We start from the raw sequence: 57,671 nt of genomic DNA, 5'->3' as shown, positions 1-57,671 counted from the left end.
TAGGCATCACAAAACATGCAGTTTTCCCAGAGCCTGTTTGCGCAATACCCATCAGATCTTTACCCGATAAGATAACTGGAATAGCTTGTTCTTGAATAGGAAAAGGTTTCAGATAACCTAATTGCTTGACAGAACTAATAATATTGTGTGATAAACCTAAAGACTCAAATGACATAAAATGTTTTATTTACTGCAAATGTACACTATTATTTATTGTCAATAGTTATCCCGCAAAGATCAGATCAACATCTGCTAGTCTAGATAACCGAATTTAATAGTAATAATTAGTTTGGAATGATCCCGATTTTTTAGAAATTAAAAAACCATTATTTGCCTTCTCTTGAAGTTCTATATTTTTTATAAGCTTTGATTAATATCATTAATAAAATCGCCAGTGATAGCAGACCGACAACGCCATAGATCCAGTTCAATGCAGATTTTAAAACAACGGTAAAGACAATGGAAAATAACAGTACAGTAGATACTTCATTCCACATTCTAAGTTTTGAGGAACTAAGCGTTGATTTTTCATCTCTAAGATTAAACATCATCCGTTGACTGATAAAATGGTAAGCAATCATAGCTACCACAAATAGCAACTTGACATGCATCCACCCCATTTGTAATAATGATGGATTAACATACAGCATTACTAAAGCCGAAAAAACTGTAATGTACATGGCAGGAGTAGTTATTACCCACCACAATCGGTTCTCCATGATTGAAAACTGCTTATGTAAAACGGTATATGCCTCTTTAGATTGATCTTTTGCCTCTGTATGATAGATGAATAGTCGGGGCATATAAAATAATCCCGCCATCCAACAAATGACAAATATGATATGTATCGCTTTAGCGTAAAGATAAATCATAATCCTAAAAGTATGAATACAAAGATAATTGAATATTGAGTTATTGAGAAGAACTTATTTACTACAAACAAAACAAGGAACAAATATTTGTTCCTTGTTTTGTTTATTAAACTGATACTTGTTAATATTTAAATTCTTTAACAACTTCAATTGCGTATTTCACATTGTCAAAAGGGATATCAGGCATAATACCATGTCCTAAGTTGAAAATAAATCCATTTTCACCACGCATACGTTCAAATAATTGAAGGATCTTATCTTTGATTACTTTTTTATCAGCATACAATACAAATGGATCCAAATTACCTTGAACAGCAATTCCCGCAGGTAACGATTGTTTGATATTTTTTAAATCTGCATTCCAATCGACAGATATCACATCCGGTTTTGCTTCTGCCATTATTGGGGCAAACACAGAAGATCCTTTACAGAAAGAAATTACTGGAACATCTTTTCGATTCAAACGAGAGATGATTTGATTATTATAATAATGAGCAAACTCTTTGTAATCATTCCAAGATAAAGCTAAAGCCCAGCTATCAAATAACTGAACAGCATTAACACCAGCAGCAATTTGCATGTTTAAATACTCGACGGTTACATCAGCTATCTTTTGAAGAATAGTATGAGCCAATTTTGGTTCATTATTCAACATCAATTTGGTCAACTTAAAATCTTTTGAAGAAGCTCCTTCAACTAAATAACTTAAAATTGTAAATGGTGCACCTGCAAAACCAATTAAAGGAATACTACCATTCAAACGCTGTTGAATTACTTTAATAGCATCAGCTACATATTCCAATTTAGGCAGACAATCAGTAGCTAATTTATCTGCATCAGCAAAAGAACGCACTGGATTAGCGAAACGCGGACCTACTCCTTGTTCAAAACTTAAATCTCCACCCATTGCTTCTGCTGTAACCAAAATGTCAGAAAACAAAATTGCGGCATCTATACCTAGTAAGTCAACTGGCAACATGGTAACATCTGCAGCAATCTCCGGAGTTTTGCACATTTCCAAAAAGGAATATTTATTTTTTATTGCCCAGTACTCAGGCATAAATCTTCCAGCTTGACGCATCATCCATACAGGCGGGCGTTCTGTTTGCTGCGAAAGTGCAGCTCTAATCAATAAATCGTTTTGTAAAGTAGTAATCACTATATATGTTTTGAAATTTCGTTTTGTATTTTGCCAATTATACTGGCTTGACGTTCTGTTAAATTCAATTTCTTCGCCACATCAATATAAGCTTGAGCACGTTCATACTCTTCTTTTCTTAAACTGATATTCGATAAATTGATTAAGACCATCCCTTTTTCATTATCTTTTTTCCACGGTAATCTTGATGCTAATTGGAAATGGTATTCAGCTTCATCAATGCGATCCTCATGAAGTGAAATCGTACCCATCATATATTCATAAATATTACGACGTCCTTTCCTCAAGCGATCAGGATTTTTCACTTCAGCCAGTAAAACTTTTGCCTTAGCATAGTCCTGCTTATGAAATGAATCACTAGCCATAGCTACTGAGCTCTCGCGCAAATGACTCCACACCAGATAACAAACACCACCTGCAATCAGGATCGAAGTTTGATAATGTCCAGCATAGATGCCATATCCAATTAACAATAATGCAATGATAATAACAGCTACACGAGCCTTAAATGTCATCATAAAACGTTATGCATTATTATCCGTGAATTTATATCCAACACCACGAATAGAATGGAAATAAATTGGGTGTTTTTGATCAGGTTCAAAATATTTACGGAAAGTCAAGATGAAATTATCAATCGTACGAGTTGAAGGATAAACATCATAATTCCATACTGTTTCCAATATTTGTTCGCGAGAAACAGCTTCATTTCGGCGTTCAATCAATAGCTTCAACAACATGGTTTCTTTCTTTGTTAAAGAAGTAATAGTACCATCTGCATGATGCAATTCATATGAATTAAAATAAATTGTTTTATCACCAATTTGATAGGAGTTTAATTCTTTCAGATCATCAGGTTTTAAACTTCTTCGCACCAAATTACCTACCCTAAGGATAAGTTCTTCCAAATTGAAAGGTTTGATTAAATAATCATCTGCACCTTTTTTAAGACCAGTGATACGATCTTCACTACTGTTTTTAGCAGTTAAAAACATAATAGGAACTTCCGTATTTTGTAGTCGAATAGTCTCGGCAACCTGGAATCCATCAATCTCAGGAATCATGACATCCAGAATGATCAAATTAAAACGTTCTTCCTTGAATATTTTCAAAGCCTTTTTACCGTCTGTAGCTGTTGTTACACGGTAACCTTCTAACTCCAAATTTAACTTGATAGCCTCTAACAAGTGTTCTTCATCTTCTACGAGCAGTATGCGTTGTTTACTTTGCATTTTTATCAAATGTTACTTCAAAAATACTCCCCGAAGGAGTGTTATCTTTTACCTTAATAGACGCGTTATGCTTTTGCAAGACCGTCTTCACTATATACAACCCCAAACCGGTACCTTTAGTTTTACGTGTCGCTTCACTTCCCACACGATAAAATTTATTAAAGATAAGTTTTTTCTCCACATCACTGATACCAATTCCATGATCAGCAACAGAAAAAATTATTCCATGCTCTTCATTTGTTAATTTAACCACAACATTTGCACATGGTGGAGAGTATTTTATTGCATTCTCGATCAAATTAGTCACGACATTACTTATTGCAAACTTATCAGCGTAGATCATAACATCCGAATCCAAATTAGGTTTCAACACTTGCGTTCTACAAGCATTCTTTTGAAGGCGGTCCACAATTTGTTCTACTAATTCGGTGAGATTAAACTTTTCCTTCGGAAGATTATAATTGCGGCTTTCAAGCTTAGTAGTGATTAATACATTTTCAACCAAATCATCCAGTCGCTCAATATCCTTCAAAGAATTCCTTAAAAAAACTTGTTGCTGTTCCTTATCCAAATCCCTTTTCAAAATTGTTTGAATATATAATTTGACCGAAGCTAGTGGAGATTTTAATTCATGAGTTATGGCCAATAAAAAGTTTTGTTGCTGTTGTTGTAATTTTTGTTCACGAACAAAAAGCTTTTTTAAACGTAAAGCGCCCCAAAGAAAGATCAGTAAAAAAAATATACCTTCACCGATAATCATCGATTTCCTTTGTGGTTGAAACCGAGCAAGCATAACACCCCACCAGATCAATTGGGAGGTGGCATAAAAAACAAGAAAATAAAATAAAACAAGTGCTTTTTTCATACGATATATTGCAACAGAACAAAAATAACGATAAACAGAGGTATAAAAAAATGTGTTGGACTTTATGACACTAAGAGGAAAATCGAACAGCCCCTATTTCTTACATTAGTCCATATTACGCTATATTTGTACTATGTTTCAACAAGAAAAAAAAGATATATTCTTCGATTTAGATCATACCATTTGGGATTTTGATAAAAATGCAGAAGAGACATTGGACGAACTATATTATCATTACAAATTTGATCAGCTATTTCAGCAAGAAAGCTCTGCCCAATTTATCCAAACCTATACGGTCAATAATCATCGCGTATGGAATCTGTATCATCATGGTAAAATTGATAAAACAGAATTACGCCGTGCCCGCTTTGCAGATACATTTACACAACTTGGTGTAGATCCTTCCCTATTTCCCTCTAGTTTTGAAATAGAATATTTACGCATGTGCCCACAGAAAACCAATTTATTTCCACATGCACATGAAACGCTTCAATATCTGTATAAAAATTACAACTTACATTTGATTTCAAATGGATTCAAAGAAGCTTGCGAAGTAAAGCTTGATAAAAGTGATCTCAATAAATATTTTAAAAATATCTTTATTTCCGAAGTGGTTGGGGTCAATAAACCTGATCCCAGAATATTCAATTTCGCATTAGATAAAGCCGACGCAAAAATTGACAATTCCATCATGATCGGTGATAATATTGATGCAGATGTTCGAGGAGCAATGAATGTAGGCATGGATGCCATATTCTTTAATCCTAATCAAGGTGAAAGACCACAAGATGTAATCCATATGATCAGTAATTTAAAAGAATTACAGTCCATTCTATAAAATAAAGGAAGGAAATAACAGAATCATAAAGCATAAAAAAAGCGAGCTTGAAAATCAAGCTCGCTTTTTTTATGCTTTATGGTAATTACAATTTTTTCACCGTAATATTTTTGAACCATACGTCATCACCATGATCCTGAAATCCGATAACGCCTGATTTAGTTTTGCCACCGACATTCTTCAATAATTCGTAAGCCAAAGGCCATTTTTCTTCACTAAATTTACTTTTTTGTAATAGATCAATCCATGATTGATCCCATAGTGTGTATTCAACAACTTTGACGTCATTCTGCCACTGTTCAACTTTACCCTTATTAACAACAATTTTCACTTTATTCCATTCACCATAAGGCTTAGCATTTTGAGGCTTCGCAGGGATCATATCATATAACGACGTTGATTTACGATTTCCATCAACCCCCATCTTCGCGTCAGGATGATTTTCATTATCCAGCACTTGACATTCAGGACTGGAAATATAAATTGGTTGTCCTTCAATTTCCTTTGCTAAAAAGAAAATACCGGAGTTCGCTCCTTTAGCAACTTTCCATTCCAGTTCCAATTCAAAGTTTTTGAAATCATGAGCAAAAATTAAATCTCCACCTTCATTATTTCCAACATTTGCCTTGCTGTCAAATTTTATAGCACCATCATCAATGATCCATTTTTTAGGCAATACAGCTTTATCATAACCACGCCATCCTGTTAAAGAAGTACCATCAAAAATGACATATGCACCTTGTTTATTTTTTTTAAAATTTTTCAAATCTACCTTAGGGAGATCCAAAACCTTATATGCAGGGACTTCTTTCTTCTGTTGAGCGACAGCAGTACCAACACTTGCAGTACCCGCGAGCATAGTAGCTGCTAAAACGATTGTTCTTAATTTCATATCTAGTATTTATATGGATTAAATTTAAAAAAAAATCATCGGAATCAAGAATATATCTTAATATTCTTCTCCGGATATTTCATTTGTATTAGTCTCCCTTTTCTTAGACTTAGTTAAATCCTGCCCTCCGAATCGATACGAAACTGACAAAGTAACCATTCTTTTCATCCAGCGTCTTTCAAAATTAGAAATCAACTGCGGCGTTTCCGTATACCCTTCCATTTTTCTAGAATTGAATACGTCACGTACATTCAACATAACAGAAGCTTTCTTATTAAAGACATCTTTTTTCAAAGCTACATCTATACCTTTCATCGCATTCATCTTTCCTTGAGCCATTACACGAGAAGAATTATATTCGCCCCTAACCTGTGCAGAAAATGTTGGTGTCATTCTATAATTCATGGTTAAATTAGAATTATAAGAAAATCCCTTCCTACTTGGCAACTGGTACAGCTCATTCGCTTTATAATTGATATTTATCAAGTTCAGATTGAATGTAAAATCAAAATCTTTTGTTGCATTGACTTTGGCAATAAATTCAAAACCAGATAAAGTACGGCTTGTTAAATTCTCCCATTTACTATAAGTCACACTATTCGAATCTACAAAGAACACGTAAGGTTGAATCACTTCACTGGTATGATTAAAATATGCTGAACTGACCAAATTTACTTTACCATAACTTTTCGCATAACTCAACTCAAAAGCATGCACATCTTCTGGTTTTAGATTTGGGTTACCCTGACGTCGGTTCATATCATCAGTCACATCTGGAAATGGATTGATTTGCCAGCCCCGAGCGCGTTGTACTCTTCTAGAATAACTCAACTGTAATTTATCACCGCTGTCATCAAGATCATACGTCAAGAATACAGTCGGATATAGACGAAAGAAATTTTGATTAGCTTTTTCTTCTTTGACAAGTACTTCTGGATCTTTTGAAAAGTAAGTCGATTTTAATTCAAATTGCTCGCCACGTAACCCCAATTGATAACCAATTCTTTTGCTTAATTTATTCTGATAATTAACATATAAAGCATGAATAGAACTCGTAAAGTCAAAATCATTACTGATTTTATAATCGGGCAAATAAAGCCCAAGGCTATCAACTAAAACTTCAGAAAACTGTGTATCAAAAGATTTTCTGATCTGTGTTCGATATCCAGCTTCAAACTTACTCGTCTCAGAAAATGGCAATACATAATCAGCTTGTAGATTAATCACCTTTCCATTTTCAGAAGTCACATTTTTACGCCCATCATCAGCTTTAGGACCACTAAACACTTGTACAAAATCATTTGTTCCATCTTCCTTATCATTTCCATAACTTGCATTAGCCGTCAATTCTTCTCCCGATCGTTTAAATTGATGTCTAAAATCAAAATTCAAATCATATCCCAAATCATCTTCAAATTGACGTGAATTACGGAAACTAGAATTTCCTAATTTTGGTTGATTAGAATATTGGTAATTCAAATCTTCAGAACGATCACTATTACGTATACTCATATTACCAGAAAGCCCCAAAGTAGTACGATCCGTTATATTATAGTCAACTCCTGCCTTAATATTATGTCCGTTTCCTTTACGGGAAGACTCAGATTCATTATAGATACGGCTGTTATTATCTAAAAAAGTGTTATCAACCTTCCCACTTCCCACCATATTACGACGGTTAAAATTATAACTTCCAAAATAGTTGAACTTCTTATCTCTGTAATTAAGCGTCAATCCAGCCATATAGTTATCATAAGAACCTGCGGATGTATTAACAGCACCATTCAATCCCGTACGGATATTTTTTTTCAAGACAATGTTCACAATTCCAGTCTGTCCTTCAGCGTCATATTTGGAAGAAGGATTGGTGATAATTTCGACTTTATCAATTGAATTAGCTGGTAAACTCTGTAATAAGGCCGTCACATCATTACCTGCCATTGCAGATTCTTTACCATCAATCAAAATCTTAACATTAGATCCTCTTAAACTAACCGTCCCATCCTGATCGACTTGTAAAGTTGGCACATTTGCTAATAAATCGGTGGCTGTACCACCTGCACTCACCAAACTTTCTCCAACATTAAAAATCTTACGATCGATTCCAATCTGCATCGCCGGTGCTCTTCCTTCAATTACAACTTCACTAAGCAATTCACCAGAAGGTTTTAAAACTAATTTACCGAGATTAAGATTGGAAGAATTTGATACGACAATATTTGTTTTCACGAAGTCGGAATAGCCAACATAAGTAACACGTAACGTAAAAGTACCATTTGGAACATCTTGAAAAATGACTACGCCATTTTCATCAGATTGGGTACCCTTTAAATAAGCTTGAGCACTACCCGTCAGTAATGATGCACTAGCAAAATTGACTGGAGTTCCAGTTTTTTCATCAATAAGAGTAGCAGATATTTTACCAGATTGAGCGAAAGCTATTATCGGAAAGAATAAAAACGTAATAAGAAAAGTAAAGAAATGGGTCTGATTTTTAGAGAACATAATAAAGTTATAAGCTGTAATACTACAAAAATGTATTTTTTTGTTGAACTAAAACGACTCGTAACCACTTTATTACTCAATAAAATGACCTATCTCGGAAATAAAAATCTACTCGACAGATACAGTAAGACCTTCTGCTTTTAGAATTTTTCTATAGACCTCCATCTCGGTCAAAGATCCCTCCAAGACTGCACATTTACCATCATTATGCACTTTAAAAGCAATTCTTTCAGACTCAGGTTCCGAATATTGCAAATGATGCATCATACAAAAAATAACATGGTCAAAAGTATTGATATCGTCATTCCACAAAATCAGTCGGTTGGAATCTTTAACTGAAGCTAAAATTTCGGATAAGGAATAGGTTTCTTGTGCAGTTTCTGTACTCATACTACAAAAGTACTTTAATTTTCAAAAATTACGTAATTTTACTTAATTTGAACTTAACATAAATACAATCATATGTTTCAATCCAAAATTGCAGGTATAGGATACTACGTACCAAAAAATGTTTACACCAATCAAGACTTAACCCGTTTCATGGATACAAGTGATGAATGGATTCAGGAAAGAACAGGTATTAAAGAGCGTCGTTATGCAGATAGAATTGGTGAAACAACTACCACTATGGCTGTTGAAGCATCAAAAATAGCGATTGAACGCGCAAATACGACTGCCGAAGAAATTGATTTTATTATTTTTGCTACGCTTTCACCTGATTATTATTTCCCTGGTTGTGGCGTACTTCTACAGCGGGAAATGGGTATGAAAGAAGTAGGTGCTTTAGATATCCGAAACCAATGTTCAGGTTTTATTTATGCATTATCTGTCGCTGACCAATTTATCAAAACGGGGATGTACAAAAATATTCTTGTCGTTGGCTCTGAAAAACATTCTTTTGCCCTTGATTACTCAACACGCGGAAGAAGTGTGTCCGTAATCTTTGGAGATGGCGCCGGAGCGGTTGTTCTTCAACCTACAACTGAAGCAGGTAAAGGTATTCTAAGTACTCATTTACATTCTGACGGTGCTGATGCTGAAAAGTTAGCGATGTATTACCCTGGTGCATCTGGTGGGATCTGGTTAGATGAAAAACCAAAATGGCCGGAACAAGAGCTTGGCGGAATGTTAATGACAGCAGAAATGCTAGAAAATGGAACAGCATTTCCAGTCATGGACGGTCAGGCAGTATTTAAAAAAGCAGTAGTAAAATTTCCAGAGGTAATAGGAGAAGCACTAACCAAAAATAATTTAACAACACAAGATATTACCCTTTTAGTACCCCACCAAGCAAATCTTAGAATTTCGCAATTCATCCAGAAGACATTGAAGCTAAATGACCATCAAGTATTTAATAACATTCAAAAATATGGAAATACAACCGCGGCATCAGTTCCAATTGCATTATGTGAAGCATGGGAAGCTGGAAAAATTAAAGAAGGAGATCTTATTTGTTTAGCTGCTTTTGGCGCAGGATTTACATGGGGATCAGCCCTCATCCGTTGGTAGAAAACACACGGTAATTTTTTAAAAAAAACTAAGATTTACTGCTAGCCCTCAGAATTAAAACAGTGTTTTCCACAGGAGTTATTAACATAATGTTAATAACTCCTGTGGAAAACATCATATAGCCTATCAGATTCCGAAGTATCTCCCACCTTCAATCTTTTTCAGATCTATTCTATTCCAGAAAATTATCACAATTTTTCGTTAGATTTAGTAATGGAAAAACTAAATCGTGAAGACATATCGATTACAAGTAAGCATAGTAATCTTTCAAGAGAACAGATAGAAAATCTTTTAGAAGAAAATGTGTACGTAAATACCAGAGACTGGAAGCGATTCTTAGATTTATTCTTACTTGTATTAGGAATCGGGTTTGTTGTCTCTGGCATTATATTTTTCTTTGCATTCAATTGGGCAGATTTAAACAAATTCATTAAAATCGGAGTTATACTTCTTCTACTAGCTGCAACTGTACTTTGTGCACTTCTATTAAAAATAAATGAAGTATATAAAAATACATTATTGACCGCTGCTTCCATGTTAGTCGGTGTATTATTTGCGGTATTTGGACAGATATACCAAACAGGAGCTAATGCCTATGACTTTTTTCTTGCCTGGACGATATTTATCACGATTTGGGTAATCGCAACACGATTTTATCCACTTTTGCTTCTCCATATTCTTCTTATTAATACAACCATTTTCCTATTCAACGATCAAGTTCTAAATAGTTTTGACCCAGTTAGTATGTCTACACTACTATTCTTTATCAATGGTAGTGCGTTAACGGCCTTATTATCTCTAAATCATTATCGGAAAATCCAGATACCACTATGGTTTAGAAATACGTTTACGCTTATCGTAACTTCAATTGCAACAATCGGTTTGTGTTACCTCATATTTGACTCAAGACTCCTAAACGGATTATTATTAATTATTGGTACGCTAGCATGCTACTCTTACTGTATCTATTATGCCTTACAGACAAAAAGTACATTTTTCATTGGAACCATAGCTTTCAGTATTTTAATTATCACTAATTGTCTGCTTATTAGAATCTTTGAAGATGAATTTGTCTTGATTATCATCAGTCTTTTTGTGATAATAACGGTGACAGCCATTATAAAATTATTGTTAAATCTTCAAAGAAAATGGACCAATGAAAAATAAACAAGAAATACTAAATAAAATAGAACTTTTGAGCAAAGGCAACGAGCCCAATTTTCAAATCAATATAAATGATACAATGGCAGCGTATCAACATTTGGAGGAAAACAGATCAAATCTGACTATAAAAATACTATCCATACTTGGAGTTATATTAAGTGTTTTAAGTTTTTTAGGAGCCTTATTTTTACTAAACATCTTAAACGATAAGTTGAATTTAATCATTTGCGGTTCCATCTTTCTTATTCTATCTCTATACTGCATTAAAAAATATAACGCCATTATCATTGATACTGCAAGTATTGCATTTTATATTGTGGGAGGATGGATGCTCATATATGGTTTAAATATCCATGATTTAAATTACATTTTTATACTCTGTTTTATCATCAGCTTATGTACACTATTAATTGTACAACGCTATCTATTATCCTTGTTAAATATACTTTGCATCATTTATTCCATAATAGCTTTAATCAATCACAATGATCAAAATGTATTATTCATTACATTGATCAATGCTATTCTCATAATTGCATTGATCTATTTTTTATCACATGAAGCAGCTGTACTATCCAAACGAAATTTAATCCGTACAATCTATAATCCATTGCGCTTAGGGCTTATTCTTGCAACAGTAGCCACGACAGCATTCATTATACTATCACATTATGAGACTTACAACGAGCAAGTAAATAACACCTCATTCGCATTATATATATTATCGGTACTATATGCATTTGCAATTTTATGGGTGGTTTATAAAATCACAAGTAAATTTGAGATCACAACATCCAAAGTACTTTTTCCTACATATGCGCTTCTCATACTGATGCTAGGTTCAACAGTTATTAATCCCGGTATCGCATGTTCAATACTACTCATCTTAATTTGCTTTAATTATCAATATAGGATTGGTCTGTCAATTGGTCTTATTTCCCTACTCCTTTCCTTATGGCATTTTTACTATAATCTAAACTTTTCATTATTGGTAAAGTCATTAATTTTAATCATTTCCGGATTGTTATTTTTAGCCATTTACTTTGTTATAAATTCAAACAAAATCAACAATGAAAAAGTATAAAAACTGGATCATAGCAGTGAACTTATTGGCCATTATTGCTTATTTTACTTTTACGATCATGCAGAAGGAAAAAATTCTAAAAGAGGGTAAACTGATTCTTTTGGAGTTAGCACCTGTCGATCCAAGATCACTTATGCAAGGCGATTACATGCGCTTAAGATATAGTATAGCAGACAGCATAACGCCTTCTGAAGCACCTCCACGTGGATACGTTGTTGTCAAATTAAATACTAAAGGTATAGCAAGTGGGATTCGCTTGCAAAACAATACGACACCGCTAAAGAAAGACGAACTCTTGATCAAATACACGATGTCTAATAGACATAGTTTAAATATAGGTGCCGAATCCTTCTTTTTTCAAGAAGGGCATGCAAAAAAATATGAACAAGCAAAGTTTGGCGGGATTAGAGTAGATAATAAAGGAAATAGTTTGTTAGTCGGGCTTTATGACGAGCGGGAAAAAATGATCAGGTAAAGCATAAAAAAGGCGATGAAAATAAATTCATCGCCTTTTTTTATATTGATATTACTCTTAATTATCCGTTTGATAATGCCGCTGCACCAGAAACAATCTCTGTTAATTCTGTTGTAATAGCAGCTTGACGTGCTTGGTTGTACGAAAGCTTTAATGCTTTTAACAAATCTCCAGCATTATCAGTTGCTTTGTCCATTGCAGTCATACGGGCACCATGCTCAGAAGCATGAGAATCCAAAATAGCTTTATACAATTGAATTTTAATAGCTTTAGGAATTAATTCCTCAATAATCTTCTCTTTCGAAGGTTCGATAATATAATCAACCTCAGCAGTTTTTTCCTTAGTAGAAAGGGTATCTTCCGTAGGAAGTAATGGTAAAATTTGCTCCGAAGTCAAGATTTGTACCGCTGCATTTCTGAATTGGTTATACACCACTTCTACACGGTCAAAGTTACCTTCTTTGAATTGTTCCATTACAAATTCAGTGATTTTTGAAGTATTCTCAAAATTTAAAGCACCGAATAAATCACTATGATTGGCAATAATATTATAAGCAGGCTTTTTAGCATAGAAATCATATCCTTTCTTACCTACAGTAATGATACTTACATCACCTTTACGTAATTGATCAGCATACTTTTCAGCAACTAAATTATTTGCAGTTTTGATTGCATTCGCATTAAAAGCACCAGCCAAACCTCTATTAGAAGAAACAACAATAATCAACACTTTATTTGGTTCACGATCCACCGTATAAGGAGAATTACTTCCTTCTACACTTGCAGATACATCTGCCAAAATTTCACGAAGTTTATTCGCATACGGACGCAATTGAACAATTGCATTAGTAGCACGTTTTAATTTCGCTGCAGATACCATTTTCATCGCTTTAGTAATCTGCTGTGTTGATGTTACCGATGCGATACGGATTCTTACTTCTTTTAAATTTGCCATATTTAATTTGAGATTTGAGTATTGAGTACTGTGTATTGAGTATAACTCGCTATACTCAATACTCTATACTCATATCTAATTAATATTTTGATGCTAAATCTTTAGCTACTGTTTCTAATACTGAAGTTAACTCATCTGAGAATTTACCTGCTTTAAAAGCATTTAAAACCTCTGGATGACGTTGCTCTAACAACGTTAAGTATTCTTCTTCAAATTCTCTCACTTTATTTACTGGAACAGAACGGAATAAACCTTTAGTACCTGCATAAATAATTGCTACTTGTTTTTCAACAGAAACCGGAGAGTATTGAGCTTGTTTCAAAATCTCAACGTTACGGATACCTTTGTCTAAAACTCCTTTAGTTGCTGCATCTAAATCAGAACCAAATTTCGCGAAAGCTTCTAGCTCACGGTATTGTGCTTGATCTAATTTTAATGTACCAGCTACCTTCTTCATCGGCTTGATTTGAGCATTACCCCCTACACGAGATACAGAAATACCTACGTTGATCGCTGGACGGATACCTGCGTTAAACAAGTTAGACTCCAAGAAAATCTGACCATCAGTAATTGAAATTACGTTTGTAGGAATATAAGCAGAAACGTCACCCGCTTGAGTCTCAATAATTGGAAGAGCAGTCAATGAACCACCACCTTTTACCAAGTGTTTGATAGACTCAGGAAGATCATTCATATTTCTAGCAATCTCATCAGAAGCATTGATTTTCGCAGCTCTTTCTAATAAACGGCTATGTAAGTAGAAAACGTCACCTGGGTATGCTTCACGTCCTGGAGGTCTTTTCAATAATAAAGAAACCTCACGGTAAGCTACCGCTTGTTTTGATAAATCATCATATACGATCAATGCTGGACGACCTGTATCACGGAAGAATTCTCCGATAGCAGCACCCGCCATTGGCGCGTAAAATTGTAATGGAGCTGGATCAGCAGCAGAAGCCGCAACAACAACTGTATAAGCCATAGCACCACGTTCCTCTAAAGTACGAACGATATTCGCAACTGTAGAGTTCTTTTGACCAATAGCAACATAAATACAGAATACTGGTTGACCAGCATCATAAAATTCCTTTTGGTTTAAGATTGTATCGATACATACTGCAGTCTTACCTGTCTGACGGTCACCAATTACAAGCTCACGTTGTCCACGACCTACTGGAATCATTGCATCGATCGCTTTGATACCTGTTTGTAATGGCTCCGTTACCGGCTGACGGAACAATACACCTGGAGCTTTACGCTCGATTGGCATTTCGTATGTCTCACCTGTAATAGGTCCTTTACCATCGATTGGCTGACCTAATGTATTTACAACACGTCCGCACATACCTTCACCTACTTTAATAGATGCAATACGATTAGTACGTTTAATAGTATCACCTTCTTTCACGATGTCTGAAGGACCTAAAAGTACAACACCAACGTTGTCTTCTTCTAAGTTTAATACGATACCTTGTAATCCGTTATCAAATTCAACCAATTCACCGGACTGAACTTTAGTTAAGCCGTAAATACGAGCAATACCGTCACCAATACTAAGTACGGTACCAACTTCCTCTAGTTCGGCTTCTGATTTAAAGCCCGACAATTGTTCTCTTAAAACTGCCGAAACCTCATCTGGTCTTACCTCTATCATTGTTATTATTATAAGGGGTTCTTGATTTTGTTAAATGCTAAAATCAACACTAAACGCGTTGACCTTCAAAATATCTTTCTAATCTATTTAATTTACCTGCAATACTTGCATCATATTGTTTGTCACCAATCGTGATTACAAACCCACCGATCAAAGACTGATCAACTTTATTTGTAATCAAAACCTGCGCATTAACTTGATTAGCAATTGTTGCTTTTAATTCTGATAAATTAGTATCAGAAAGTGGTGCTGCAGATATCACTGTAGCTTTTACAATTCCTTTTACTTCATTGTACTCGCGAACAAATTCATGAGCAGCAGCCTCGATCACTTCAGCACGACCTTTTTCAATCATGATCTTGAAGAATGATAAAATAGCAGGATTGATTTTATCTTTAAATAATGCCTCTAAGATATTTACTTTCTTGTCCAATTTAATAATTGGATTAGACAATACTGCACGTAGCTCAGGATTAGCTTTCAAAACTTCGATGAATTGATCCATATCCGTTTTGATAGCGTCCAAACTACCTTGTTCTTTTGCCAAATCAATTAATGATTTCGCATATCTTGATGCTACTTTAAATACTGACATACTTCTTTAATGATAAAATTTGAATGACCGATTAGTTTACTTTCACGTCTTTAAGCAAATCTGCAATTAACGTTTCTTGCTTATTTTGGTCTTCAAATTCTTTGCTTAATACTTTACGAGCAATATCCAATGCCAAAGTAGAAACTTGATTCTTTACTTCTGCCATTGCTTTGTTTTTTTGCTCATTGATTTCAATTGATGCCTGAGCTATCATCTTAGCACCTTCAGTATGGGCTACATTTTTTGCTTCAGCAACAATCTTATCTTTCATTTCTTTAGCCTCTTTCAAGATTAGATCACGTTCTACACGAGCTTCCTTTAGTAAGGATTCGTTTTCATTGGTTAAGCGCGCCATCTCTAATTTAGCTTTTTCAGCAGATTCCAAAGCATCAGAGATACCTTGTTCACGTTCTGCTAAAGCAGCGATGATAGGTTTCCAAGCAAATTTACCTAATAAAAAGATAATGATTAATAAGATGATGACTTGCCAGAAAAACAAACCAAATGAAAACTGTTCTATTAATTTTTCCATTGATGTATGATAATATTTTTTGTATTTCGTCTAATTGAAAGTATTATTTATGACCAACCGTCATAAATAATACTTTTAAATTCATTGGGTGATTATTTACCTAATAATAACGCACCGAAAGCTAAACCTTCTAATAAGGCTCCGATAATGATCATCGCAGTTTGGATTTTAGATGCTGCTTCTGGTTGACGTGCGATAGCTTCCATTGCTGAACCACCGATTTTACCTAGACCTAATCCTGCTCCGATAACGATTAAACCCGCTCCAATTAAATTGTACATAATAAATGATTTAAATATAATTAAACAAAAAATTTCTTAGTGATGTGCTTCGTTGTGCTCTTCAACAGCCATTCCAATAAATAGCGATGACAACATCGTGAAGATAAACGCTTGTAAAAATGCTACTAATATTTCAATTACCATCAGGAAAGTTGTCAATAGCATAGACACGCCGATACTACCCCCCAATGTTAATTGTTGTTGCAATACATAAACAATTGCAATCAATCCCATAATAACGGTGTGTCCAGCTGTAATATTGGCAAATAAACGAACCATTAGAGAGAATGGTTTTGTAAACATTCCTAATACTTCAATTGGTGCTAAAACAAATTTAAAAGGAACCGGTACTCCTGGCATCCAGAAAATATGCTTCCAGTAGTCCTTATTTGCTTTAATATTCACAAATAAAAATGTAAAGATTGCTAAACATATCGTTACTGAAATATTACCCGTAACATTGAATCCCAGTGGAGTTAAACCTAATAGATTTAAAACTAGAATTAAGAAGAAAACAGACAATAAGTACGGCATAAATTCTCTATAACGATGTCCAATATTTGGAACCGCCATCTCATCCCGTACATATAAAACTAAAGGTTCTAACACGCGACCTGCACCCTTAGGTAAATTATTCGCTCCCTTTTTGTATGTTTTTGCTAGACCAATAAATCCCCAGAATAACAAAACAGTTGCTAAAATTAAACCCACAACATTTTTAGTAATTGAAAGATCTAATGCCTTAGCATTTGTTGGGTGGTGGTGTTCATCATAATTAAGTGTACCGGTAGCATCCGTTTTGTAGATTTTACCATGGTATAATTTATAAAACTGTCCATCTTTTTCAACGGTATTTTTACCAAAATCAAATTCTGAGGACATGAAAACTTTAACACCTCCGTCAATGATAATCACTGGCAAAGGAAATCCATAAGTCTTACCTTCTTTTTTATCTGTATACAAAGAGAAATAATGATCGTCTTGTAAGTGGTGATCAATATACTCATCTATTTCCTCCCGCTGAGTTTTTGGCTCTTCTGCGTGAGTTGAAATCTCAGCTGTATGAGACTCAGATGCCTTTACTAAAAATGGACTAACAGCAAATAAAATTACTGCAAAAAAAAGAAATGCTTTCTTAACGCTCCCCATGTTCTGTTTTTTATTTTTGCGCAAAAATACAATATTATTTGTCATTTTTTGCGATTAATTTGAACTTTTTATTAAAACTACTTATTGACTGATTCCACTTCTTTATTAATGACCTTAAAAGCAACTAATACGTCAAAAAACAAGTATAGAAAAAATACGATTAAAAAATTATATTCGAATATATCATCGGATGAATGATTCAATCCTCCTCTAAAAAAAACATAACTTAATGCTGCTTTTAACGTAATTAAGCCCAAAAAAATGAAACCTATATTTTTAGGCATTACGGAATCGGAGATCAGGATAATAATTAATACAACTAATGATGCAACAGATTCAAATGCATATAAACTATACAATTCAAAACCAGTTAAACTTTTAAAATCAGCAATCCCAAAAGATGGTAGTGCAAAATAGTGCGTCCCAAAGAGGATAGCAGTAAAAATTAGAAGTATTGCAATAAATTTAATGTAATTATTCATCCCTGTTCAATCGATTAGCTTCTCGTATAAAATGATAAAGTGAGGCGAAAATACCGATAAATGTGCATATTTTCATGGCAAGACCATTAGAAAAATGGTATTTCTCATCTAACCATGTGCCTAACATATACATCAAATAAATGGTGACTCCCATTTGCAGAGGCAATGAGATAAAAACCATCCACTTATTTGGGTTTTTATTAGACTTTCCCATGGCTATTTATAGCTAACATTTACAAACATACACATATTTTGAAACATCTTAATCATGAACTGGATTTTCTAAAACTTTTTGTCCGATTTTAATATGCGGATAGTCTATGCTCGCTCCCAGCATCATCTTTAATTCTGAGGAAGATTTACCTGGATGTGCTTTTATGGTATTAATAATAAGATCCAGCTTATCCTGTTCAATCAATTCTGTGGCCTCCACTTCTGTACCTACAAAATGAATAAGATGTCCATAAATTGTTCCCGCTACCATACCTCTTTTCACTGCGATCTCCTCAATCGTAGCACCATCCTTGTAGAGTTCAAGAGTCACCTGCTTTGTATCCAGCTTTTTAGAGCTCTCTCCCTCCTCACTTTGCACGACTAAATCTTCTTTTTCTTTTGTCTTTGACTGCTCCTGCACCTGTTCCAAAGCTTCTTGAAAATTATCTTTTTTAGATAATGCATCTGCGATAATCAAACACTGCTGAAGTTGTTCACGCTTACGCTTAAAATCCAACAACAATTCTTTAGCCTCATCAATGTATTTTTTTGTTCGTTTCTTAATCTGCCATTCCTTAATATGCTCTTCCAACGCACCAACAAGATTATGATCCATCTTCGGTAAAAACCAATTGACAGCTGAAGTCGTACGATCACAGATCAAAGCGTAATCCACATCTTGATCTGTTTTTTTCAAAAGCTCATATAATTGCGTAATAAATTTATGTGCGACCTTTTCCTGTGTGAGCAAATTTGATTGCATGGTAGACCAAAAAGCCTCTGCCTCCACTTTATTATCAATATTACGATCGGCCAGTGCAACAACTTGCTCTTGACATGAAGTCGTTAGATAATCCCAGCGAAAACATTGAATTAGGTTTTGTGCCAAATAAGACCTTTGACACTGTTCCAATATTTCTTTAATATCCGTTTGAAAAGAAGAGCGCAATGCAAAATCTACCACCTGACTGTCTGTTCTAATCGCATAGGTCGGTATAATGGATTTCAGTACCAACCCCTTTAAACTTGTCAATCTACTCAATGCAACATAAACCTGCCCTGCGGCAAATGAAGTGCCCGCATCTATAATTGCTTTATCAAATGTCAGACCCTGGCTCTTGTGAATAGTAATCGCCCAAGCTAACCGCAACGGAAATTGTGAAAATGTCCCCAATACTTCTTCTTTGATCTGATCCTGCCCTTTATCATAGTTGTATTTGATATTTTCCCAAGTTTCTCGCTTAGCCGTCACATCCTCACTCCCATCGGGGAATTTAACAACAACAGTTCCAGCTTGCAAATTTATATCCTTTACAGTACCAATCTTACCGTTATAATATTTCCGATCCTCACCCGTATCATTACGTATAAACATCACTTGGGCACCAATTTTCAAAGAAAGAATCTCTTCTGCGGGATAAGATCCTTGAGAAAAATCATCTTTAACAACGGCCTTTAAATTCAGCATCTTACCAGACAGATTAGCCAATGCTTTTCCATTAATATCATCCGCATTTCGATTATGTGAAGTAAGCGTAATAAATTGCTCTCCTTCCTTTGGCTCAAAATCTGGCTTATAGTAGGTATTCAATTCTTTCAGCATTTCGGTATCACAGTTATTATTTCGAATTGCGTTTAAAATGGAAATAAAACCTTCATCCTGCTGTCTATAAATCTTATCTAATTCTAATAAAATCGGTGGATTGTCACGAAGAACCTTGGCATTAAAAAAGAACACAGAGCTGTAGTGATTTCGCAAAACCTGCCACTCATGATCACGCACTACAGGTGGTAATTGATAAAGATCGCCAATAAAAAGTAATTGTAAACCTCCAAATGGTCGCATATCACGACGCACAGATTGCAGAATAACATTAATAGCATCTAATGTATCAGCCCGAACCATCGATACCTCATCAATAACCAATAATTCCAATTCTTGAAGAATCGTCCGACGCTGTTTAGTTAGTTTAATAGTACTGAATAAGCGGCTTTTATTATAAATATGTCCATCCTGTTCATCCCATTTTAGCTCGTGATCTTCTATAAAAGTTCCGAAAGGCAACCAAAAAAGTGAATGTAGGGTTGTTCCTCCCGCATTCATAGCAGCAACACCAGTTGGCGCAGTGATCGCCATTTTTTTATAACTATGATCACGTATATATTTCAGAAATGTCGTTTTTCCGGTCCCTGCTTTTCCTGTAAGAAAAACATGTTGATTTGTCTGATTAACAAAAGCAACAGCTTGCATAAAAGACGTATTTTCACGATCTATTTTAATTTCTGACATACTGATAATTTTAATATAGGATTACAAAACTAATCAAATATTTTGAGAGGATATAATCATAGCACACTTCAAATAGGACGTATGCAACTTCTAATAAATATCCGATTCAGATGAAACCAAACGTAACTAGAAATAAAAACAATAGATAAATTGTGAACAAAAAAAATATCGCTAAAACGTTTATGCACTTTTTATTTAAAAGATTTTATTTATATTTAGCACTAAAATAACCGTACATTCTTACTAAGACACATATTTATGGTAACTGATAAATCAACGCTATTTGAGGAATTAGATAAAGCGTTAAAAGAAAAAGGATTTGAAATTGATAAATCAGATCAGACAAGACCCTGGGGAGGTTTCTTTGTAATCAACGAAGATCAAGCACAAAAATTTGCCGATGAGTATTTCGACGGATTAGATGTAAAAGATCTAAAAATTTCTGGCAAATTAAGTCCAAAAATTCTCGTTGTAGCTCCCGAAAAAAGATTATCATGGCAGTATCATCACCGTCGTGCCGAAATTTGGAAAGTAATTCACGGAACTGTGGGCGTTATGGTATCGGATACAGATGACGAATCAGTTGTACAAACGCTAACAGCAGGTAGTGTCATCAAACTTCGTCAAGGTCAGCGCCACCGATTAATCGGATTAGATGGTTACGGTATATTAGCTGAAATATGGCAACATACCGATATCGAAAATCCTTCAAACGAAGACGATATTGTTCGTGTTCAAGATGATTTTGGCAGATAAAATAATCGCTTCAAATTATTATTTTCTATCATCAAGAAAACTCGGAAATTAGCTTTCCGAGTTTTTTTTATGCCAAACTCAATATATAGATTGATTTATATCCCTCCTAGCCTGTCCCTTATCATTAAATAGATTACAATTAAATTTCAGATTACCCGACAGGGCAATCATGATATAAAATAAATGTTTTAAAAATGTAGTAATATGAATCAAGATTACCATTTTTTATTATTTTTACTAGACTTAACTAACAAAAATTATGACTGATCAAGGAAACAATAAAAGCTATAGTATATTGGATAGTCTTAAAAAGCTAATTTTTACAGATCAGGAAGAGACTCAGCTCAAAAACCCGTCTCCCGATATCCAAAAAAATCCACCCGCTAAAGAAATAAAAGATTATTCAACAGCCCCCGAAATAAAAACAGTTTCAAACCAGCAGCCTCCAGCCATACCCATTACAGCCAATGACGGTTCCACCGATATTAAACAAATGAAACTGAAGGTGCTCGGAATACTGGAACGACTCAATGAACAAGGATTAGACTTTTTTGAGGTATGGAATGCTGCAGCTGCAATGGGAAAAGTAGACGAAACAACACTGAAAGCAGCCTATACTTCGCTTAAGTTTGTTGATAATACGTTAACAAAGGACAAGCTGAAAACAACTGGCACTAATTATGCTAACAAACTGAAAGAAACCATAGCCAAAGAAACACAGCAAAAAGAATCGGAAAAGCATAAAGCAGAACAAGACCGTGAATTTGAAAAGACAACCTTAAATAATGAAATAAAAACATTGACCGATAGCATTGCAAAGCTTCAGGATGATTTGAAAAAGAAACAAATTACCCTAGCGCAGATTAATGATAAATATGAGCCAAAACTAAAAGAGATAGAGCAAAAGATATCAATTGGAAACGCCGCTGTCAATGAAGTCGTCAATGATATACAAACAACCTTAGCAATTATAGAAAGGTCAATCTCATAAGATATAAACCAATGGAAAAGAAAGAACAGTACATTAATATTCCAGCTGAAATAAAATCACAGCTACCAATTTTTCAAGTATTAGGAGACCATCTGCCTGCTCAGATGCAAACACCAGAAGCCAAAAAGACAATTTCCAGTATATTCTTCTGGGCATTGGTTATTGGCGGAGCAATTGCTTTTTTCAAGTTTTTACCCGTCATGCTTGAATATGCCGCAAAAAGTATCTTGTTCGTAATATTCAGTATTTTATTAATAACCTTATTACTATTAGCGCCAAAAATTATTCAGCTATTACATCGCTTTGGCACTGTCCTTTTATTTAAAGGCGAAAAAGCCATCATTCGTAATAATCCAATAGAAACCTTACAGCTTTTATCAAAAGACGCAAAAGACACCTTAAAAAGAGTAAAGGAAAAAATAAGTAATGTAGACGGCGTTCGTATCGATATGATTCAAAGCGGTGAAACCGCACAAAAAACAGCAGAAGAAAAATACATTTATGCAAAACGTTTCACTGCTGAAGCGGCAAGTCAAGATGAAAATGCCCAAAATGAATCGAAAAATAACAATACGGAGAAAGCGAATGCCTATATGCGAAATGCAAAAGAAACACGGACAAAAGCATTTCTCTTAGGAAAAGAAGGAGAGTCTGAAGAGCAAAATGCGAGAAGCTATGTACAGTATGCCAATCAATTTGCGAAGGTACTAGAAGTACTAAAAGATAATGAAAGTGCTGCTCGAATTTACGTAAGTACTTTAGACAGCAGTATTTCGATTATCTCAAAAAAACTAGAAGCTACTCAAAAGATGAAAAATGCTACAGAAGGACTTGCCGATGTCTTTAATATAAAAGACGGCTGGGCTTTCCAAGAAGCTATGAATGCCGCAACAGGAGCCATCAGCCAAAATATTGCTTCGATCAGATCAAACCTTGACTTTTTAGATCAAAACAATAACATAACAGTAGGAGGAGCTCCTACCCAAGTAGAATTAGAAGAATTTATCCGTAAAGTAGATGAACGAAATTTGAAAGTACTGAATGTAAGCCAGATGGCAGACGCAAGTTATGAACTCAAACCGGAAGAAAAAATAGACAAGGGATTTACATTATTAGATTAATCAATTTAAAAAAAATACATTATAATTATGGAAGAAAAATCAACATGGGCTAGATTACGTTGGCCAATTAAAGCAATAATTATTGCAATCCCATTACTGGCTCTGGGCTATTGGGCTTTCGATTCCGGTAAATTTGATGGACAGTCAACGAGCACCTCCGATACCACAGCTATCAATATATCGTCCAATCCATCGAAACAATCAACTGACGATAAAAGAACATTTAACTATCAACCTGAAAAACCTGTAAATGGTGAATATAAAGGAGTAATCGAAGTCGGAGCCTCAGGTTTCAATTCTTTTGTCGTAAATATCGATAAGCAGAATCACTGGGAAATCATTTCCAAAGATTTTGGTAAATCATTTGTCTATGAAGGTCTAGCCAGTACAGAAGATATCCGGAAAGGACTTAAAGACTACATTGGAACTATGTTTGACAAAGGTGTTAAATCAAAAAACATACACTTTGTCATCAGCTCCGGCGCACAAAAAGAACCTAAGACTGCAGTTATTGTTTCCGAACTAAAGAAAATGGGATTTGTTGTTAATCTAGTAACAGCAGAACAAGAAGGTAAATTAGCATTAAAATGCGTACTTCCTCCTTCTTATCAGGACAATTCCTTTGTCGTGGATATTGGCTCAGGTAATACTAAAATTTCATGGGTTTCTGGTGAAACAAAATCACTTGAAGCACCAGGTGCGAAATACTACGAAAAGAACTTAAAAGATGAAGATGTTTATACTGAAGTAAAAACATTAACAGCAAAAATCCCTGCAGCCAACAGAGAAATTTGTTTTATCATAGGGGGAGTGCCATTTGAATTGGCGCAACAAACACGTACTGGCGAAGAACGTTTTACAGTATTAAATAATCCAGAAACCTATAATACCGATAAAGTAAAAATCAAAAGTGGGGTAAATATCTATAAAGCAATTAAAGATGCTACGAACTGCGATACCTTTGTATTTGACTGGGATGCCAACTTTACAATAGGCTTCTTACTTTCTTTAAACAAATAAAGCTATCGATCATATCATAAAAAATGGTCTTATTGTATTTTCAATAAGACCATTTTTTAGTTATAACAAGATTATCCCATTTGGCTTAACAAAACGAATAGAATTATTACAAACAATATCAAGAGCGTAATCTTCCAAAAGCTATATGGTCGTTGTCCATAAACCTTACCGTTAAATGCGTTAACCATAATCTGATAACTTTTACCCTTATATCGATAAGCCGACAGCCAAACCGGAAGTAAGATATACTTTAGCCTGATATCCTTATAAACAGAATCAATATCGTCAATCCTTTGCGTATCTCCGCCGATATCCGATCTCACGGTATCAGCGATCTCATCATCCATCATTTTTTTGGCGGCATGAGCACCAGCCACATGATCAATACTAAAAGTTTCTGCGATAAATCCGCTAAGATATTGATCATTGAAAGGTTTCAGATATTCCATATTCCAAGGACCTATTTTTGAAGCAAAATTATTAGGTAACGACGTTGAAGCACTAACGATAACATCTTTAAATCGATTAAAAACACGTCCAGAAGCATAATACCATCTGGTCTGTTGCTCTTCATAGGTCTCTGTTTTGCCATCAGCAGTTCTTCTAGTTCTAGTGACATAATAATATTCACCTCGTTGCCCCTCATAAGAAGAGCTCGCTTCGGCATCATAACTCCAAAAAGGAATATAAACACCTTTCAACCTATTATTTTGCGCACTAAAAATCCGCTTAAAATCATTGGGAGCAAACCATAAACCTCCAGCCCATTTTTTAAAAAGCGGAAATGCCTTATTCTCCTCAATAAAAAACGGAATCAACCCATGTGGTTTTACAATACGTTTTACCTGATGGTCAATCACCAAAGGAGAAGCGCAAAAAGCACATAAATCTGCTGTAACATGCGGATCTAATGTAGAATTGGCTCCACAGTTTTGACAATGCACCACCTCAGCAGTAACCGTAAACCGAGCGTCATGAATATCTTGCATTGCTGCTGTAAATTCTTCATAATCAACTGGACTGATAACTTGATTAGTTAACTCACTTTCCTTAATCTGATTTTCAGTACCGCAGTAAGCACATTTTAGATATGACGTTCCTGGTTGGTAAGCTAAAATCGCCCCACAACCCTGACACTTTAAATCCTGACTAACTTCCGTTGTCTTTTCCTCAAAACTCATAAACAGAATCTATGCTCCCGGAATTGGTGGAGGTCCAGCATTAAACAAGATTGTCAATTCTTCAATTTCACGCGCTTCAATCCAATTTTCCAGCCCAGCTTTCCAAACGAGTGTAGAAGAAACTAGTTTGCCGCTTCTGACCTCGTCTTTCAGCTGATCAATCACAAAAGGTCCTTCTTGAACACCATTAATCGCTAGAAAATACTGAACCACTTGCGGTATCGCCGGTGGTGCCAGCGATGGAGAGGCACCCGTCGGATTATTGCCTTCAAATTTATTCTGCTGAAATACACCTGACATCTGGCCAGCCATTCCGGCACCTAATCCAACACCCAATCCAGCGCCCATAAGACCACCGCCATTGGGGTTCTCAGCAGCTTTTTCCATGGAATTAGCTGCTTGAAATTGAGCATAAGCACCTAAATTTCCAACAATACCCATACTGCTTCTTTTATCCAGTACCTTTTCAACTTCTTCGGGCAATGAAATATTCTCAATTAGAAATTTATTTAGATTCAAGCCGATCTCTTCAAATTCAGGACGTATTTTCTCTTGTATAAAGTTCGATACTTCATCATAATGAGACGCTAGGTCTAAGACAGCAATTTTTGACTCTGCAATTGCATCCATCCCTCTGGTTACAGCGATATTTCGAAGTTGCTCATTAATACTTTCAACCGTAAAAGTGGGATTAGTCGACGCAATTTGCTTTAAGAAGACAGCAGCATCTTTAACCTGAAAAGCGTAAGATCCAAAAGCCCGAAGCCGTATAGGACCAAATTCAGCATCCCGTAACATAATAGGATTTTTTGTACCCCATTTTTGATTAGTAAACTGACGCAAACTTATGAAAAACACATCAGCTTTAAATGGACTATTGAATCCATATTTCCAACCTTGGAGGGTCGTCATGATGGGCATATTCTGAGTTGTCAGCACATGTCTACCCGCAGTAAAGACATCCGCAATCACCCCCTCATTCATAAACACAGCAACTTGTCCTTCTCGTACTGTTAACTGTGAATTCATTTTTATTTCATTCTGATACCGTGGAAATTTCCAGACTATAGTATCAGGACTATCATCTACCCATTCAATGATATCGATAAACTCATTCCGTATTTTATCAAATAAGCCCATAATTTCTTTTTATAATGTTTCCTAAATTTAAGTAAATAATAAGGAATGCAATATAAATATTTATACAATTTATTGGAGAACAATTACACAAACGCTCCTCTAGAGAGATCTTCCATTCTAAATAAATGTTTTCAGATCGTGACTGCACTTATTTAATCTTTATTTTGCTATTTTTGCTACACACCGAAGAATAATTAAAAAACATGAGTACTTATAACGAAGATAGTATACGTTCCCTCGATTGGAAAGAACATATTCGCTTACGTCCCGGTATGTATATTGGGAAATTAGGAGATGGTTCTGCTTACGACGATGGTATTTATGTCTTATTAAAAGAAGTAGTCGACAACTCTATTGATGAGTTTGTGATGGGAGCTGGAAAAACGATCGATATTACGGTCAACGACAATAAAGTCGCTGTTCGGGATTACGGACGTGGAATTCCCATTGGTTCTGTCGTAGATGTAGTATCCAAAATCAATACCGGAGGTAAATACGATAGCAAAGCCTTTCAAAAGTCTGTAGGTCTTAATGGTGTCGGTACTAAAGCTGTCAATGCTTTGTCTGGACAGTTCACGGTACAATCATACCGCGAAAAAGTAACCCGTATCGCACAGTTTAGTAAAGGTGAATTACTATCAGATGAAGAAAAAGAAACAACACAGCGTAATGGTACCGCAGTTATATTTTACCCGGATGAGACCATCTTTAGAAATTACAAATATCGTTTAGAGTTTGTGGAAAACATGATCTGGAATTATGTTTTCTTAAATTCTGGATTAACTATTAATTTCAATGGACAGAAATTCATCTCTGAAAATGGTCTAAAAGATTTATTAGAACGGAATATTGACACCGAATCCATGCGTTATCCTATCATTCACCTAAAGGGTGAGGATATTGAAATCGCGATTACCCACGGACAGCAATACGGTGAAGAATACTACTCTTTTGTCAATGGACAACATACAACACAAGGAGGAACACACCAAGCAGCGTTTCGTGAAGCCTTAGTGAAGACAATCCGTGAGTTCTATAAAAAAGAATTTGAAGCATCCGACGTACGGTCATCTATCATTGGTGCTATCGCAATCAAAGTGCAAGAGCCGGTCTTTGAATCACAGACCAAGACAAAACTTGGTTCCCAAAGCATCGGTCCAGATGGTCCAACTGTAAGAACATTTATCAATGACTTTCTAAAAAAAGCATTGGACGATTACCTGCATAAAAATTCAGATACAGCGGACGCTCTGTTAAAACGTATCTTACAATCGGAAAGAGAACGTAAAGATATTGCCGGAATCAAAAAACTTGCAAATGAACGTGCTAAGAAAGCTTCGTTACACAACCGTAAATTACGCGACTGTAAGGTCCATTTCTCCGATAAAAACGAACGTAATCAGGAAACAACCTTATTTATCACCGAGGGGGATTCAGCTTCAGGTTCAATTACTAAATCTAGAGATGTACAGACACAAGCTGTTTTTAGTTTAAAAGGAAAACCTTTAAACTCTTACGGCATGTCTAAAAAAATTGTCTATGAAAATGAAGAGTTCAATTTACTGCAACATGCTTTAAATATTGAAGACGGTTTAGATGGCTTACGTTATAACAACATAGTATTTGCTACAGATGCCGATGTAGACGGTATGCACATCCGTTTACTTCTGTTGACATTTTTCCTTCAGTTTTTTCCTGATTTAGTAAAAGCTGGACACGTGTCCATCTTACAGACACCCTTGTTCCGTGTACGGAATAAAAAAGAAACCATATATTGCTATTCCGATGAAGAAAGACAACGCGCAATTGCAAAATTAGGAAATAAGCCAGAAATTACCCGATTTAAAGGACTTGGAGAGATTTCTCCTTCCGAATTTGGTTTATTTATCGGAAAAGATATGCGCTTAGACCCTGTCTTCTTATCTAAAGACAATAAAATACAGCAACTTTTAGAATACTATATGGGTAAAAACACTCCCGATAGACAAAAACATATCGTCAATAATCTTCGTGTAGAACTGGATCTAGAAGAAGAATTAGCCAAACTGGCAAAATTAGAAAAACAAGCGGGTTAAGACCGCTTGTTTTTCTTTCATATTATCCATACAGCCATTTTAGAAATCCCATTCGTTCACCTACTGTAAAACTGTACCACAACTAAAGGTGTAAAAGAATTATAACTATTACATGAGATCGGGCAGAAGATTCTTTAGGGATATAATAAAAGTGACGCATATCATTTTTTAAACACACAGACATTACTTTTTCATATCCTTTTTATTCGGTATTTCGTATTGAAATAAAACTGATATGACGCATTCATTCCATATTCCCGTTTTGGGTCTAGCATTTTCAATAGATTCCCCTTTAAAAGTCGCTCGATTTGGTATTTCATCTGTGATATCCATTGTAGATGATGAATTAATTGAGCGTATTCGAGCATACTATTGTACCCTAAACAAAAAAGAATACCATCCGATAACAAAAAAAGAACCTGACTACAGAGCTCGTCGTATTTCCAGTTATTTAAATCTGGTTTCCAACATTGTTCAAGAACAAATTGAGCATATGCGTATTGAGTTTTTTGAAAAAGGATCAGAGATCGATCGCTACTTCCAGCTCATCCCCGAATCCCACCCCGCAAAAAATATCTATTATGAGATGCTTTCAGAAACAGATATCTTGGAAAAGGCTAAAAAAAAGCAAATCCTTAGATCCTTTATCAAAGCTGGAGATATCGATGTTAATATCATGTCTAAAGTCGACAAAATTAATTACGATAAAGATGGAATTGCATTAGATGATACTTACTCAGACGCGCTGGCCGCCTTACGGGGTTTTGCACAATCAGACCTGCAGTCTTCTGTCATCTTATCAGCAGGTATGAATCCAAGGCTATACGCCTATTTAGCAGAGTTACCTGCTTTCTGTCAGCAAGAAGATGGAACTTTTCGAAAAAAAATAACACTAAAAGTTAGCGACTACAGATCGGCATTGATTCAAGCAAAGTTTTTAGCTAAAAAAGGAATCTGGGTTTCAGAATTTCGTGTAGAGTCTGGACTAAATTGTGGTGGACATGCCTTTGCAACAGAAGGATTTTTATTAGGTCCTATCCTATCCGAATTTAAAAATAAAAAACACGAATTACAGGAAGAACTGTGTAGCATTTATAAGAATTATTGGTTACAAAAAGGTTGCAACTTCCAAGATGCTCCGCCGATTAAATACACTGTTCAAGGAGGTGTGGGCACATCAAGTGAACATCAATTCCTACTTAAACATTATGAATTTGATGCTGTAGGATGGGGATCACCATTTTTATTGGTCCCTGAAGCAACTACAGTCGATGATGAAACATTATTAGCACTGACCACATCGAAAGAAGAAGACTTTTATATCAGTGGAGCTTCTCCTCTCGGTGTACCTTTTAATAATTTCAGAAAAAGCTCAGCAGAACGCCTACGCTTAAAAAGAATAAAAGACGGAAGACCCGGAAGTCCATGTAAAAAGAAATATCTCGTATCAAACTTAGATTTCAGTAATGAACCGCTATGTACAGCTTCACGTGCTTATCAAGACAAAAAAATAAAAGAATTACAGGCAAAATCATTAGACCAAAAAACCTATAATACGGAATATGATCTTATTACAGAAAAGACATGTTTATGTGATGGACTAGCTGCCCCGGCATATTTAAAATATAACATCCTGAAACATAAAGAACAAGATGCTGTATCCATCTGTCCAGGTCCAAATACTGTTTGGTTTAAAAATAAGTTCTCCCTTGATCAGATGATTAATCATATTTATGGCAAAGACGATTTGATCAAAAATGATAAAAGGCCATTTCTATTTATTAGTGAGCTATACTTATATATAGCACACATCAGAAAATATGTAGAAATGAATGCCGACACGGTCAATGACAAAAAAATAAAATATGTTGAAAAGTTTAAAAATCAACTTATAGAAGGAATAGCTTATTACAGCAGATTAAAAAATGAACTAAAGGGGTTTTCAGATCAAATTGTAGAATGTATACCGGAGCAACTCAAAAGTGCAGAAAGAGAACTCGCAGAAATAAAATTTTAATACGTTCCAACAATACAATATACTGAATTAAGAGAAACTTATTAATAATAAAAGGATAGCCGATTGGCTATCCTTTTATTAATTTATATTTTTTTATAGTATCTATTTAGCAACTTTTCTGAACTTACCAAAAACACCCAAGGGTAATTTTGGTCCCGCAGTAGCTTGCAAATATAACTCTCCGACTTCTAGATTTTCTACTTTTGGAAACGCAGTACGAATTAAGTTCTCCACAATAACAGAAGAGAAACCTAACGAATAAGTGTTTAAAATCAAGAAATGCTCTTTAGGATCTAATAATTGCACCACATCATGCATCATTTCCATGATATGATCTTCCAGTTTCCACTTCTCCCCTTTAGGACCATGACCATAAGCCGGAGGATCTAAAATAATACCATTATATTTATTTCCTCTTTTTACCTCACGCTTTACAAACTTCAATGCATCCTCTACTACCCAACGAATATTATCAATTTCCGACAACTCTTGGTTTTCATTAGCCCAGCTAACGACCTGTTTAATAGAGTCCACGTGAGTTGTATCTGCTCCAGCAGCACGCGCAATCAATGATGCACCACCTGTATAAGCAAATAAATTTAAGACCTTAGGATTTTCCGTTTCAAAAGCACGCACTGACTGTGAAATGTAATCCCAGTTAACCGCTTGCTCCGGAAAAATACCAACATGCTTAAATGAAGTTAATCCCAGACGGAATTTAATCGCAACATCATCATTCTTATATTGAATATGCCAACGATCCTGCGCTTTAGGATTTTTTTTCAACCATTCTCCCGAAGTAGCAGAGCGGCCTTTAAATTTAATATCATGGCGTTTATTCCATTCCGCTGCAGATAGCGTTTTTGGCCATACAGCCTGCGGTTCTGGGCGGATCAAAACTAAATTGCCAAAGCGTTCTAATTTCTCGAAATCACCACAATCGATTAACTCGTAATCTTTCCAATGCTGTGGTGTTAATAATTGTATATCTGTAGTAGTCAAAATCAATAATTTGGCGCAAAGATACGTAAATCTAAAAACAAATACGCAATGATGAATAGATTACATGGTTTCTTTTGCTCGCTTCATGAGTGGGCTAGCAAATACAAAATTATTTAATTCTTTTACATCAGACCGCATCATATCTTGATTTGAACCTTCCCAAAACTTTTGCCCTTTGTAGAGGTATAGAATATATTCTCCAATACCCATTACCGAGTTCATATCATGCGTAACCACAATTGTTGTCGCATTATACTCTTCTGTTAGCTCTAGGATTAACTCATCAATCAAAATGGAAGTTTCTGGATCCAAACCCGAATTTGGTTCATCACAAAAAAGATACTTTGGACTCATGGCTATTGCACGAGCAATTCCAACTCGTTTTTTCATCCCACCGGATAACTCTGAAGGATAAAGTTTATTCCTTCCTTTCAAATTAACCCGTTCCAAACAAAAATTAGCGCGGTCCAATTTTTCAGATTTAGACATCTCCGTAAACATATCCAACGAAAAAATAATATTTTGCTCGACTGTCATGGAATCGAATAATGCCGAATTCTGAAATAACATGCCTATTTCCTTTCGAATTGGGATACGGTCTTCAAAACTAAGTTTTGAAAAATCCTTACCATCAAAGAGAACACGACCTTTGTCCGGCTCATGTAGCCCCACCATACATTTTAGCAAGGTACTTTTTCCAGAGCCTGATCCTCCAATAATTAAACTTACTTTACCTGGTGCAAAAGTGGCATCAATACCTTTCAATACCTCGTTACTTCCGAAGGATTTATAAATCTGCTCTATTTTTATCATAATTATTTTAAAAGAAATTAAAGCATGAGAGCCGTTATTAAATAATCAGCTGCCAATATGGTAATACAGCCAATAACAACAGCTTTAGTACTCGCTTGACCGACTTCTAAAGCCCCACCTCGAACCGTAAAGCCTTTATATGCAGATATGGAAGTGATGATAAACCCAAAAACAAATGCTTTCACAATTGCAACAGTAACGGTAAACCCATTAAAGCCTTCTTGAATTCCCATAATATAATCTGATGGTGTTACTGCTCCAGAAAGAGCTCCTCCCATAAGTCCTCCCAAAATAGCACAAAAAATTGCTAAGATAACCAAAACAGGAACCATGGTAATTCCAGCCAATATTTTAGGTAATATAAGGTAACCTGGTGCATTAATACCCATAATCTCCAAGGCATCGATTTGCTCAGTCACACGCATGGAGCCGATTTGTGATGAAATAGAAGACCCAACACTTCCCATAAGCACCAAAGCAGAAATCGTAGGTCCCAGTTCCAAAATATTGGAATCTCGATTAATGGAACCAATTATTGAATTTGGAATCAAATCAGAAACCAGCTGAAAGGCAATTTGCATCGTCATAACTGCCCCGATAAACGTAGAAATTATAAGAATGAGACCTAAAGACCCTATACCAATTTCGTTCATGGCATGCATCGTTTCCTTCCAATAAATCTTTCCTTTTTCTGGTTTCTTAAAAACCGACCGCAGCAATAACAAATAAGAACCAATATGGTGAAATATCATATATAAATAGTATTTTTCTTCTTTAACGTCTAATATACTATTATAACACCATATATTACAAATTGGTTTGCCATAACATTACGATAGCGATACAAGATTCATAAGAATACCATAACCTCAAAACAAGCAAAAATAGATCGTCCCCAAGAAATACAATCACTCAATTACCGATGAAATCATATATTTTACCGAGATTAGTACATGAATAACCTAATTCATAAAATCAAAAATTTATTTTAGATTACATTTGTATTGTAGTTTTAAAAACAAACGAACAAATAATTTTATTATGGACGCAAAAAGAATCACAACAGGCATTATATTTTTATTCATCGGAGTAATCTTACTCTTAAGTAAAATGGATATTATTGAGTTTAATTGGTTCGAAGTTTTTCGCTATTGGCCATTATTAATCATTTTGGTGGGCGTAAATATTCTTGTTCCAAAGAAAGACATTGGATATATGATATCTATCGGAACCACATGCGTCATTTTAGCAATATTCACCTTTATAGGCATCACAACACCTAACCAAAGTTTCTTATCCCGAATCATGGAAAACAGAGATCTGGATATTGATTCCGAAAATGAAGAAGATTTCATCGGAACCTCAAACGCTGTCTCTGCCAAAAAAAATATAAATACCAGCCATGCGACTGCCAATATTGACTTAGGAGCGACCAAGCTGGTATTAAAAGATACAACCGTAGCAAATCTCTTTGAAGCAGCCAATACATCTGACAAGTATTTTCTGTCCTTAAATACTGATGTTAAAAACGACGGAGCTGCAACACTTAATTTAAGTGGAAAAACAAAAAAAGGAATAGATTCAAAAGGAAATTCCACCATTATCAAGCTAAACAAAAATATCATCTGGGATTTAAACTTTGATGTAGGTGCTGCAGATATGCAAGGTGACTTATCAAATTTTAAAATTAAAAATCTTACAGTTGATGCTGGCGCGAGTAATCTAGATCTTAAACTCGGAAATCCACAAATGATTTCTAATATTAATATTGACGCCGGTGCCTCTTCCATAAAAATAGCATTACCAAGAGAAGTCGCATGCCAGATAATTACAGAAATGGCACTGTCAACTGTAGATGCTGATGACAGTTTTATAAAAGGTGGAGACAAAGGAATACTGACAAGTCCTAATTTTGAAAATGCCAAAAATAAATTCAAAATTTCAATTGATGGTGGTATAACCTCAGTAACAGTTAGCCGCTACTAAAAAGACCCTAGAGAAGTGCAGTAGAATGCATAACTTTGCATTAGATATGGACACAAGTAAACTTTTGACATTACCTGGTATTTATTGCAACTCGCAAACCACCTATTCAAGGTGGAAGACAAGAGAAGTACAAATTGGAGATGTACCCATGGGTGGAGACAATCCGATACGTATTCAAAGTATGACAACAATCGACACCATGGATACCATGGGTTCTGTGGAACAAACCATCAGAATGGTCGATGCTGGTTGCGAATATGTACGAATAACAGCTCCTTCGATAAAAGAGGCTAATAATCTGGCTAATATTAAGCAAGAATTACGCGCTCGAGGATATCATGTTCCTCTAGTAGCAGACATTCACTTTACCCCCAATGCGGCAGAAGTTGCAGCAAGAATTGTTGAAAAAGTACGTGTAAATCCGGGTAACTATGCCGATAAGAAGAAGTTCGACCAACTGAGCTATACAGACAGTGAGTATCAAGCTGAATTAGACCGTATTTATAAAAAATTCAAACCCTTAGTCAATATTTGTAAAGAATATGGCACTGCCATGCGCATAGGAACCAATCATGGTTCCCTTTCGGACAGAATCATGAGTCACTATGGTGATACTCCAGAAGGGATGGTCGAATCTGCCATGGAATTCATCAGAATTTGTGAAGACTTAAATTATTACAATTTATGTATCTCCATGAAATCAAGCAATCCGCAAGTGATGGTGCGTGCCTATAGACTGCTGGTCGAGAAGATGATTAGTGAGAACATGAACTATCCATTACATCTAGGTGTAACGGAAGCTGGTGATGGAGAAGATGGACGCGTCAAATCAGCTGTTGGAATAGGAACTTTATTAGAAGATGGTTTAGGCGATACAGTACGTGTTTCGCTGACTGAAGAGCCAGAAAAAGAAGCTCCAGTTGCTATTGCTTTAGTTAATCGATATTCAAAAAGGCAGCACGATTTCAATACGTCTGTGATTCCTCCAATCTTACAATTAACAGACAATAACAGCCCTACTCCTTATATCTCAAAAGAAGTCAATACTTTTATTGGAGGGGCACTAGTACCACGTGTGGTAGTTGACATCTCCAGACAAAATCTAAAAGATGCCACTTTCCTGTCTCAAGCAGGCTATCGTTACGACATGCTTTTAGATAAATATCATATGGGAGAGCAGTCGGTCGATTTTGTTTATCTAGCCGATCAATTACCGTCTTTTAACATGCCTGCAAACTTAAAGCAATTGTATAATTACAAAACGTGGAAAAGTATTCAGAATAAAGTCAATATACACCCATTATTTACGCTAGAAGAATTCAATCAAGCTAATGAGAAGGATGCTTCTTTAAATATAATAAAAATTAAAAACGAAGATTTGGTAACAAGTTTATTTGAAACGCTACCCCTTGATAAAACTATTGTGTTTCTTTTAGAGACAACGGCAGTTCATGGCATGGCAGAACAAAGACAATTCTTCAAAAATCTTCAAGAAATTGGCTTAGATAACCCGGTTATCATTAAAAGAACCTACGAAGCCACGGCATTTTCTGGACCAATAGGTGATTTCATGAATCCGGAAGAACCTATTTCGAAACTTCAGTTATATGCAGCGACCGATTTAGGAGCACTTTTAATTGATGGCTTTGGATCCGGAGTTTGGATTGATTCGCAAGCAACACCCTTGGACAAAATAGTATCCTTATCATTTGGAATCCTACAAGCAACAAGATCTAGAATTTCTAAAACAGAATATATATCATGCCCAAGCTGTGGGCGTACATTATTCGATCTGCAAGAAACCACGCAGATGATTAGAAATAGAACCAATCATCTAAAAGGATTAAAAATAGGTATTATGGGCTGTATAGTTAACGGTCCAGGTGAAATGGCTGATGCCGATTATGGCTATGTGGGAGCCGGACCTGATAAAATTACACTTTATCGCGGACAAGAAGTTGTTAAGAAAAATGTAAGTTCAGCACATGCTTTAGACGAGCTCATCAACATCATTAAATCGGATGGCTTGTGGATAGAAGAAAGTGAAATTCCTAATTAACGAAAAAGGCTTAAATGATATCATCTAAGCCTTTTATATTTTTTATCGTTCTAATTTCTATTTACGAACTGAAAATCTCTTTACGACTGTTTCTGATCCAGAAACTACACGGATAAAGTAAAATCCTGAATTAAGCTTACCAGTAGGATCAAAAGAAAGATTTTGATTACCAGCATCTAAACTTCCATTCATTAATTGAACGACTTCATTTCCAAGGGCGTCCATTACTTTAATCGCAACTGAACTTTGTTTCCCTAATTTAAATGATAAACTTATTTGTTCTGAAATTGGATTATAAAAAACTTTAACATTATTAATCAGCTTATCTACTTCCTTGGTATTATCAGAATTAGCGATTAATCCCATAGAATAATCCAGATGATCAGCCTTATCCAAATAAGATAGTCCATCGTTATTGGCCGTTTCAGTAGAATTCGAAGTATGCAATACAGATGCATAGCCTAAACTTCCTGTCAGCGTAATCACACAGAGCAGGCCTAAATAAGCTATTTTTTTAATAATAATTTTCATTTGTATATAGGACTTCTTAGATCGGTTATAGTTTAAATCAAATATAATATTTCCCAATCAATTTATCAACAACAAAAGTAGGTTATTTGTTTAGATATTATTAACTTATATTGAATAAAAATTTGCCATTTAACAATTTTTAACAAGATTTGCCGTTGTCAAACTAATTGCTAAAATTTGGCACGAGTTTTTCTATTGCAACGAACCTTCATATTCGTGTTAAAATGAAGGTTTTTTTACTTAAATCAAATAAAAAAATGACGACTAGTCATCAAAGTACCGCACAAAAAGTAAGTCTTGCTGGTCTACTAATTAGTTTAGGGATCATATTTGGAGATATTGGTACCTCTCCACTTTACGTTTTCAAAGCCATTATGAACAAAGGTGTCATTGACAAAGACATTGTTCTGGGTGGATTATCATGTGTCTTCTGGACAGTTACCTTACAAACAACTGTTAAGTATGTCCTGATTACCCTTCAGGCAGACAACAAAGGTGAAGGAGGAATTCTCTCTCTTTTTTCATTGGTACGTAAAAGAGCACCTTGGTTGATTTTTCCAGCAATGATCGGTGCAGCTACTCTCCTTGCAGATGGTATGATTACACCTGCCATCACTATCTCTTCGGCGATTGAAGGTTTAGACATTAAGTATCCGGGTCTACCAACAATTCCAATTGTGGTAACAATTATTACCTTATTATTTGCTATCCAACGCTTTGGAACATCGGTAGTTGGTAAAATCTTTGGTCCACTGATGTTCGTTTGGTTTTCCACCATCGGAGTATTAGGAATTAGTAATATTCATCTTGAATATGAAGTATTAAAGGCGCTTAATCCTTATTATGCTATTAAACTACTCATAGCATATCCGAATGCCCTTTTCATCATTGGTGCTGTATTCCTATGTACAACAGGAGCAGAAGCTCTCTATTCAGATATGGGACATTGTGGTAAAGGAAACATCCGCATCAGCTGGATTTTCGTAAAACTAACACTCGTATTGAACTACTTTGGTCAAGGTGCTTGGTTATTGACACAAGAAGGCAAAGTACTAGGAGAAAATAATCCTTTTTATGCTATCATGCCACATTGGTTTCTTGGTTACGGTATTGCGATTGCAACCATGGCTGCAGTAATCGCCAGTCAAGCCATGATCTCAGGGTCATATACGCTTATTTCGGAAGCTGTTCGCTTAAATATATGGCCGAAGGTTGCTATTCGCTATCCAAGCGATCATAAAGGACAATTATATGTTCCTTCCATCAATCTAATTTTGTGGGCAGGATGTATGCTGATCATTAAAATTTTTGGAGAATCAAGTAATATGGAAGCCGCTTATGGTTTGGCCATCAACTTGACATTCTTAACGACAACAATTTTAATGACTTTCTTTCTTGCAGCTAAAAAAGTCAATAAATATTTCATTGCATTATTTACAGGCTTCTATTTAATATTAGAATTGATGTTTTTAGTCGGAAATGGTGTGAAAATTGCGCATGGAGGATGGCTTACGTTATTATTAGCATCGCTTCTATTTCTCATTATGTACGCTTGGTGGAGTGCCAGACGCATTAAAAACAGATTTGTTAACTTCATCAATATTGATAAGTACTATCCGATCATTTCAGAATTGAGCGAAGACAAGTCTGTGCCTCCATACGCTTCACATTTAGTGTATCTAACAAGTGCAAACTTCAAATCAGAAATTGAATCCAAAATAATTTATTCGATATTAAATAAAAAACCAAAACGTGCCGACGTTTACTGGTTGGTTCACGTTGATGTTATGGACCATCCCCACACACGTGAGTATACAATCGATCAATTAATTCCTGGAAAACTAATTCGTATAGATTTCAAACTAGGCTTTAGGGAAGAGCAACGTATCAGTTTGCTATTCCGCAAAGTAGTGGAAGATATGGTGCAAAAAGGTGAAATTGATATTACCAGCCAGTACGATACTTTAAAGAAACACAAAATCCCAGGAGATTTTAAATTTGTTGTATTAGAAAAAGTACTCTCAAAAGGAAATCAATTAAGTTGGTCCGAACGTATTATCATGGAGATATATGGTTATCTTAAAAAATTAAGTCTATCCGAAGAAAAGGGATTTGGTTTAGATGCTAGTTTTGTAACTATAGAACGCGTACCGCTAAGTTTACCGCAAACAACAACCATAGATTTAAAGCGGAAAAACAACTGATAGTATCGTGTTTATACCATAAGCCTCCAAGAAGTTAAACACAGCTTGGAGGCTTTTTTATTGAGCATTTACCACCAGCTATTTTTTATTTCAGCGATCTCTTAAAATAAAAGCTTATTTTTGCATCAAATACAACATTATGGCAGGAACAGCAACAACTCCCACAAAAAAACTTCACCCTAGAAATAAACATCTTGATGCATACGATTTTGCGAAATTAATCAAAGTCGTTCCTGAACTCAAACCATTCATTTTTGTTAACGATTACCGAACAAAAACAATAGATTTTACAAATCCAGAAGCAGTAAGACATTTAAATAAAGCATTGCTTCAGCAATACTATAACATTCAATATTGGGATATTCCGAAAGAGAACCTTTGCCCTCCTATTCCAGGGCGGGCAGACTACATTCATTACGTTGCTGACATATTAGCGAAAGGCAACAACAATGAAATTCCAAAAGGAAAACAAGTTAAAATCCTTGATATCGGAGTTGGCGCAAATTGTATCTACCCAATTGTCGGTCATCACGAATACGGTTGGTCATTTGTAGGTTCAGAAATTGTAAAGAAAGCATACAAAAATGCCATTGAAATCGTTCGCTTAAATCCAGAACTTAAAAACAATGTGCAGATTAGATTACAGAATAACCCCAAAGCTATCTTCAAGGATATCATTCTCGAAGATGAAAAATATGATATGGTGATCTGTAACCCCCCATTCTTTTCCTCTCAATTAGAAGCATTGGCACAGGCAGACCGCAAAATAAAAAGTTTAAAGCCCGCTGAGCAAGAAAATATCGTTCAAAGTTTTGCAGGTCAAGGAAGCGAACTGTGGTGCGATGGTGGCGAAAAGGCTTTTATCGGACGAATGATTTTTGAAAGCCAGTTTTATAAAGATCAAGTAAAATGGTTTTCGACATTGGTAGCTCACCGGGAAGATATCAGAGGTTTACAACACAAGCTAAAAAAGCTGAATGTAGCAGAAATGGAAGTTATCCGAATGGAACAGGGAAATAAAGTCGGCAGAATTCTTCTCTGGAGATTCTAGCAGATATAAAAAAAGCTCTAAACAGTGTTTAGAGCTTTTTTTATATCTAGTAGCATGATGCACGTTAAGAAATACTTTCTTTATTTAATTTCGAGTGCTTATATCCATAAAGGAAATAAATAACTAATCCACCAATAAGCCAAATAATAAAGATAATCCAGTTACTCGCTCCCAGTTCTGTCATTAAATAAAGATTAATCAAAATACCAGTTACCGGCAATAAAGAGAAATTCATTTTAAAACTATAAATGCTAAGTCCTAACCAGGTTAACCAAAAAATGATGATCAACACCTTATGTTCGATTATCTCCATAAAAGTCAGGTTCTTCCATTCTAATAAGATTGCCTGTCCATAAATCCACATCAAAACAATCGCCCCCAGTAAGCCTAGACCAACTAAATATTTACCATTTACATAAGGAACTCTAAATTTTGATTTTTCAGATAATCCAGAATAATCCATATAAAGAACACCCGCACATACCATGATAAAGGCAAAGAAAGTACCTACACTTGTTAAATCGACAAAAAAATCCATTTTAAAAAACAATGATGGAACTCCCACAACGATACCTGTTACTATAGTTGCATAAGAAGGGGTTCTATATTTAGGATGTATACGTGCAAAGCGTTTAGACATCAGCCCATCCCGGCTCATCGTCATCCAGATTCTCGGTTGCGCCAATTGATACACCAATAATGCACTTGTAATCGCAATTACGGAAGTAACCGATATAACACCAGCCATATAATCAAACCCAACATACTTAAACACAAAAGCTAAAGGGTCTTTTACATTCAGCTCCGTGTAATTAACCATACCCGTTAATACGAGGGTTATAGCGACATATAAGACCGTACAGATTACCAAACACCAGATCATAGCTTTAGGTAAATCACGTTGCGGGTTCTTACATTCCTCTGCAGTCGTTGAAATCGAATCAAAACCAATAAAAGCAAAAAACACAGCCGCAACACTTCCCATAACACCGTGCATTCCGTTTGGAGCAAAAGGTGTCCAGTTTTCCGGTTTCACATAAAAGATACCCCCAAAAATTACAGCCAAAATAATCCCGACTTTGATCATAACCATGATCGCACTAGCACGTTGTGATTCTTTAATCCCAATATAGACTAAAGCAGTAACTAGTACAGTAATAATACCTGCAGGGAGATCAAAGATGATTGGTACTCCTCCGATTCGCGGAGCGCTTAAATAAGCTTCTAATCCATGCTTATCTGCTGCCGTCAACGCATTTGCACCGTGCTCAGCAAGCTTTTGTGATGCGTCCAATGCATAGCCAGGAGCCATCGATAACCAGGCAGGTATATGTATCCCAAACCCTTCCAGCATCGAAGCAAAATACTGAGACCAGGAAATTGCAATTACGGTATTAGAAACGGCATATTCCAAAACTAAAGCCCACCCGATAATCCAAGCAAATAATTCCCCAAAGGCAACATATGCATAAGTATAAGCACTTCCCGAAACTGGAACTGTACTGGCAAACTGAGCATAAGACAAAGCCGTAAAAACACAGGCAAAAGCTGTAAAAATAAATAGAAGTGAAACCGCAGGTCCCCCTTCATAGCTTGCTAGGCCGATTGTGCTGAAAATTCCCGCACCGACAATAGCCGCAATACCTAGTGAAACCAAATCTCTTACACCGAGTACCTTTGCAAGTCCTGAACCCTCACCATGTTGCGAGTCGTAGATAATCTGATCAACACTTTTCTTACGAAAAAGTCTTTTAAACATGTAGTTTATGTTAATATGTTAAGTAATTTGCTACGAAAATAAAAAAAAATAATACGGATAATAGTAATGCATCACAAATACTATTCAAAATCTATCATTTCATAATGAATATATTGATAGATGTCATGAAAATCCTTCATATTTTCTTTTACATAAAGGCTTAATTTACTGCTTAACGACAAAACTTGATCTTCATGAACATCAAAAGACCATAAACGTTTACAAATCTGAAATAACGCACGGGTAACCTGTACCAGATCCGTATATTCATATATGTACTGAGAGGCAATAAATCTATCAAAAAAAGCATCAAACTTTGCGACATCCTTTAGTTCACTAGTAACTAGAAAAGATCTTAAAGAGTTACGGTCTACCCGCTCAAGAGCGGTATAAAACTTAGCAATAGAAACAGCTTTATGTTCAATTAAAAGATGGTCTAATAACAGTTCCAGTGCGATATGCGCAAAAAAAGAAGGCCTAATCGGAAGTCCGATCAATTCATTCTTGACAGATTCTTTGATCTCATGTGTATGGTGGAAAAAGTAATCCGAATTGTGGAAAAGACGGTCAACTTCAATATGCCCATTCCACCCCTTAAGTAATTCAGATTGTAACGGCTTGGCTCCTATCTGATCTTCAAAATTATTGGGTTTGAGGATAAAAGCCTTATCCGCATTTTTCAATAGATCAGGTAATAAGCTACCAACAACCCTTTCAGGAGTCGTTGCAAAACGTTCAAAATAAAAGTGTGATAAAAAATTCATAACAGCATTTTTATACCTACCGTAGTCATTTAACGAGAAATATTCACTCAATATACAGCTTAATCTCTTATATTTGTGGCTTATATTAAAAATTTTTAACCCATTTTACACAATGAGCTTTGTAGAAGAATTACGCTGGAGAGGCATGCTTCAAGACATTATGCCCGGAACTGAGGACTTACTAAATAAAGAAAAGGTATCTGGTTATATTGGTTTTGATCCAACAGGAGACTCTTTACACGTAGGTCACTTGACACAAATCATGACGTTGATACACTTCCAAAACGCAGGACACAAGCCTGTTGCTTTGGTTGGTGGTGCAACAGGAATGATTGGAGACCCTTCATTCAAATCTGCAGAACGTAACTTATTGGACGAACACACATTAAATCACAATGTGAATTGTTTGAAAACTCAGTTAGGTAAATTCCTTGCATTTGGAGAAGGTGAAAATGATGCCAAAATGGTTAACAATTACGACTGGTTTAAAGATTTCAAATTTTTAGATTTTATTCGTGATGTTGGTAAATTAATTACTGTTAACTATATGATGTCTAAAGATTCTGTAAAAAAACGTTTGGAAGGTGAAAACGGCCTTTCGTTTACAGAATTCTCGTACCAATTGATTCAAGGATATGACTTCTATTATCTATGGAAACATCACAACTGTAAAGTTCAAATGGGAGGTTCCGATCAGTGGGGAAATATCGTAACGGGTACAGAATTTATCCGTCGCCAAGATCAAGGGACTGCTTTTGCTATCACAACACAGTTAATTAAAAAAGCTGATGGTCAAAAATTTGGTAAAACTGAATCTGGAGCAGTATGGTTAGATCCTAAAAAAACATCACCATACAAATATTACCAGTTCTGGTTAAATACTTCGGACGATGATGCTAAAAATTGGATTAAGATCTTTACTTTAAAATCTAAAGAAGAACTTGATACGATCATTGCTGAGCACGATGCAGCTCCACATACAAGAGCAGTACAAAAAGCCTTAGCAAAAGACATTACTATTCGTACACACTCGGAAGAAGCATATGAAACAGCAATCAAGACTTCTGATTTCTTATTCGGCAACGGTACGCTTGAATTCTTAAATGGATTAGATCATGAAGCTATTTTAGATGTATTCGAAGGTATTCCGCAATTCAATGTTTCACCAGAAACTTTGAGCAGTGGTATTAACATATTAGATCTACTAGCAGTCAACACACAGGTATTCCCTTCTAAAGGTGAAGCGCGTAAAATGCTACAAGGTGGTGGTGTGTCAATCAACCGCGAAAAAGCGACAGATATTGAACAAGTAATCAATGCATCTCACTTGATTAATAATAAATATATCATTGCACAAAGAGGAAAGAAAAACTACTATTTAATTATAGCTGAATAAACTTTTTTAATTACATAAAATAAAAATGACCGACTTGATCGGTCATTTTTATTTTATGAACTTTTACTATCTTTACACTTTAAAAAAATTACATATTCAAACAGACATTAAGTTAGATGAGAAAAATCGCATTAATAAGCCTGCTGTATCTTATAACGTTTACGTTTAGTTATGCACAAGTAAACTTTCAAACGCTATATACGAAATACGGAAGCATAACAAAGGAGCTTGATAAAGCATATTACGTTAAAATTGTTACCTTCCCAGATGAAAATGTAAAAGATACGATAGCAGAAGAGTTTTATCTTTCTAATAATGGTTTAAAGCTACAGGGCAAAGTAAGCGACTTTTTTGGAACAAAATTTAAAGGTAAGAAATATGAACTGTTTGAAAATGGAAATCTCAAATCGGAAGAGATGTTTTCCCATGATTCACATCAAATTGATACGGCATTCTACTATCATCAAAACGGTAAAATAAAATCCATTCTATATTATCCCTTTACCATCGACAAAAAAGGTAAATATAAAATTGAAGAACCGCTTTATTTAGCCTACGCAGATTCAACAGGTAAGATCCTGCTAAAAGATGGCAATGGTTTCGCTGTATCAGATAACTCCTATAGCTACGAAGAAGGTAACTATGTCAATCACAAAAAACAAGGTGATTGGAAGGGGCACTTTAATGGAAAGCGATATACATTTACAGAAACTTTCACAGAAGGTAAACTGATTTCAGGCATCACAACAGATTCAATAGGAAATACAACACCTTACGATTCAATTACGGGCTGGAGAGAACCCACCTATCCAGGAGGTATTAACACATTGATGCAGTATATTGGGCGAAATTATGATTACCCTATGCAAGCATTACATGCTGGTGTAAGTGGTATCGTAGAGATCGAATTCGTTATCGATAAAAGTGGAGAACCCCGCGATTTCAAACTTAAAAGAGATCTCGGTTATGGAACCGGAGAAGCAGGACTGAGAGTCGCTAAAAAGATGAAAAAATGGGAACCAGGACGACAAAGAGGTATACCTGTCAATGTTAAATACGTACTTCCAATTCGATTAAATACAGTACAAAGATAAAAAAGCCTGTCCTTTTCAGAACAGGCTTAGTTATTATAATCAACCACAATTATAACCAGATCTTCTACTTATTTATGCTTAACAATTTGGAAGCTATATTTTTTATTGGCATCGCTACTTGACTTCAAACCTGCGGCATAAATGGTATAAACTTCCTTATCTTCAGGTTTAAAATCTCCTAACAATTCAGTCATACCAGCACCATTTATTTTCAGTTTATATACATCAGCAATTTTAATATTCTTAAAAGTGGACAATTCTTTATAAGCTTTATCTTTAACAGCTAAACTATCAACATCATTTAATGTAAGCGTCAACTTAGATGCTTCAGGACTCAAATTCATAAATCTAAATTTTGCATATCCTGTTTTCAAAGTTCCAAAATCATCTTCAGTAGCTAATACATCAACTTTATCTTTACCGATCACATAGAGGCTGTAAAATTTACCTGGAGTAAAATCTACTTTTTTACTCACTAGGGCTGTATCTCCAGGAGTTGATTTCGGATCAAATACCCGCACGAGTCTACTACCAGGATATGCATTTTTATAACTCAAAACGCGATTAAAGGAGAAAACACCCTCCCAGTTATTATTCAATTTATTCTGGTCGAGACCAATATCTAATCCTTCAGATCCAGGTACAGCATTCACAGCAGACACAGCCGAGATTTCCACATAAGCGTAATCATCATCCAGCTTATTACATGAATTTAATGTCAGCATAAAAACCATTATACTGATTCCAAAAAATAATGCTTTTTTCATTTTCATTTTTTATTTACAACAAAATTCAACGATCGTCTCATTAAAAAACGTATGTTAGAAACAAAATGCTACAAGAAAAAATAAAAGGTTTAGTAAGCCAATTAAATTTCCTCCTAAATACTTAAGTTTGTATGAAGGATAACTGTGAAAATTCATGTCAAATAAAGGAAATACATTTAGACCATCTAGCGCTAATACATCATTTAAAAGGAGTCAAAAAAAAGAAGCTCCCAATAATAAGAAAGTAGAAAATAAAGAAGAAGCTCCCGCTAGAGACTTATCAGAACTGCAACAAAAATTAATTAAAATTTTAGGGGCTTTCCTGATACTATGTGCGATATTATTAGGGATAGCTTTTGTTTCATATTTATTCACGTGGTCTGAAGATCAAAGCTATATTGCAACCAATAATGGTGGTTGGGGCGTAGTGATGAATACAGCGGAAGAAATTGATAATCCCGATGTAGAACTACCTGTAGTACAAAATAGATTGGGAAAATATGGTGCATTATTTGCAAACCAATTTATTTACAATTGGTTTGGCATTGCGTCCTTCCTCTTTGTACTGGTTTTCTTTGTAATCGGGTATAAATTATTGTACAAAAAATCAATATTACCAGTTTACCGTACCATTATATACTCTTTTATCGCGATCGTATTTATATCTGTTACATTAGGTTTCTTGCATAGCTTCATTACAAAAGTGCCTCACATCTTAGAAGGTAAGTTTGGTTTCTGGACTAATAAATTATTAGAAGCTCAAATTGGAACAGTTGGTGTTGCCGGAATCTTAATCTTTGCCTATTTGACGACATTGATACTGGTATACAACCTAGATCTAAAATTTAGTATTTTCGACTCGCGTAAAAAACAAGATGAGGAAGATGAAAATTTTGATCCGGAAGAAGAAGAAACAAACTACACAAACTCCATCCGTACAGCAGAACCATCAGTATCTGAACCATTAATCAATAGAAGGGAAACCTATACACCTGCACCTAGTCTGAATGACAAATTTCAATCGAGTAGAAATGCTGATATTCAATTAAATGAAGAATTCACTCCTCCTCATAAAGAAATCATTTTACCTGTTTCGGAAATAAAACCAGAGAACAAAGTGCTCATCCCATTCGAAATCGAAGAACCAACTCCTACGGATGAGGATACGAATATAATGAATGAAAATACCGTTTCATTTACGGTAGACGAACCTCTTCTAATAGATCCTATTGTAGAAGAAAAGCCGGTACAAAGTCATGAATTAGAAGTAGAATCACCTAAAGAAGAAAAGACGATTACGGCTAATGATCTAGTTGCACAATTCGGTCAGTATGATCCCAAATTAGATTTATCAGGATATCAGCATCCAACCTTAGATCTATTAAAAGATTATGGAACTGGAAAAATCACGATCAACCAGCAAGAGCTGGAGGCCAACAAAAATAGAATTGTTGATACCTTACGTAATTACAATATTGAGATTGAACATATCAAGGCTACAATCGGTCCTACGGTAACATTATATGAAATCATTCCTAAACCTGGAGTACGTATTTCAAAAATCAAAAATCTAGAAGACGATATTGCACTGAGTTTAGCGGCTTTAGGTATCCGTATTATTGCTCCGATGCCGGGAAAAGGAACTATTGGTATCGAGGTTCCTAATAGCAATCCTGAAATGGTTTCCATGAAATCAATTATTGCAACAGAAAAATTCCAAAAGACGGATATGGACTTGCCAATCGCCTTAGGGAAGACAATTTCGAATGAAGTTTATATTGCCGATTTAGCGAAAATGCCCCACTTACTGGTAGCCGGTGCTACAGGACAAGGTAAATCCGTAGGTATCAATGCGATCTTAACATCGCTACTGTACAAGAAACATCCTGCAGAATTAAAGTTTGTATTGGTCGATCCAAAAAAAGTAGAGCTTTCTTTATTCAAAAAAATAGAGCGACACTTTCTCGCGAAATTACCGGGAGAAGAAGATGCTATTATCACAGATACAAAGAAGGTTATCAACACATTAAACTCTCTTTGTATTGAAATGGATCAACGTTATGACTTGCTAAAAAATGGACAAGTACGTAATTTGAAAGAATATAATGCAAAATTTGTCAATCGCAGATTAAACCCTGAGGAGGGTCATCGATTCTTACCCTTTATAGTTCTTATTGTAGATGAGTTTGCCGATCTGATGATGACAGCTGGTAAAGAAGTTGAAACACCGATTGCACGTTTAGCACAATTAGCACGTGCGGTAGGTATTCACTTGGTAATTGCCACCCAACGTCCTTCGGTCAATATCATTACAGGTACGATTAAAGCCAATTTCCCGGCACGTTTGGCATTCCGCGTATTATCTAAAGTAGATTCACGTACTATTTTAGATTCAGGAGGTGCAGATCAATTAATTGGTCGTGGAGATATGCTTTTATCAACAGGTAGTGACTTGATTCGTATTCAATGTGCATTTGTAGATACTCCAGAAGTCGAAATGATTTCTGACTTTATCGGAGGTCAACGTGGATATCCATCCGGATTTATGCTACCTGAATATGTTGATGAAAGTGGCGATGGTTCAGGTTCTACAGATTTTGATTTCTCAGACAGAGATCAATTATTTGAAGAAGCAGCACGCCTAATTGTTATGCATCAACAGGGGTCAACCTCACTCATCCAGCGTAAATTAAAGCTGGGGTACAATAGAGCTGGGAGAATAATTGATCAGTTAGAGTCCGCAGGAATCGTTGGTCCTTTTGAAGGAAGCAAGGCCCGTGAAGTACTCTATCCCGATGAATATTCTTTAGAACAGTTTTTAGAAACATTAAGGAAGGATTAAAAGATGAAAAAAACAATGGGCATCATGCTAGGTTTTATAACCTTAGCAGTCGCAACTCCAGCACTGGCACAACAAGATGCTGCTGCAAAAAAAATATTGACAGAAGTCAGTAAAAAGTATGATAGTTATCAAACGGTACAAGCGAACTTTTCATTTTCAGCAATTCAGGGTTCAAATAAATCGGCCTACACCGACGCAGGGACACTCTATTTAGATAAGAAAAACAATAGATATCATATTACGATGAATAGTCAGGAAATGATATCAGATGCAAAGAGCTTATATACTATTTTGAAAGAAGAAAAAGAAGTTCAGATTGCAGCAATAGAGAATAGCACAGATGCAATAGATCCCAGTAATATTTTTAGCTTTTATAAAACCGGATTTAAATATAGCTTGGTTGCAAATGAAAAAGCTGGAAACACACTTTTAAATGTCGTTCACTTAACACCAACTGATAGTAAAAAGAACTATTCTAAGATAAAACTCCGCATCAATAGAGCAACAAAACTGATATATGATGCGACTATCTATGATAAAAACGGTGGTCAATACAGTTACACGATTAAGAGTCAGGTTCCCAATAAGAATTTGGATAACAGTTTATTTAGCTTTAACAAAAGCAAATACAGCGGCTATGAAATTGTAGACCTAAGATAGGTAGAACAGACACTAGAAAAAAAGGCTTGAATTATATAATTCAAGCCTTTTTTTTATAACATATTCTCATTTGGATCTTTCTGATCCGTTCGGTTCGCATATCGCGTATAACCATGTTTTTCAGGATTCTCAATAATTTCTTTCATCGAAATCAATTTATAGACATAAGAACCAGTTTCATTATTCAATTTCAAATTGTAATAACTATCCTCTTTCTGACGTCTAATAGAACCCTTTAAACTTCCTCCACCTACATTATAAGCAGCAGCTACAAGAGTCCAGTTTCCAAACTGCTTATAAAGTGATTTAATGTACTTAGCAGCGGCATGAGTAGACTTCGTCAAATCTCGTCTCTCATCAACATTTCCATTCACTTTCAATCCATAAAGTCTAGCAGTTGCAGGCATAAACTGCCAGTAGCCACCAGCCCCTTTAGAAGAAACGACTCCTCGATCCAATCCACTTTCTACCAATGGAACGTACTTAAAGTCTTCAGGAATACCGTAGGATGCTAAAATCTTCTCAATCTGCGGCAGATAGGCCTCTGCTTTTTTATGTAGACTGTAAGAGCCTCTCTTTTTGAAAGAGAAGTTTTTAAAATATCGCAACAACTTGCTTTCAACATGTGGCCGATTTATCGGCAACGTATCATTGGCAAATGTCAACGAACTCAAATAATGATCATTATTACTATCATTATCTTCATTTTTCTCCTTTTCATCTTCCCCATTAGAAAGATTACTTGGCGCTTTCACAGTAATGATCTTATCATCACCTGCAGCAATTGTGTTTGGGTTTGAGTACAATTTTGACAACACTAACGCCGACAAAATCAGACTACAACATAATACTTTTTTTCTAAACATTCACTCCCTTAATGCTACCCTATCCACGATAAAATCGATCAAAAAATAGCTTGGTACAAATTCAAGGCTACAAAGATAAAGACTATTTACTTAAAAAACAAACACTTAACCTTTTCAAGGTTTAAAGCTGTTTCAAGCTTGATTTTTTTGTAACTTTTCATCCTCAAAAAAAATTTTTAAATTTATTTACAGAAAAAAAGAAAATTATGGGTAACTTTGCCGTTCACATTATTTTATAGTAATAAGATGCCATTCAGCAATAAAAGGAACAGTCGTGATGACAAGTCCAAAAACTCAAGAAGTACCTCAGAAAACTTCAAACCAAGGGGTGATCGTTCAAAGGATGATAGATCCTCTAATTTCAAAGAAAACAAAAGACCGAGAAGTTCATCATTCGGCAATAAAGATAACACAGACAGACCATATAATAACGACAAAAAATCTTTTGGAGGTGATAGACCTTTCAAAAAATTTGATGGCGAAAACTCCGATAGAAAAAGAAGCTTTGACAAACCCTTCAATAAAGAAGGTAAATCTTTTGGCGGTGACAGACCTTTCAGAAAAGAGGGTGATAGCTCCGACAGAAAAAGAAGCTTTGACAAACCTTTTAACAAAGAAGGTAGATCTTTTGGTGGTGACAGACCTTTTAGAAAAGAGGGTGATAGCTCCGACAGAAAAAGAAGCTTTGACAAACCTTTCAACAAAGAAGGCAGATCTTTTGGTGGTGATAGACCTTTCAGAAAAGAAGGCGAAAGTTCCGACAGAAAAAGAAGCTTTGACAAACCTTTCAACAAAGAAGGCAGATCTTTTGGTGGTGATAGACCGTTCAGAAAAGAAGGTGAAAGTTCCGACAGAAAAAGAACTTTTGACAAACCTTTCAACAAAGAAGGTAGATCTTTTGGCGGTGAGAGACCTTTCAGAAAAGAAGGTGATAGCTCCGACAGAAAAAGAACTTTTGACAAACCTTTTAACAAAGAAGGCAAATCTTTTCAAAAATCTGATGGTGATCAAACTGACTTTAAACGTCCAGCTAGAGACAAATCAGATAGACAATATAAATCTTCTTATAAAAAATTCAATAATGATGAAGATCGTAAAGAGGGTTCTACCGAAAGAAGATCAACAGAAAGACCTCCACGTTCAAAATCTTCTCAAAATGACGGCCTAATTCGTTTAAATCGTTATATCGCCAATTCTGGAGTATGTTCTAGAAGAAAAGCTGATGAATTAATCGCAGCTGGCGTTGTTAGTGTTAATGGTGAAGCCGTTACTGAATTAGGTGCTAAAGTAGATCCAGCTAAAGACGACGTTAAATATAATGGTGAGCGTTTGAAACGTGAAAAAATGGTTTATGTCCTATTAAATAAACCTAAAGATTACATTACTACTACCGAAGATCCTCAGGAGCGTCACACAGTAATGGAATTAGTTTCAAAAGCTACTAAAGAACGTATCTATCCAGTAGGTCGTTTAGATAGAAATACAACTGGTTTATTATTAATGACAAACGATGGTAATTTAGCTGAAAAACTTTCGCACCCTCGTAATAACATCAGTAAAATATACAACGTAGAATTGAATAAAAGCTTAACACAAGGTGATTTTAATAAAATTGTTTTCGGTCTTGAACTGGAAGATGGTTTTGTAAAACCTGATGATTTAAGCTACGTAACTGGCGGAAGTAAAAGAGAAGTTGGTGTTCAGATCCATAGTGGTAAAAATCGCATCGTAAGACGTATTTTTGAATCGTTAGGATATGAAGTAGTAAAACTAGACCGTGTTGTATATGCTAACTTGACTAAAAAGGATTTACCAAGAGGTCGTTGGAGATACATTGAAGAGCGCGAGCTAGTTCAATTGAAACATTTAATTTAATATTTACTCCTTTATATAGAAAGCAGCTTCACAGCTGCTTTTTTTATTTGACTCAATTTTTAAATTAGATTATATTGCATAATTTAGCAAAAATAAAATATAACATGACTGATCCAAAAACATTAACATCCGTAGCCGAATTTCATAAAGTTTTCCAGCATCCGATATTAGAAAAACCAACAATCCCAAGTGAAAAACGCAGTGCATTACGTGTATCTCTTATTGCTGAAGAATTAAAAGAGTTGGAAGAAGCTATCCAAAACAATGATCTTGTAGAAGTAGCAGATGCATTATGTGATATACAGTATGTGTTAGCAGGTGCTGTACTTGAATTTGGTTTAAAAGACAAATTTAATGAGCTATTCGAAGAAGTGCAACGTTCAAACATGAGTAAAGCCTGTCAATCCATTGAAGAGGCTGAAGCAACAATAGCACATTACAAAAATTCAAAAGATGTCGATAGTTACTATAAAGAAGTAGATGGTCTATTCTTAGTATTCAGAACAGAAGATAACAAAACATTAAAATCGATCAATTACTCTCCGGCCGATTTAAAATCAATCATAGAAAAATAAAAAAAAGGTTGCTATAATTTTATAGCAACCTTTTTTTATCCTATATATTTCGAGCCTTGTATGGCCTCTTTACGTTCCAAAGCCTTATCTATGTACGTTTGAATAGCAGATTTCTTCATTCCCCAATTTGGAGCAATCAGTAAATCTTGATCTGCCAACCCAAATAATCGTTGAATAACAATATCCGGTCGCAATAGTGGAATAAATTCTGCTAGAAAGTCACAATATTCATCAATGGAGAAAACATGAAAAGGTTCACGCTTGTACTGAACGCCCATGATCGATCCTTCAACAATATGCAGATGATGTAACTTCACAAATTTAATCTGCGGGTGTTTATTTATTTCATCAGCATATCTTAACATCATTTCATGCGATTCCCAAGGAAAACCAAAAATAGTATGTACACAAATTTCCAATGGACTATTTTCAACTAATTTTAGTGCTTTTTGCAATTCATCATGAGAACAGCCACGGTTAATTCTATTCAAAGTTTCATCATAAATTGACTCCATCCCCATTTCCAGATCAACATCATAACGATCACAATAACTTTCTAACAAAGCTACCTTTTCAAAATCAATACAATCTGGTCTTGTTCCAACAGAAAGACCAATAGTATCTTCAGGACAAACAGCTAAAGCCTCATCATACATCGCCTTCAAAAAATGTGCAGGGGCATAAGTATTCGTATTGGGTTGAAAATAGATAATGAATTTATCAGCACGATACCCTTCTCGCGCTCTTTTGATACCTTCTTCCACCTGTTCACGAATTGTAGGCAATTTACGTGCAGATTCGGGAGTAAATGAATCTACATTACAATATGAACAACCACCATACCCCTTACTTCCATCACGATTAGGACAAGTAAAATTCCCATCCACAATGACTTTATATACGCGTTGACCATTATATTTCTTTTTCAAGTAAGATCCATAATGATTATATGGCTTTTGTCCTATATCTAATAATGTACTCATAAATACAAAGATAGAAAGATTTCATAGGATTTAATTATTGGAAACACATTATGTCCCTTACAATGATCGAATCTTTACACAATTTAGTATCTTTATAAGTTATATTAGGAAATTATGAAAAGATTAACTCTTAAAGATATCGCAAAAGCGCTAAACTTATCAGCTCCCACCATTTCCAAAGCCTTATCCGATAGTTACGAAATAAATAAAGAAACAAAAGAGAAGATCATTGCTTATGCCCATAAACATAATTACCAATATAATGCATTAGCTAGAAGTTTAAAAACCGGTAAAACCAATATTATAGGAGTTATTGTTTCGACTATCAGTAATTCATTTTTTTCACAAATATTGGAAGGAATAGAAGAGTCCTCGCTTTTTCAGAAATACAATATCATTATTATGCAAAGTCGAGAAAGCCCTGCAGTAGAAAAAAAATGTATTGATATTCTATATTCTAAAGGCGTTGATGGTATATTAATTTCCCCTGTATCAGATAGTGCTAACTTAAGTTATTTACAACAACTACATAATAGCAACTGTCCTATTGTTATCTTCGATCGTATCAATAATAATTTACAAACCTTCAAAATAGGAATTGATAATAAAAAAGCGGCACAAAAAGCAACGCAAGAACTTATTGATAGAAACTACAGCAATATACTGCACATTACAGGAGTCGCTAATGGTGTTACAAATGAAAGACTTCTAGGTTTCCAGGAGGCCTTAAAACAAAATAACATCCCATTTGATGACAAAAAATTACTGAGATGCGATCTATCACAAATTCAAATCGTTGAAGAGCAAATCCTAAATAAATTAGAAGAATTAAAAAATGACAATAAAAGTCCTGATGCCATTTTTACTGCTACAGACTTATTGACAAATCGTACAATAGGTTTATTAGCACAACAAAAAATTAAAATTCCATCGGAAATTGCCCTTATTGGATTTTCAAATACGAATTATGCCTTTTCTTTTAATCCACCATTGACCTGCATTTCTCAACCAGCTACAAGAATAGGAAAATTAGCTTTTGAAAAAATGATTCATATCCTAGAATTTCGATTAAAAAAGAGAGAAATTGTTTACGAAACGATAGAACTAGATGCAGAGATTACCATTAGAGAATCTATCTAAGCAGTCAGAAATGATCATTATATCATAACATAATAAGGGGATATATAATCCCCTTATTATGTTAATGTCCACCTCTATTTCTTCCATTACCTTTATGGTGCTTGTTATGCCCCTTCTTGTAATGTTTATTATGTCCTTTTTTATGGTGACCGTGATGATGCCCCCGTTGAGGTCTATGACCATGATCATGATAATATCCTACACAAGAACTAACAGACAGCAATAACATTAACCCTCCCAAAAAAATTGCAAATTTTGCCTTCATAAATAACCTATTCTTTTCAGAAAATAGCCAAATACTATACCAAAAGAGTCCATAGTTAAAAATTACATCTGTTTCATCTCATAACAGCCTGTTTATAAAGTAGTTTATGCAATAAATAAATCTGACATAATAAATTACAACTAAATAGGAGATCAGATTAACCTAAATAATTGGATGAACTAATCAAACAGCAAAAGCCATATATGCTGTCATAGTTATAATCTTGGCAAAATAAATTCGATATAGGAATTCTAAAAGTACCATACATATCCCTAAAAAGTCAATACAAGTACAAAAAAAAGGTAGATGTTTTATTTACTCATTATCTCTGCGGCAAGATCATCCTTGTATTCTTTAATTGATATTGCCAGATCCTTTTTTAATGCAATTAATAGTTCGCTATTTTCAAACTCACTGTAAATATTATTCAATTCTTGAGGATCTTTCTCAAGATCGTAAAGTTCCCAAAAATCTTGTTCTCCATAAAAACGAATCAACTTAAACTTTGTAGTTCTGATACCAAAATGTGGCATCACACGATGAGGTTGTGGATATTCATAATAATGATAATAAATTCGATCGCGCCAAGATACTTCATCATTTTTTAAAAGATCAAAAAATGATTTTCCTTGAATTTCTTTTGAAGCAGGAGCATCTGCCATCGCTAACAATGTGGGAGCCCAATCAATATTCAAAACAGGCTGTTCAATGACTGTACCCGCTTTGATAACCCTAGGATAGCGGATCATAAAAGGAGTTCTCAAAGATTCTTCATATATGAAGCGCTTATCAAACCATCCATGTTCGCCTAAATAAAACCCTTGGTCCGAACCATAAATAACAATCGTATTTTCAGCCAAACCATTGTCATCCAAGAAATTCAAAATCTTTCCGATATTACGATCCAGCGCCTTAGCTGTAGAGAAGTAATCGCGCATGTAACGTTGAAATTTCCACTCTGCGAGCTTCTTACCGGTTAGTTTTCTATCATTGAATTCTTTACTTATCCGATCACCGTAATAAGCACGGTAAGCATTACGTTGTTCGCTATCCAATCGGCTATAAATCCAGTCGGTTTCATAATCAACATTTACTTTCAAATCAAAGCCCAGTTTCATTGTTCCTGAAATACTCATATCCTGATGAGCTGCAGCTTTCCTATTCTCATAAGTATCGTAGAAAGTTGACGGAACTGGAAAAGTAACATCATCATATGCTCCGAGATCTTCTAATGCAGGCAACCACTCGCGATGTGTGGCTTTCTCACCGATTACAAGAAAAAATGGTTTATCCTTATCTCTTTTTTCTATCCAGTCCTTTGAAAGATCTGTAATAATATCTGTGACATAACCTTTATGATTAACCGTATCATTCGCCTGTGTAATAAAATCTGGATTAAAATAATGACCTTGATCAGGAAGAATAGTCCAATAACTGAATGCGTCCTGAGGTAATGTTTCCAGATGCCATTTTCCTATCCACGCAGTTTGATATCCAGATTCAGCTAAAGATCTGGAGAAAATAAACTGATTAATATTGAATTTTTTGTCATTTGAAATAAAACCATTTACATGACTATATTTACCCGTTAATAGCGCTGCTCGACTGGGACCACAAATAGAATTGGTTACAAAAAAATTATTAAATAAAGCACCTTCATTAGCGATACGGTCAATATTAGGAGTTTTTGCTAATTTATTGCCATATACACCGATTGCTTTATTCGTATGATCATCTGACAAGATAAAAATAATATTCGGCTTCTTATGTTTCACATCCTGAGCTGAACTAGCAAATGAAAACCATATGGGTATAAATAATGCGAAGAGTTTATAAAAAGTAGGTTGTGACATATTGATCAAAATTATTCTTAAAGATAAGATAATCTTGATAAAAAAGGTATAAACACAAAAAAGCCTCTGCTGTATAAGCAAAGGCTTCTGTATAAAAAAAGGCACCGACCTACTCTCCCACCTGTTACGGCAATACCAT

53 protein-coding genes (1 of these 53 running past the window's edge) are annotated in these 57,671 nt (G+C 35.2%); 22 read left to right on the top strand and 31 right to left on the bottom strand.

The genetic code is table 11. The features are described 5' to 3' along the window. The 6 genes from ACFS6I_RS21150 to ACFS6I_RS21125 form a co-directional block, all read right to left on the bottom strand. Positions 1 to 175 carry the start of a DEAD/DEAH box helicase gene (locus ACFS6I_RS21150; protein ID WP_208701756.1) on the bottom strand. 968 nt of this gene lie to the left of the window's left edge, so the window shows 175 of its 1,143 coding nt (coding positions 1–175); the start codon lies at positions 173 to 175; its stop codon lies off the left edge, out of view. A 151-nt stretch (positions 176 to 326) separates the two neighbouring features. After that, the gene (locus tag ACFS6I_RS21145; RefSeq protein WP_380923562.1) at positions 327 to 872 is read right to left on the bottom strand and encodes a CopD family protein; all 546 of its coding nucleotides are present in this window, start codon (positions 870 to 872) and stop codon (positions 327 to 329) included. Positions 873 to 993: 121 nt separating this feature from the next. Next, a complete protein-coding gene (gene hemE / locus ACFS6I_RS21140) occupies positions 994 to 2,031 on the bottom strand; it encodes a uroporphyrinogen decarboxylase (RefSeq protein WP_132843008.1) in 1,038 nt (345 codons plus the stop codon). Further along, positions 2,031 to 2,549, bottom strand: coding sequence for a hypothetical protein (locus tag ACFS6I_RS21135; RefSeq protein ID WP_380923560.1), 519 nt, complete (start codon positions 2,547 to 2,549; stop codon positions 2,031 to 2,033). Before ACFS6I_RS21135 ends, hemE begins: the two co-directional genes overlap by 1 nt. 6 nt (positions 2,550 to 2,555) lie before the next feature. Then, positions 2,556 to 3,263, bottom strand: a complete 708-nt coding sequence (locus ACFS6I_RS21130) for a response regulator transcription factor (RefSeq protein ID WP_021189964.1) — start codon at positions 3,261 to 3,263, stop codon at positions 2,556 to 2,558. Continuing rightward, entirely contained in the window at positions 3,253 to 4,128 is an 876-nt protein-coding gene (locus ACFS6I_RS21125; RefSeq protein WP_132770986.1) for a sensor histidine kinase, read from the bottom strand. Before ACFS6I_RS21125 ends, ACFS6I_RS21130 begins: the two co-directional genes overlap by 11 nt. 133 nt (positions 4,129 to 4,261) lie before the next feature. On the opposite strand from ACFS6I_RS21125, the gene ACFS6I_RS21120 reads away from it, so the two are divergent. Next, complete coding sequence (locus ACFS6I_RS21120) at positions 4,262 to 4,966, top strand: YjjG family noncanonical pyrimidine nucleotidase (protein ID WP_168127104.1); 705 nt, start codon at positions 4,262 to 4,264, stop codon at positions 4,964 to 4,966. An 85-nt stretch (positions 4,967 to 5,051) separates the two neighbouring features. Here ACFS6I_RS21120 and ACFS6I_RS21115 read toward each other — a convergent pair whose 3' ends face one another. The 3 genes from ACFS6I_RS21115 to ACFS6I_RS21105 all read right to left on the bottom strand — a co-directional run bounded on the left by ACFS6I_RS21115 (position 5,052) and on the right by ACFS6I_RS21105 (position 8,753). Beyond that, the gene (locus ACFS6I_RS21115; RefSeq protein WP_315400483.1) at positions 5,052 to 5,858 is read right to left on the bottom strand and encodes a 3-keto-disaccharide hydrolase; all 807 of its coding nucleotides are present in this window, start codon (positions 5,856 to 5,858) and stop codon (positions 5,052 to 5,054) included. A gap of 57 nt (positions 5,859 to 5,915) precedes the next feature. After that, positions 5,916 to 8,363 carry a TonB-dependent receptor domain-containing protein gene (locus ACFS6I_RS21110; protein ID WP_380923557.1) on the bottom strand — a complete coding sequence of 816 codons (2,448 nt, stop codon included), beginning with the start codon at positions 8,361 to 8,363 and terminating at the stop codon, positions 5,916 to 5,918. Between the two features lie 108 nt (positions 8,364 to 8,471). After that, positions 8,472 to 8,753, bottom strand: coding sequence for an ATP-dependent Clp protease adaptor ClpS (locus ACFS6I_RS21105; protein ID WP_132770990.1), 282 nt, complete (start codon positions 8,751 to 8,753; stop codon positions 8,472 to 8,474). A gap of 72 nt (positions 8,754 to 8,825) precedes the next feature. Between ACFS6I_RS21105 and ACFS6I_RS21100 the strand changes: the two genes are divergently transcribed. From ACFS6I_RS21100 to ACFS6I_RS21085, 4 genes are all read left to right on the top strand, one after another. Beyond that, the gene (locus ACFS6I_RS21100; RefSeq protein WP_380923555.1) at positions 8,826 to 9,872 is read left to right on the top strand and encodes a 3-oxoacyl-ACP synthase III family protein; all 1,047 of its coding nucleotides are present in this window, start codon (positions 8,826 to 8,828) and stop codon (positions 9,870 to 9,872) included. A 213-nt stretch (positions 9,873 to 10,085) separates the two neighbouring features. Next, entirely contained in the window at positions 10,086 to 11,039 is a 954-nt protein-coding gene (locus ACFS6I_RS21095) for a DUF2157 domain-containing protein (protein WP_380923553.1), read from the top strand. Further along, positions 11,029 to 12,120 (top strand): DUF4401 domain-containing protein, encoded by a 1,092-nt coding sequence (locus tag ACFS6I_RS21090; protein ID WP_380923551.1) that lies wholly within the window; start codon positions 11,029 to 11,031, stop codon positions 12,118 to 12,120. The genes ACFS6I_RS21095 and ACFS6I_RS21090 overlap by 11 nt, the downstream gene beginning before the upstream one ends. Then, complete coding sequence (locus tag ACFS6I_RS21085; protein WP_380923549.1) at positions 12,107 to 12,595, top strand: GDYXXLXY domain-containing protein; 489 nt, start codon at positions 12,107 to 12,109, stop codon at positions 12,593 to 12,595. The genes ACFS6I_RS21090 and ACFS6I_RS21085 overlap by 14 nt, the downstream gene beginning before the upstream one ends. 61 nt (positions 12,596 to 12,656) lie before the next feature. On the opposite strand, the gene atpG is transcribed toward ACFS6I_RS21085, so the two are convergent. The 9 genes from atpG to ACFS6I_RS21040 all read right to left on the bottom strand — a co-directional run bounded on the left by atpG (position 12,657) and on the right by ACFS6I_RS21040 (position 20,746). After that, the gene (gene atpG, locus ACFS6I_RS21080) at positions 12,657 to 13,550 is read right to left on the bottom strand and encodes an ATP synthase F1 subunit gamma (RefSeq protein ID WP_021188670.1); all 894 of its coding nucleotides are present in this window, start codon (positions 13,548 to 13,550) and stop codon (positions 12,657 to 12,659) included. Positions 13,551 to 13,629: 79 nt separating this feature from the next. Next, positions 13,630 to 15,204, bottom strand: a complete 1,575-nt coding sequence (gene atpA / locus ACFS6I_RS21075; protein WP_021188669.1) for a F0F1 ATP synthase subunit alpha — start codon at positions 15,202 to 15,204, stop codon at positions 13,630 to 13,632. Positions 15,205 to 15,253: 49 nt separating this feature from the next. After that, on the bottom strand, positions 15,254 to 15,799 hold the full coding sequence (locus ACFS6I_RS21070) for a F0F1 ATP synthase subunit delta (RefSeq protein ID WP_021188668.1): 546 nt from the start codon (positions 15,797 to 15,799) through the stop codon (positions 15,254 to 15,256). A gap of 31 nt (positions 15,800 to 15,830) precedes the next feature. Beyond that, positions 15,831 to 16,331: a F0F1 ATP synthase subunit B gene (locus ACFS6I_RS21065; protein WP_021188667.1), complete on the bottom strand. Its 501-nt coding sequence runs from the start codon at positions 16,329 to 16,331 to the stop codon at positions 15,831 to 15,833. A 92-nt stretch (positions 16,332 to 16,423) separates the two neighbouring features. After that, positions 16,424 to 16,612, bottom strand: coding sequence for an ATP synthase F0 subunit C (gene atpE, locus ACFS6I_RS21060; protein WP_021188666.1), 189 nt, complete (start codon positions 16,610 to 16,612; stop codon positions 16,424 to 16,426). Positions 16,613 to 16,648: 36 nt separating this feature from the next. After that, positions 16,649 to 17,806, bottom strand: a complete 1,158-nt coding sequence (gene atpB, locus ACFS6I_RS21055) for a F0F1 ATP synthase subunit A (protein ID WP_380923546.1) — start codon at positions 17,804 to 17,806, stop codon at positions 16,649 to 16,651. Positions 17,807 to 17,838: 32 nt separating this feature from the next. Then, positions 17,839 to 18,243, bottom strand: a complete 405-nt coding sequence (locus ACFS6I_RS21050; protein ID WP_380923544.1) for a hypothetical protein — start codon at positions 18,241 to 18,243, stop codon at positions 17,839 to 17,841. Continuing rightward, entirely contained in the window at positions 18,236 to 18,457 is a 222-nt protein-coding gene (locus tag ACFS6I_RS21045; RefSeq protein ID WP_021188663.1) for an AtpZ/AtpI family protein, read from the bottom strand. The genes ACFS6I_RS21050 and ACFS6I_RS21045 overlap by 8 nt, the downstream gene beginning before the upstream one ends. 48 nt (positions 18,458 to 18,505) lie before the next feature. Beyond that, on the bottom strand, positions 18,506 to 20,746 hold the full coding sequence (locus tag ACFS6I_RS21040) for a helix-turn-helix domain-containing protein (protein WP_380923541.1): 2,241 nt from the start codon (positions 20,744 to 20,746) through the stop codon (positions 18,506 to 18,508). A 258-nt stretch (positions 20,747 to 21,004) separates the two neighbouring features. Here ACFS6I_RS21040 and ACFS6I_RS21035 point away from each other — a divergent pair, with 258 nt between their 5' ends. The 4 genes from ACFS6I_RS21035 to ACFS6I_RS21020 all read left to right on the top strand — a co-directional run bounded on the left by ACFS6I_RS21035 (position 21,005) and on the right by ACFS6I_RS21020 (position 24,634). Continuing rightward, positions 21,005 to 21,502, top strand: coding sequence for a cupin domain-containing protein (locus tag ACFS6I_RS21035; protein ID WP_021188662.1), 498 nt, complete (start codon positions 21,005 to 21,007; stop codon positions 21,500 to 21,502). 259 nt (positions 21,503 to 21,761) lie between these two features. Further along, a complete protein-coding gene (locus ACFS6I_RS21030; RefSeq protein WP_380923539.1) occupies positions 21,762 to 22,493 on the top strand; it encodes a hypothetical protein in 732 nt (243 codons plus the stop codon). 11 nt (positions 22,494 to 22,504) lie between these two features. Beyond that, positions 22,505 to 23,614 (top strand): hypothetical protein, encoded by a 1,110-nt coding sequence (locus ACFS6I_RS21025; RefSeq protein ID WP_021188659.1) that lies wholly within the window; start codon positions 22,505 to 22,507, stop codon positions 23,612 to 23,614. A gap of 27 nt (positions 23,615 to 23,641) precedes the next feature. Then, positions 23,642 to 24,634, top strand: a complete 993-nt coding sequence (locus tag ACFS6I_RS21020) for a hypothetical protein (RefSeq protein WP_021188658.1) — start codon at positions 23,642 to 23,644, stop codon at positions 24,632 to 24,634. Positions 24,635 to 24,705: 71 nt separating this feature from the next. Here ACFS6I_RS21020 and ACFS6I_RS21015 read toward each other — a convergent pair whose 3' ends face one another. Beyond that, entirely contained in the window at positions 24,706 to 25,815 is a 1,110-nt protein-coding gene (locus ACFS6I_RS21015; protein ID WP_380923537.1) for a zinc finger domain-containing protein, read from the bottom strand. 9 nt (positions 25,816 to 25,824) lie between these two features. Beyond that, positions 25,825 to 26,955, bottom strand: a complete 1,131-nt coding sequence (locus ACFS6I_RS21010) for an SPFH domain-containing protein (protein WP_380923535.1) — start codon at positions 26,953 to 26,955, stop codon at positions 25,825 to 25,827. 203 nt (positions 26,956 to 27,158) lie between these two features. On the opposite strand from ACFS6I_RS21010, the gene ACFS6I_RS21005 reads away from it, so the two are divergent. Then, the gene (locus tag ACFS6I_RS21005; protein ID WP_021188656.1) at positions 27,159 to 29,030 is read left to right on the top strand and encodes a DNA topoisomerase IV subunit B; all 1,872 of its coding nucleotides are present in this window, start codon (positions 27,159 to 27,161) and stop codon (positions 29,028 to 29,030) included. Between the two features lie 235 nt (positions 29,031 to 29,265). Beyond that, on the top strand, positions 29,266 to 31,047 hold the full coding sequence (locus ACFS6I_RS21000) for a hypothetical protein (protein WP_380923532.1): 1,782 nt from the start codon (positions 29,266 to 29,268) through the stop codon (positions 31,045 to 31,047). Between the two features lie 102 nt (positions 31,048 to 31,149). Here the strand turns inward: ACFS6I_RS21000 and ACFS6I_RS20995 are convergent, their stop codons facing one another. From ACFS6I_RS20995 to ACFS6I_RS20985, 3 genes are read right to left on the bottom strand one after another with little or no spacing between them, the layout of a single operon-like run. After that, positions 31,150 to 32,055, bottom strand: a complete 906-nt coding sequence (locus ACFS6I_RS20995; RefSeq protein ID WP_132771003.1) for a class I SAM-dependent methyltransferase — start codon at positions 32,053 to 32,055, stop codon at positions 31,150 to 31,152. A gap of 54 nt (positions 32,056 to 32,109) precedes the next feature. Further along, complete coding sequence (locus ACFS6I_RS20990; RefSeq protein WP_380923530.1) at positions 32,110 to 32,862, bottom strand: ABC transporter ATP-binding protein; 753 nt, start codon at positions 32,860 to 32,862, stop codon at positions 32,110 to 32,112. Positions 32,863 to 32,879: 17 nt separating this feature from the next. Next, positions 32,880 to 33,614: an MlaE family ABC transporter permease gene (locus tag ACFS6I_RS20985; RefSeq protein WP_021188651.1), complete on the bottom strand. Its 735-nt coding sequence runs from the start codon at positions 33,612 to 33,614 to the stop codon at positions 32,880 to 32,882. A gap of 289 nt (positions 33,615 to 33,903) precedes the next feature. On the opposite strand from ACFS6I_RS20985, the gene ACFS6I_RS20980 reads away from it, so the two are divergent. Together ACFS6I_RS20980 and ispG are read left to right on the top strand one after the other, a co-directional pair. Next, a complete protein-coding gene (locus ACFS6I_RS20980; protein WP_132843025.1) occupies positions 33,904 to 34,848 on the top strand; it encodes a LiaI-LiaF-like domain-containing protein in 945 nt (314 codons plus the stop codon). A gap of 46 nt (positions 34,849 to 34,894) precedes the next feature. Continuing rightward, a complete protein-coding gene (ispG, locus tag ACFS6I_RS20975; protein WP_380923527.1) occupies positions 34,895 to 36,907 on the top strand; it encodes a (E)-4-hydroxy-3-methylbut-2-enyl-diphosphate synthase in 2,013 nt (670 codons plus the stop codon). Between the two features lie 57 nt (positions 36,908 to 36,964). Here ispG and ACFS6I_RS20970 read toward each other — a convergent pair whose 3' ends face one another. After that, positions 36,965 to 37,438 (bottom strand): T9SS type A sorting domain-containing protein, encoded by a 474-nt coding sequence (locus ACFS6I_RS20970; protein WP_380923525.1) that lies wholly within the window; start codon positions 37,436 to 37,438, stop codon positions 36,965 to 36,967. A gap of 257 nt (positions 37,439 to 37,695) precedes the next feature. On the opposite strand from ACFS6I_RS20970, the gene ACFS6I_RS20965 reads away from it, so the two are divergent. Together ACFS6I_RS20965 and rlmF are read left to right on the top strand one after the other, a co-directional pair. Further along, positions 37,696 to 39,642: a KUP/HAK/KT family potassium transporter gene (locus tag ACFS6I_RS20965; RefSeq protein ID WP_380923524.1), complete on the top strand. Its 1,947-nt coding sequence runs from the start codon at positions 37,696 to 37,698 to the stop codon at positions 39,640 to 39,642. Positions 39,643 to 39,781: 139 nt separating this feature from the next. Beyond that, positions 39,782 to 40,693, top strand: coding sequence for a 23S rRNA (adenine(1618)-N(6))-methyltransferase RlmF (gene rlmF, locus ACFS6I_RS20960; RefSeq protein ID WP_380923522.1), 912 nt, complete (start codon positions 39,782 to 39,784; stop codon positions 40,691 to 40,693). Positions 40,694 to 40,757: 64 nt separating this feature from the next. Here the strand turns inward: rlmF and ACFS6I_RS20955 are convergent, their stop codons facing one another. Together ACFS6I_RS20955 and ACFS6I_RS20950 are read right to left on the bottom strand one after the other, a co-directional pair. After that, entirely contained in the window at positions 40,758 to 42,452 is a 1,695-nt protein-coding gene (locus tag ACFS6I_RS20955) for an amino acid permease (protein ID WP_183917195.1), read from the bottom strand. Between the two features lie 80 nt (positions 42,453 to 42,532). Further along, positions 42,533 to 43,216 (bottom strand): ACP phosphodiesterase, encoded by a 684-nt coding sequence (locus tag ACFS6I_RS20950; RefSeq protein ID WP_380923520.1) that lies wholly within the window; start codon positions 43,214 to 43,216, stop codon positions 42,533 to 42,535. A 112-nt stretch (positions 43,217 to 43,328) separates the two neighbouring features. Here ACFS6I_RS20950 and tyrS point away from each other — a divergent pair, with 112 nt between their 5' ends. Both tyrS and ACFS6I_RS20940 read left to right on the top strand, forming a co-directional pair. After that, positions 43,329 to 44,612, top strand: a complete 1,284-nt coding sequence (gene tyrS / locus ACFS6I_RS20945; RefSeq protein WP_380923518.1) for a tyrosine--tRNA ligase — start codon at positions 43,329 to 43,331, stop codon at positions 44,610 to 44,612. A 116-nt stretch (positions 44,613 to 44,728) separates the two neighbouring features. Continuing rightward, the gene (locus ACFS6I_RS20940) at positions 44,729 to 45,706 is read left to right on the top strand and encodes an energy transducer TonB (protein ID WP_380923516.1); all 978 of its coding nucleotides are present in this window, start codon (positions 44,729 to 44,731) and stop codon (positions 45,704 to 45,706) included. Between the two features lie 68 nt (positions 45,707 to 45,774). Here the strand turns inward: ACFS6I_RS20940 and ACFS6I_RS20935 are convergent, their stop codons facing one another. Further along, the gene (locus ACFS6I_RS20935) at positions 45,775 to 46,473 is read right to left on the bottom strand and encodes a DUF4397 domain-containing protein (protein WP_380923514.1); all 699 of its coding nucleotides are present in this window, start codon (positions 46,471 to 46,473) and stop codon (positions 45,775 to 45,777) included. Between the two features lie 154 nt (positions 46,474 to 46,627). On the opposite strand from ACFS6I_RS20935, the gene ACFS6I_RS20930 reads away from it, so the two are divergent. Both ACFS6I_RS20930 and ACFS6I_RS20925 read left to right on the top strand, forming a co-directional pair. Continuing rightward, positions 46,628 to 49,315: an FtsK/SpoIIIE family DNA translocase gene (locus ACFS6I_RS20930; RefSeq protein WP_380923512.1), complete on the top strand. Its 2,688-nt coding sequence runs from the start codon at positions 46,628 to 46,630 to the stop codon at positions 49,313 to 49,315. Between the two features lie 3 nt (positions 49,316 to 49,318). After that, positions 49,319 to 49,975: a LolA family protein gene (locus ACFS6I_RS20925; RefSeq protein ID WP_380923510.1), complete on the top strand. Its 657-nt coding sequence runs from the start codon at positions 49,319 to 49,321 to the stop codon at positions 49,973 to 49,975. Positions 49,976 to 50,028: 53 nt separating this feature from the next. Here the strand turns inward: ACFS6I_RS20925 and ACFS6I_RS20920 are convergent, their stop codons facing one another. Continuing rightward, positions 50,029 to 50,781, bottom strand: a complete 753-nt coding sequence (locus tag ACFS6I_RS20920; RefSeq protein ID WP_380923508.1) for a lytic transglycosylase domain-containing protein — start codon at positions 50,779 to 50,781, stop codon at positions 50,029 to 50,031. Between the two features lie 306 nt (positions 50,782 to 51,087). Between ACFS6I_RS20920 and ACFS6I_RS20915 the strand changes: the two genes are divergently transcribed. Both ACFS6I_RS20915 and ACFS6I_RS20910 read left to right on the top strand, forming a co-directional pair. Beyond that, positions 51,088 to 52,716 carry a pseudouridine synthase gene (locus tag ACFS6I_RS20915; protein WP_380923506.1) on the top strand — a complete coding sequence of 543 codons (1,629 nt, stop codon included), beginning with the start codon at positions 51,088 to 51,090 and terminating at the stop codon, positions 52,714 to 52,716. Positions 52,717 to 52,820: 104 nt separating this feature from the next. Further along, positions 52,821 to 53,291: a pyrophosphohydrolase domain-containing protein gene (locus ACFS6I_RS20910; protein WP_132771018.1), complete on the top strand. Its 471-nt coding sequence runs from the start codon at positions 52,821 to 52,823 to the stop codon at positions 53,289 to 53,291. Between the two features lie 35 nt (positions 53,292 to 53,326). Here ACFS6I_RS20910 and ACFS6I_RS20905 read toward each other — a convergent pair whose 3' ends face one another. Further along, on the bottom strand, positions 53,327 to 54,274 hold the full coding sequence (locus tag ACFS6I_RS20905; RefSeq protein ID WP_208701717.1) for a TIGR01212 family radical SAM protein: 948 nt from the start codon (positions 54,272 to 54,274) through the stop codon (positions 53,327 to 53,329). 114 nt (positions 54,275 to 54,388) lie between these two features. Here ACFS6I_RS20905 and ACFS6I_RS20900 point away from each other — a divergent pair, with 114 nt between their 5' ends. Next, the gene (locus ACFS6I_RS20900; protein ID WP_168127082.1) at positions 54,389 to 55,414 is read left to right on the top strand and encodes a LacI family DNA-binding transcriptional regulator; all 1,026 of its coding nucleotides are present in this window, start codon (positions 54,389 to 54,391) and stop codon (positions 55,412 to 55,414) included. 61 nt (positions 55,415 to 55,475) lie between these two features. Here the strand turns inward: ACFS6I_RS20900 and ACFS6I_RS20895 are convergent, their stop codons facing one another. Together ACFS6I_RS20895 and ACFS6I_RS20890 are read right to left on the bottom strand one after the other, a co-directional pair. Next, positions 55,476 to 55,679: a hypothetical protein gene (locus ACFS6I_RS20895; RefSeq protein ID WP_132771021.1), complete on the bottom strand. Its 204-nt coding sequence runs from the start codon at positions 55,677 to 55,679 to the stop codon at positions 55,476 to 55,478. 311 nt (positions 55,680 to 55,990) lie between these two features. Continuing rightward, positions 55,991 to 57,532 carry a sulfatase family protein gene (locus tag ACFS6I_RS20890; RefSeq protein ID WP_380923503.1) on the bottom strand — a complete coding sequence of 514 codons (1,542 nt, stop codon included), beginning with the start codon at positions 57,530 to 57,532 and terminating at the stop codon, positions 55,991 to 55,993. Positions 57,533 to 57,671 lie beyond the last annotated feature (139 nt).

Origin of the sequence: Sphingobacterium anhuiense (assembly GCF_042686355.1) — a bacterium.
GTDB lineage: Bacteria > Bacteroidota > Bacteroidia > Sphingobacteriales > Sphingobacteriaceae > Sphingobacterium > Sphingobacterium anhuiense.
This window is presented reverse-complemented; position numbering and strand designations above follow the sequence as displayed.

Excerpts from the sequence above, each read along its gene's own strand:
- ACFS6I_RS21130 (WP_021189964.1), bottom strand. The coding sequence starts at position 3,263 with ATGCAAAGTAAACAACGCATACTGCTCGTAGAAGATGAAGAACACTTG.
- ACFS6I_RS21025 (WP_021188659.1), top strand. The coding sequence starts at position 22,505 with ATGGAAAAGAAAGAACAGTACATTAATATTCCAGCTGAAATAAAATCA.
- ACFS6I_RS20965 (WP_380923524.1), top strand. The coding sequence starts at position 37,696 with ATGACGACTAGTCATCAAAGTACCGCACAAAAAGTAAGTCTTGCTGGT.
- tyrS (WP_380923518.1), top strand. The coding sequence starts at position 43,329 with ATGAGCTTTGTAGAAGAATTACGCTGGAGAGGCATGCTTCAAGACATT.
- ACFS6I_RS20935 (WP_380923514.1), bottom strand. The coding sequence starts at position 46,473 with ATGAAAAAAGCATTATTTTTTGGAATCAGTATAATGGTTTTTATGCTG.
- ACFS6I_RS21125 (WP_132770986.1), bottom strand. The coding sequence starts at position 4,128 with ATGAAAAAAGCACTTGTTTTATTTTATTTTCTTGTTTTTTATGCCACC.
- ACFS6I_RS21040 (WP_380923541.1), bottom strand. The coding sequence starts at position 20,746 with ATGTCAGAAATTAAAATAGATCGTGAAAATACGTCTTTTATGCAAGCT.
- ACFS6I_RS21035 (WP_021188662.1), top strand. The coding sequence starts at position 21,005 with ATGGTAACTGATAAATCAACGCTATTTGAGGAATTAGATAAAGCGTTA.
- ACFS6I_RS20970 (WP_380923525.1), bottom strand. The coding sequence starts at position 37,438 with ATGAAAATTATTATTAAAAAAATAGCTTATTTAGGCCTGCTCTGTGTG.
- ACFS6I_RS20905 (WP_208701717.1), bottom strand. The coding sequence starts at position 54,274 with ATGAGTACATTATTAGATATAGGACAAAAGCCATATAATCATTATGGA.
- atpB (WP_380923546.1), bottom strand. The coding sequence starts at position 17,806 with ATGACAAATAATATTGTATTTTTGCGCAAAAATAAAAAACAGAACATG.
- ACFS6I_RS21090 (WP_380923551.1), top strand. The coding sequence starts at position 11,029 with ATGAAAAATAAACAAGAAATACTAAATAAAATAGAACTTTTGAGCAAA.
- ACFS6I_RS21085 (WP_380923549.1), top strand. The coding sequence starts at position 12,107 with ATGAAAAAGTATAAAAACTGGATCATAGCAGTGAACTTATTGGCCATT.
- ACFS6I_RS20910 (WP_132771018.1), top strand. The coding sequence starts at position 52,821 with ATGACTGATCCAAAAACATTAACATCCGTAGCCGAATTTCATAAAGTT.
- ACFS6I_RS21045 (WP_021188663.1), bottom strand. The coding sequence starts at position 18,457 with ATGGGAAAGTCTAATAAAAACCCAAATAAGTGGATGGTTTTTATCTCA.
- rlmF (WP_380923522.1), top strand. The coding sequence starts at position 39,782 with ATGGCAGGAACAGCAACAACTCCCACAAAAAAACTTCACCCTAGAAAT.
- ACFS6I_RS21030 (WP_380923539.1), top strand. The coding sequence starts at position 21,762 with ATGACTGATCAAGGAAACAATAAAAGCTATAGTATATTGGATAGTCTT.
- ACFS6I_RS21000 (WP_380923532.1), top strand. The coding sequence starts at position 29,266 with ATGACGCATTCATTCCATATTCCCGTTTTGGGTCTAGCATTTTCAATA.
- ACFS6I_RS21145 (WP_380923562.1), bottom strand. The coding sequence starts at position 872 with ATGATTTATCTTTACGCTAAAGCGATACATATCATATTTGTCATTTGT.
- ACFS6I_RS21020 (WP_021188658.1), top strand. The coding sequence starts at position 23,642 with ATGGAAGAAAAATCAACATGGGCTAGATTACGTTGGCCAATTAAAGCA.
- ACFS6I_RS21050 (WP_380923544.1), bottom strand. The coding sequence starts at position 18,243 with ATGAATAATTACATTAAATTTATTGCAATACTTCTAATTTTTACTGCT.
- atpE (WP_021188666.1), bottom strand. The coding sequence starts at position 16,612 with ATGTACAATTTAATTGGAGCGGGTTTAATCGTTATCGGAGCAGGATTA.
- ACFS6I_RS21105 (WP_132770990.1), bottom strand. The coding sequence starts at position 8,753 with ATGAGTACAGAAACTGCACAAGAAACCTATTCCTTATCCGAAATTTTA.
- ACFS6I_RS20900 (WP_168127082.1), top strand. The coding sequence starts at position 54,389 with ATGAAAAGATTAACTCTTAAAGATATCGCAAAAGCGCTAAACTTATCA.
- ACFS6I_RS20990 (WP_380923530.1), bottom strand. The coding sequence starts at position 32,862 with ATGATAAAAATAGAGCAGATTTATAAATCCTTCGGAAGTAACGAGGTA.
- ACFS6I_RS20940 (WP_380923516.1), top strand. The coding sequence starts at position 44,729 with ATGAGAAAAATCGCATTAATAAGCCTGCTGTATCTTATAACGTTTACG.
- ACFS6I_RS21010 (WP_380923535.1), bottom strand. The coding sequence starts at position 26,955 with ATGGGCTTATTTGATAAAATACGGAATGAGTTTATCGATATCATTGAA.
- ACFS6I_RS20925 (WP_380923510.1), top strand. The coding sequence starts at position 49,319 with ATGAAAAAAACAATGGGCATCATGCTAGGTTTTATAACCTTAGCAGTC.
- ACFS6I_RS20985 (WP_021188651.1), bottom strand. The coding sequence starts at position 33,614 with ATGATATTTCACCATATTGGTTCTTATTTGTTATTGCTGCGGTCGGTT.
- ACFS6I_RS20895 (WP_132771021.1), bottom strand. The coding sequence starts at position 55,679 with ATGAAGGCAAAATTTGCAATTTTTTTGGGAGGGTTAATGTTATTGCTG.
- ACFS6I_RS21135 (WP_380923560.1), bottom strand. The coding sequence starts at position 2,549 with ATGATGACATTTAAGGCTCGTGTAGCTGTTATTATCATTGCATTATTG.
- ACFS6I_RS20930 (WP_380923512.1), top strand. The coding sequence starts at position 46,628 with ATGTCAAATAAAGGAAATACATTTAGACCATCTAGCGCTAATACATCA.
- ACFS6I_RS20890 (WP_380923503.1), bottom strand. The coding sequence starts at position 57,532 with ATGTCACAACCTACTTTTTATAAACTCTTCGCATTATTTATACCCATA.
- ACFS6I_RS21115 (WP_315400483.1), bottom strand. The coding sequence starts at position 5,858 with ATGAAATTAAGAACAATCGTTTTAGCAGCTACTATGCTCGCGGGTACT.
- ACFS6I_RS20980 (WP_132843025.1), top strand. The coding sequence starts at position 33,904 with ATGGACGCAAAAAGAATCACAACAGGCATTATATTTTTATTCATCGGA.
- ACFS6I_RS21095 (WP_380923553.1), top strand. The coding sequence starts at position 10,086 with ATGGAAAAACTAAATCGTGAAGACATATCGATTACAAGTAAGCATAGT.
- ACFS6I_RS21005 (WP_021188656.1), top strand. The coding sequence starts at position 27,159 with ATGAGTACTTATAACGAAGATAGTATACGTTCCCTCGATTGGAAAGAA.
- ACFS6I_RS21110 (WP_380923557.1), bottom strand. The coding sequence starts at position 8,363 with ATGTTCTCTAAAAATCAGACCCATTTCTTTACTTTTCTTATTACGTTT.
- ACFS6I_RS21015 (WP_380923537.1), bottom strand. The coding sequence starts at position 25,815 with ATGAGTTTTGAGGAAAAGACAACGGAAGTTAGTCAGGATTTAAAGTGT.
- ACFS6I_RS21065 (WP_021188667.1), bottom strand. The coding sequence starts at position 16,331 with ATGGAAAAATTAATAGAACAGTTTTCATTTGGTTTGTTTTTCTGGCAA.
- ACFS6I_RS21100 (WP_380923555.1), top strand. The coding sequence starts at position 8,826 with ATGTTTCAATCCAAAATTGCAGGTATAGGATACTACGTACCAAAAAAT.
- ACFS6I_RS20950 (WP_380923520.1), bottom strand. The coding sequence starts at position 43,216 with ATGAATTTTTTATCACACTTTTATTTTGAACGTTTTGCAACGACTCCT.
- ACFS6I_RS20955 (WP_183917195.1), bottom strand. The coding sequence starts at position 42,452 with ATGTTTAAAAGACTTTTTCGTAAGAAAAGTGTTGATCAGATTATCTAC.
- ACFS6I_RS21120 (WP_168127104.1), top strand. The coding sequence starts at position 4,262 with ATGTTTCAACAAGAAAAAAAAGATATATTCTTCGATTTAGATCATACC.
- atpA (WP_021188669.1), bottom strand. The coding sequence starts at position 15,204 with ATGATAGAGGTAAGACCAGATGAGGTTTCGGCAGTTTTAAGAGAACAA.
- ACFS6I_RS21070 (WP_021188668.1), bottom strand. The coding sequence starts at position 15,799 with ATGTCAGTATTTAAAGTAGCATCAAGATATGCGAAATCATTAATTGAT.
- atpG (WP_021188670.1), bottom strand. The coding sequence starts at position 13,550 with ATGGCAAATTTAAAAGAAGTAAGAATCCGTATCGCATCGGTAACATCA.
- ispG (WP_380923527.1), top strand. The coding sequence starts at position 34,895 with ATGGACACAAGTAAACTTTTGACATTACCTGGTATTTATTGCAACTCG.
- ACFS6I_RS20915 (WP_380923506.1), top strand. The coding sequence starts at position 51,088 with ATGCCATTCAGCAATAAAAGGAACAGTCGTGATGACAAGTCCAAAAAC.